The 57,671-nt window shown below is 69.0% G+C and carries 46 protein-coding genes and 1 pseudogene (2 of these 47 only partly in view); 21 read left to right on the top strand and 26 right to left on the bottom strand.

Translation table 11 applies throughout. From position 1 onward, the window contains the following. Positions 1 to 638 carry the 3' portion of a cytochrome P450 gene (locus MUY22_RS43410; RefSeq protein ID WP_247053375.1) on the top strand. The gene continues 553 nt to the left of window position 1, outside the view, so 638 of the gene's 1,191 nt are visible here — the last part of the coding sequence; its start codon lies off the left edge, out of view; the stop codon is at positions 636 to 638. Positions 639 to 669: 31 nt separating this feature from the next. Here the strand turns inward: MUY22_RS43410 and MUY22_RS43405 are convergent, their stop codons facing one another. Further along, positions 670 to 1,209: a TetR/AcrR family transcriptional regulator gene (locus MUY22_RS43405; protein ID WP_247053373.1), complete on the bottom strand. Its 540-nt coding sequence runs from the start codon at positions 1,207 to 1,209 to the stop codon at positions 670 to 672. Between the two features lie 85 nt (positions 1,210 to 1,294). Between MUY22_RS43405 and MUY22_RS43400 the strand changes: the two genes are divergently transcribed. The 3 genes from MUY22_RS43400 (at position 1,295) to MUY22_RS43390 (ending at position 4,233) form a co-directional block, all read left to right on the top strand. Next, positions 1,295 to 2,296 carry an amidohydrolase family protein gene (locus MUY22_RS43400; RefSeq protein ID WP_247053371.1) on the top strand — a complete coding sequence of 334 codons (1,002 nt, stop codon included), beginning with the start codon at positions 1,295 to 1,297 and terminating at the stop codon, positions 2,294 to 2,296. Then, positions 2,293 to 3,162 (top strand): patatin-like phospholipase family protein, encoded by an 870-nt coding sequence (locus MUY22_RS43395; RefSeq protein ID WP_247053369.1) that lies wholly within the window; start codon positions 2,293 to 2,295, stop codon positions 3,160 to 3,162. Before MUY22_RS43400 ends, MUY22_RS43395 begins: the two co-directional genes overlap by 4 nt. Positions 3,163 to 3,300: 138 nt before the next feature. Further along, positions 3,301 to 4,233, top strand: a complete 933-nt coding sequence (locus tag MUY22_RS43390; RefSeq protein WP_247053368.1) for a nucleoside hydrolase — start codon at positions 3,301 to 3,303, stop codon at positions 4,231 to 4,233. Here MUY22_RS43390 and MUY22_RS43385 read toward each other — a convergent pair. Beyond that, a complete protein-coding gene (locus MUY22_RS43385; protein WP_247053366.1) occupies positions 4,226 to 5,257 on the bottom strand; it encodes a LacI family DNA-binding transcriptional regulator in 1,032 nt (343 codons plus the stop codon). The two genes, MUY22_RS43390 and MUY22_RS43385, sit on opposite strands and share 8 nt — an antisense overlap. A gap of 73 nt (positions 5,258 to 5,330) precedes the next feature. Between MUY22_RS43385 and MUY22_RS43380 the strand changes: the two genes are divergently transcribed. Further along, positions 5,331 to 6,767, top strand: coding sequence for an MFS transporter (locus MUY22_RS43380; protein ID WP_256475056.1), 1,437 nt, complete (start codon positions 5,331 to 5,333; stop codon positions 6,765 to 6,767). After that, entirely contained in the window at positions 6,764 to 7,684 is a 921-nt protein-coding gene (locus tag MUY22_RS43375; protein ID WP_247053362.1) for a ribokinase, read from the top strand. Before MUY22_RS43380 ends, MUY22_RS43375 begins: the two co-directional genes overlap by 4 nt. On the opposite strand, the gene MUY22_RS43370 is transcribed toward MUY22_RS43375, so the two are convergent. Further along, positions 7,645 to 8,274 (bottom strand): TetR/AcrR family transcriptional regulator, encoded by a 630-nt coding sequence (locus tag MUY22_RS43370; protein WP_247053360.1) that lies wholly within the window; start codon positions 8,272 to 8,274, stop codon positions 7,645 to 7,647. The two genes, MUY22_RS43375 and MUY22_RS43370, sit on opposite strands and share 40 nt — an antisense overlap. A 90-nt stretch (positions 8,275 to 8,364) precedes the next feature. Here MUY22_RS43370 and MUY22_RS43365 point away from each other — a divergent pair, with 90 nt between their 5' ends. After that, positions 8,365 to 9,429 carry an MBL fold metallo-hydrolase gene (locus MUY22_RS43365; protein ID WP_247053357.1) on the top strand — a complete coding sequence of 355 codons (1,065 nt, stop codon included), beginning with the start codon at positions 8,365 to 8,367 and terminating at the stop codon, positions 9,427 to 9,429. Between the two features lie 16 nt (positions 9,430 to 9,445). Here the strand turns inward: MUY22_RS43365 and MUY22_RS43360 are convergent, their stop codons facing one another. Further along, entirely contained in the window at positions 9,446 to 9,619 is a 174-nt protein-coding gene (locus tag MUY22_RS43360; protein WP_247053355.1) for an FCD domain-containing protein, read from the bottom strand. Positions 9,620 to 9,659: 40 nt separating this feature from the next. Here MUY22_RS43360 and MUY22_RS43355 point away from each other — a divergent pair. Then, a pseudogene (locus MUY22_RS43355) lies at positions 9,660 to 10,376 on the top strand (FAD-binding oxidoreductase); the annotation flags it as partial. Between the two features lie 45 nt (positions 10,377 to 10,421). On the opposite strand, the gene MUY22_RS43350 reads toward MUY22_RS43355, so the two are convergent. Further along, complete coding sequence (locus tag MUY22_RS43350; protein ID WP_247053353.1) at positions 10,422 to 11,171, bottom strand: SGNH/GDSL hydrolase family protein; 750 nt, start codon at positions 11,169 to 11,171, stop codon at positions 10,422 to 10,424. Positions 11,172 to 11,283: 112 nt separating this feature from the next. Between MUY22_RS43350 and MUY22_RS43345 the strand changes: the two genes are divergently transcribed. The 3 genes from MUY22_RS43345 to MUY22_RS43335 are packed head-to-tail and all read left to right on the top strand — an operon-like array spanning position 11,284 to position 13,837. Continuing rightward, entirely contained in the window at positions 11,284 to 11,958 is a 675-nt protein-coding gene (locus MUY22_RS43345; RefSeq protein WP_247053351.1) for a response regulator transcription factor, read from the top strand. After that, positions 11,955 to 13,367 carry a HAMP domain-containing sensor histidine kinase gene (locus tag MUY22_RS43340; protein ID WP_247053349.1) on the top strand — a complete coding sequence of 471 codons (1,413 nt, stop codon included), beginning with the start codon at positions 11,955 to 11,957 and terminating at the stop codon, positions 13,365 to 13,367. Before MUY22_RS43345 ends, MUY22_RS43340 begins: the two co-directional genes overlap by 4 nt. Continuing rightward, on the top strand, positions 13,364 to 13,837 hold the full coding sequence (locus MUY22_RS43335) for a hypothetical protein (RefSeq protein ID WP_247053347.1): 474 nt from the start codon (positions 13,364 to 13,366) through the stop codon (positions 13,835 to 13,837). Before MUY22_RS43340 ends, MUY22_RS43335 begins: the two co-directional genes overlap by 4 nt. On the opposite strand, the gene MUY22_RS43330 is transcribed toward MUY22_RS43335, so the two are convergent. From MUY22_RS43330 to MUY22_RS43320, 3 genes are all read right to left on the bottom strand, one after another. Then, positions 13,830 to 15,044, bottom strand: coding sequence for an acyltransferase (locus MUY22_RS43330; protein WP_247053345.1), 1,215 nt, complete (start codon positions 15,042 to 15,044; stop codon positions 13,830 to 13,832). The genes MUY22_RS43335 and MUY22_RS43330 overlap by 8 nt on opposite strands. Positions 15,045 to 15,119: 75 nt before the next feature. After that, positions 15,120 to 15,848 (bottom strand): SDR family oxidoreductase, encoded by a 729-nt coding sequence (locus MUY22_RS43325; protein WP_247053343.1) that lies wholly within the window; start codon positions 15,846 to 15,848, stop codon positions 15,120 to 15,122. 101 nt (positions 15,849 to 15,949) lie between these two features. Then, positions 15,950 to 16,879 (bottom strand): LysR family transcriptional regulator, encoded by a 930-nt coding sequence (locus tag MUY22_RS43320; protein WP_247053341.1) that lies wholly within the window; start codon positions 16,877 to 16,879, stop codon positions 15,950 to 15,952. A gap of 125 nt (positions 16,880 to 17,004) precedes the next feature. Here MUY22_RS43320 and MUY22_RS43315 point away from each other — a divergent pair, with 125 nt between their 5' ends. After that, a complete protein-coding gene (locus tag MUY22_RS43315) occupies positions 17,005 to 17,961 on the top strand; it encodes an NAD(P)-dependent oxidoreductase (RefSeq protein ID WP_247053338.1) in 957 nt (318 codons plus the stop codon). Next, complete coding sequence (locus MUY22_RS43310) at positions 17,958 to 18,581, top strand: NADPH-dependent F420 reductase (protein ID WP_247053336.1); 624 nt, start codon at positions 17,958 to 17,960, stop codon at positions 18,579 to 18,581. Before MUY22_RS43315 ends, MUY22_RS43310 begins: the two co-directional genes overlap by 4 nt. Positions 18,582 to 18,590: 9 nt before the next feature. Here MUY22_RS43310 and MUY22_RS43305 read toward each other — a convergent pair whose 3' ends face one another. Further along, positions 18,591 to 19,841 carry a carboxylesterase/lipase family protein gene (locus MUY22_RS43305; RefSeq protein WP_247053334.1) on the bottom strand — a complete coding sequence of 417 codons (1,251 nt, stop codon included), beginning with the start codon at positions 19,839 to 19,841 and terminating at the stop codon, positions 18,591 to 18,593. Further along, complete coding sequence (locus MUY22_RS43300) at positions 19,828 to 20,613, bottom strand: MBL fold metallo-hydrolase (RefSeq protein ID WP_247053332.1); 786 nt, start codon at positions 20,611 to 20,613, stop codon at positions 19,828 to 19,830. Before MUY22_RS43300 ends, MUY22_RS43305 begins: the two co-directional genes overlap by 14 nt. Positions 20,614 to 20,682: 69 nt before the next feature. Here MUY22_RS43300 and MUY22_RS43295 point away from each other — a divergent pair, with 69 nt between their 5' ends. After that, a complete protein-coding gene (locus MUY22_RS43295; RefSeq protein ID WP_247053330.1) occupies positions 20,683 to 22,635 on the top strand; it encodes a LuxR family transcriptional regulator in 1,953 nt (650 codons plus the stop codon). Between the two features lie 1,265 nt (positions 22,636 to 23,900). On the opposite strand, the gene MUY22_RS43290 is transcribed toward MUY22_RS43295, so the two are convergent. Both MUY22_RS43290 and MUY22_RS43280 read right to left on the bottom strand, forming a co-directional pair. After that, a complete protein-coding gene (locus MUY22_RS43290) occupies positions 23,901 to 24,662 on the bottom strand; it encodes a hypothetical protein (RefSeq protein ID WP_247053328.1) in 762 nt (253 codons plus the stop codon). A 796-nt stretch (positions 24,663 to 25,458) separates the two neighbouring features. Beyond that, the gene (locus MUY22_RS43280) at positions 25,459 to 26,388 is read right to left on the bottom strand and encodes a NaeI family type II restriction endonuclease (protein WP_247053326.1); all 930 of its coding nucleotides are present in this window, start codon (positions 26,386 to 26,388) and stop codon (positions 25,459 to 25,461) included. 497 nt (positions 26,389 to 26,885) lie between these two features. On the opposite strand from MUY22_RS43280, the gene MUY22_RS43275 reads away from it, so the two are divergent. From MUY22_RS43275 to MUY22_RS43265, 3 genes are read left to right on the top strand one after another with little or no spacing between them, the layout of a single operon-like run. Beyond that, complete coding sequence (locus tag MUY22_RS43275) at positions 26,886 to 28,979, top strand: hypothetical protein (RefSeq protein WP_247053324.1); 2,094 nt, start codon at positions 26,886 to 26,888, stop codon at positions 28,977 to 28,979. Then, complete coding sequence (locus tag MUY22_RS43270; protein ID WP_247053322.1) at positions 28,969 to 29,892, top strand: hypothetical protein; 924 nt, start codon at positions 28,969 to 28,971, stop codon at positions 29,890 to 29,892. The genes MUY22_RS43275 and MUY22_RS43270 overlap by 11 nt, the downstream gene beginning before the upstream one ends. A gap of 19 nt (positions 29,893 to 29,911) precedes the next feature. Then, positions 29,912 to 35,383 carry a DEAD/DEAH box helicase gene (locus MUY22_RS43265; RefSeq protein WP_247053320.1) on the top strand — a complete coding sequence of 1,824 codons (5,472 nt, stop codon included), beginning with the start codon at positions 29,912 to 29,914 and terminating at the stop codon, positions 35,381 to 35,383. A gap of 778 nt (positions 35,384 to 36,161) precedes the next feature. Here MUY22_RS43265 and MUY22_RS43260 read toward each other — a convergent pair. Further along, positions 36,162 to 37,796, bottom strand: a complete 1,635-nt coding sequence (locus tag MUY22_RS43260; protein WP_305879344.1) for an RNaseH domain-containing protein — start codon at positions 37,794 to 37,796, stop codon at positions 36,162 to 36,164. Positions 37,797 to 38,196: 400 nt separating this feature from the next. On the opposite strand from MUY22_RS43260, the gene MUY22_RS43250 reads away from it, so the two are divergent. From MUY22_RS43250 to MUY22_RS43235, 4 genes are read left to right on the top strand one after another with little or no spacing between them, the layout of a single operon-like run. After that, a complete protein-coding gene (locus MUY22_RS43250) occupies positions 38,197 to 39,795 on the top strand; it encodes a hypothetical protein (protein WP_247053318.1) in 1,599 nt (532 codons plus the stop codon). Then, entirely contained in the window at positions 39,792 to 40,529 is a 738-nt protein-coding gene (locus MUY22_RS43245; RefSeq protein ID WP_247053316.1) for a hypothetical protein, read from the top strand. The genes MUY22_RS43250 and MUY22_RS43245 overlap by 4 nt, the downstream gene beginning before the upstream one ends. Beyond that, positions 40,530 to 44,879: a hypothetical protein gene (locus MUY22_RS43240; RefSeq protein WP_247053313.1), complete on the top strand. Its 4,350-nt coding sequence runs from the start codon at positions 40,530 to 40,532 to the stop codon at positions 44,877 to 44,879. After that, positions 44,869 to 45,918, top strand: coding sequence for a Wadjet anti-phage system protein JetD domain-containing protein (locus MUY22_RS43235; protein WP_247053311.1), 1,050 nt, complete (start codon positions 44,869 to 44,871; stop codon positions 45,916 to 45,918). Before MUY22_RS43240 ends, MUY22_RS43235 begins: the two co-directional genes overlap by 11 nt. 646 nt (positions 45,919 to 46,564) lie before the next feature. On the opposite strand, the gene MUY22_RS43230 is transcribed toward MUY22_RS43235, so the two are convergent. From MUY22_RS43230 to MUY22_RS43170, 13 genes are all read right to left on the bottom strand, one after another. Further along, positions 46,565 to 47,092 carry a hypothetical protein gene (locus MUY22_RS43230; protein ID WP_247053309.1) on the bottom strand — a complete coding sequence of 176 codons (528 nt, stop codon included), beginning with the start codon at positions 47,090 to 47,092 and terminating at the stop codon, positions 46,565 to 46,567. 163 nt (positions 47,093 to 47,255) lie between these two features. After that, positions 47,256 to 47,678: a hypothetical protein gene (locus MUY22_RS43225; RefSeq protein WP_247053307.1), complete on the bottom strand. Its 423-nt coding sequence runs from the start codon at positions 47,676 to 47,678 to the stop codon at positions 47,256 to 47,258. Positions 47,679 to 47,778: 100 nt separating this feature from the next. Further along, positions 47,779 to 48,294 (bottom strand): hypothetical protein, encoded by a 516-nt coding sequence (locus tag MUY22_RS43220; RefSeq protein WP_247053305.1) that lies wholly within the window; start codon positions 48,292 to 48,294, stop codon positions 47,779 to 47,781. 146 nt (positions 48,295 to 48,440) lie between these two features. Beyond that, on the bottom strand, positions 48,441 to 50,132 hold the full coding sequence (locus tag MUY22_RS43215; RefSeq protein WP_247053303.1) for a helix-turn-helix domain-containing protein: 1,692 nt from the start codon (positions 50,130 to 50,132) through the stop codon (positions 48,441 to 48,443). Between the two features lie 175 nt (positions 50,133 to 50,307). Next, positions 50,308 to 50,604, bottom strand: a complete 297-nt coding sequence (locus MUY22_RS43210) for a hypothetical protein (RefSeq protein WP_247053302.1) — start codon at positions 50,602 to 50,604, stop codon at positions 50,308 to 50,310. Between the two features lie 200 nt (positions 50,605 to 50,804). After that, positions 50,805 to 51,032 carry a hypothetical protein gene (locus MUY22_RS43205; RefSeq protein ID WP_247053300.1) on the bottom strand — a complete coding sequence of 76 codons (228 nt, stop codon included), beginning with the start codon at positions 51,030 to 51,032 and terminating at the stop codon, positions 50,805 to 50,807. Further along, positions 51,014 to 51,373, bottom strand: coding sequence for an arginase family protein (locus tag MUY22_RS43200; protein ID WP_247053298.1), 360 nt, complete (start codon positions 51,371 to 51,373; stop codon positions 51,014 to 51,016). Before MUY22_RS43200 ends, MUY22_RS43205 begins: the two co-directional genes overlap by 19 nt. Before the next feature lie 101 nt (positions 51,374 to 51,474). Beyond that, complete coding sequence (locus MUY22_RS43195; RefSeq protein ID WP_247053296.1) at positions 51,475 to 52,668, bottom strand: cytochrome P450; 1,194 nt, start codon at positions 52,666 to 52,668, stop codon at positions 51,475 to 51,477. Between the two features lie 42 nt (positions 52,669 to 52,710). Next, positions 52,711 to 53,472: a thioesterase II family protein gene (locus MUY22_RS43190; protein WP_247053294.1), complete on the bottom strand. Its 762-nt coding sequence runs from the start codon at positions 53,470 to 53,472 to the stop codon at positions 52,711 to 52,713. 25 nt (positions 53,473 to 53,497) lie between these two features. Then, positions 53,498 to 54,172: a bifunctional 2-polyprenyl-6-hydroxyphenol methylase/3-demethylubiquinol 3-O-methyltransferase UbiG gene (locus MUY22_RS43185; RefSeq protein WP_247053293.1), complete on the bottom strand. Its 675-nt coding sequence runs from the start codon at positions 54,170 to 54,172 to the stop codon at positions 53,498 to 53,500. 12 nt (positions 54,173 to 54,184) lie between these two features. Further along, on the bottom strand, positions 54,185 to 55,402 hold the full coding sequence (locus MUY22_RS43180; RefSeq protein WP_247053290.1) for an MFS transporter: 1,218 nt from the start codon (positions 55,400 to 55,402) through the stop codon (positions 54,185 to 54,187). Positions 55,403 to 55,444: 42 nt separating this feature from the next. Then, positions 55,445 to 55,645, bottom strand: coding sequence for an MbtH family protein (locus tag MUY22_RS43175; RefSeq protein ID WP_247053288.1), 201 nt, complete (start codon positions 55,643 to 55,645; stop codon positions 55,445 to 55,447). A gap of 20 nt (positions 55,646 to 55,665) precedes the next feature. After that, positions 55,666 to 57,671, bottom strand: the final stretch of a protein-coding gene (locus MUY22_RS43170) for an amino acid adenylation domain-containing protein (protein WP_247053286.1). Its footprint extends 2,491 nt past the window's final position; the window shows 2,006 of its 4,497 coding nt (coding positions 2,492-4,497); its start codon lies beyond the right edge, outside the window — the gene reads right to left on this strand; the stop codon is at positions 55,666 to 55,668.

Here is a 57,671-nt window from a genome sequence, read left to right as displayed (position 1 = left end):
AAGCGGCGCGCGAGGCCGCGGAGTACATGGGCAAGCTGGTCGCTCGAGTCCGCGCCGCTCCGGGAGACGACCTGCTGGGACGTCTGGTGCGTGAGCACGGTGACGCCATCACCGAGCCTGAGCTGGTCGGCCTGGCGAACCTGCTGCTGATCGCCGGGCATCAGACGACCGCCGACATGATCGGCTTGAGCGTGCTGGTTCTCCTTCGCGAACCTGAGCGGGCCGCGCGCCTTCGTGACGGCCAGGACGCCGTCGCGCCGACTGTCGAGGAGCTGCTCCGGGTCCTGTCGACGGTGTCCGTGTCGACTCCGCGTCGAGCGACGGAAGCGACCGACGTCGGCGGCCACCGGCTGGAGGTGGGTGAGACGGTGGTGGTGTCGTTCAGTGCCGCGAACCGCGACCCCGAGCGGTTCACCGACGCGGACACCTTCGACGTGGACCGGACGCCGCGTCCTCATCTCGCCTTCGGGCACGGTGCCCATTACTGCCTCGGGGCGGCGCTCGCCCGGCTCGAGCTCGCGACGGCGTTGCCGGCCCTGCTCCGGCGGTTTCCCCACCTCGCGCTCGTCGACCGGCCTCTCGACCCGCTGCCGCCCGGCCCGTTCTTCGGCCTTGCCTCGTTGATGGTGCGCAAGTAGTCACGTGCACTTGCCGGTCATCGACGACGGCTCATGAGTCGCGCGACAGGTATTCCGTCCAGCCGCGTGCGGCTCGCAGTAGTCCTTCGTGGGAGGCGTCGTCGAAGGCGCGCAGCTTCAGGAAGTGCTGGGTGATCGTCAGGCCGAGGATGCCGCTCACGGTGATCAGCGCGCGCAGCTGGGCGTCCTCGCCCTCCAGCGACCTGGCGAGGTTGTCGACGCGCTCGTCGAGGTAGGACCGCATCGAGTCGGCGGCTTCGGGCACCGTGAGCATGGACCGGACGAGCGCGGCCGTCTCCGGGGGCAGCTCTTCCAGCCGGATGGCGAGGACCTCCAGCAGGTGCTCGGCGGCGCTCCGGGCGTCCTCGCCGGGCAGCTGGACCGCGGCGGTGAACAGCGCCGCCTTCGAGCCGTAGTGCTGCATCACCAGCGAGGCGTCCACTCCCGCCGCGCCGGCGATGCCCCGGATCGTCGCGCCGTCGAAGCCGCGGCTCGCGAACTCCTGCCGGGCGGCGTCGAGGATCCGCTGGGCGGTGCGGGCGCGTTTGGCGGCGCGGGATGTCTCGGTCATCACTTCACTCTACAGTCGTTGAGCGATTCGTGTACCGTCTCGCTCAACGGCGGTTGAGCGGACTGCCCGGACCGGGAGATCTGGCGTGGCCCTCATCGCGATCGAAGAACACTGGAACCTGCCCGAGCTCACCTCGGCGGTGAAGGCGCTCCCGGCGGACCGCGGCGACCCGAGCGTCGTGCTCGACGAGCTGGGGGACAACCTCGAGCGTCTCGACGACCTCGGCGACGCCCGGATCGCGGCGATGGACGCCCAGGGCGTCGACCTGCAGATCCTCTCGCTGGCGCCGCCCGGCACGCACCCGCTGGAGCCGGCGGCCGCGCGGACGCTCAGCAGGCGGGCCAACGACGTCGCGGCCGAGGCTGTCGGCCGGCACCCTGCGCGGCTGCGGGCGCTCGCCACCCTGCCGATGGCGGACCCGCAGGCTGCCGCGGCGGAGCTTGAACGCGCGGCCGGTCTCGGGTTCGTCGGCGCGATGGTCTACGGGCGGACGGGCGAAACGCCGCTGGACGATCCGCGTTACGACGACCTGTTCGCCACCGCCGCGGCCCTGCGGCAGCCGATCTTCATCCACCCGCAGATCCCCTCGCGCACGGTCCGCGACGCCGTCTACAGCGGCTTCGACCCGATGACCGAGCTGGCCTTGGCGACGTTCGGCTGGGGGTGGCACCTGGAGGCGGCGCTCGCCGCGTTGCGCCTGATCGTCCGCGGCACCTTCGACCGCCACCCCGGCTTGCAGCTCGTGCTCGGCCACTGGGGCGAGCTGCTGCTGTTCTGGACCGATCGCGCCGACAGCCTTTCGGGTATCGCGGGCCTGGACCGGAAGGTGTCGGACTACGTCCGATCCAACGTCCACATCACCAGTTCCGGGATGTTCACGCCGGCGCTGCTGCGTCACGCCCTGGAGGTCACGACGCCCGACCGGCTGCTGTTCTCCACCGACTACCCCTTCCAGCAGCCGGCCAAGGCGGACGTCGAGCAGTTCCTCACCGAGTTCCCCACCGACGAAGACCGCGACAAATTCACCGCAGGCAACGCCTGCGCCCTGTTCGGCATCGACATCACAACAACGAAGGAACAGCAATGACTTCTCGAGGAAATACCCGCGCGGTCGTGCTCGGCGGCGGCGGAACCGTCGGCGTCGCTTGGCAGACGGGTCTGCTCACCGGGCTGCGTGACGCCGGCGTCGACCTGGCGGAAGCGCCGGCGGTCGTGGGAACGTCGGCGGGATCGCTGGTCGGTGCGCTGCTGGCCGGCGGCCGCGACGTCACCGACGCAGTCGGCGTCCTGGCGGAGGTGGGGCGGAAGCTGGACTTCGACAGCTTGGGGGCGGGCTCGCAGAACTTCCTGGACGCGTCGCGCCGAGCCGTCTTCGCCACCGATCAACGGCAGGCGTTGCGGGCACTCGGTTCTGCTGCGCAGGAAGCGCCGACCACCCTCACCGAAGACGAGTACCTCGGCCTGCTCGGAATGCTCGACGGTGTCGCCTGGCCCGCCGGGTTCCGCTGCACGGCGATCGACACCGGCACCGGCGAGCTCGTCGTGTGGGGCGAAGAATCCGGGGTGCCGCTGCTGCACGCGGTCGCGGCCAGCTGCGTCATACCGATGCTGTTCCCCACCGTCACCATCAACGGAAACCGCTACATGGACGGCGGCATCGTCAACCACCTGAACGCCGCGGCGGCGCCACCGAGTGACGTTCTCGTGGTCGTGTCCTGCCTCCCGCTCGGGGCCCCGGACGACGGCACTCGATCCGCCTCGACCATCGAGGCGGACGCCGAAGTGGCCCAGCTGCGCGGAAAAACCCGGCTGGTGGCCGTGGACCCCGACTTCGGCGACCTCGAAGCGCCCGTGAAGATGATGGACCCGGAGACGGCCGGCCGGGCGCTCCACATCGGCCGGCGCCAGGCCGAACGCGAAGCAGTGGCGATCCGAGCCGCCTGGGACCTCTGACTCGCCAGCAGGAAACCTGCGCCCTTGCCGCCGGCTTGGCGGCAAGGGCGCGTTCCGCGGCTCTTGACAAGCCCCATCGGTGGATGTAATCGTTTCCGCATCACGATGTAATCGTTTCCGCACATGTTGAGGAGTCCCATGCTCACCCCGGTCATCATCGACTGCGACCCCGGCCACGACGACGTCTTCGCCCTCTGGCTCGCCGCCGGGAACCCGGCGATCGACCTGCTCGGCGTCACGACCGTCGGCGGCAACGGCCGCCTGGAACACACGACGACCAACGCGCGGGTCGCGCTCACCGTGGCCGGCGTCGAGGGCGTGCCCGTCGCCGCCGGGGCCGACAAGCCGCTCCGGCGGATGCTCACCCCGGCGACCTGGATCCACGGCGACAACGCACTCGGTGGTCCCGAACTGCCCGCCCCCACGGTCCCGCTGGACGACCGCACCGCGCTCGAACTGATCGCGGATCTCCTGCTGAACGCGCCGGAACCCGTCACCCTGATCCCGACCGGGCCGCTCACCAACATCGCGACCCTGCTGGAGGTGCGACCCGACCTCAAGGAGAAGATCAAGGAGATCATCTGGATGGGTGGCTCGACCGGCCGCGGCAACGTCGGTGCCTACCCCGAGTTCAACGCCTGGGTCGACCCCGAGGCGGCTGACATCGTCTTCAAGTCCGGTCTCCCGATCACGATGGTCGGGCTCAACATCTCGCACCAGGCCCTGATCACCGAAGACGTGATCGCGTCGATCGGCGCGATCGGCAACAACACCAGTGCCTTCGGCGTCGAACTGCTCCGCTTCTTCTGCAGCACCTACGACGCGGTCGAAGGCATGCCGGAGGGGCCGCTGCACGACCCCATCACGGTCGCGATCGCGATCGATCGGGCCGTGGCGACCGTCCAGCGCAGCCACGTCGACGTCGAGACCAAGGGGGAGTTCACCTCCGGCGCCACGGCGGTCGACCTGCACGACATGCTCGGCAAGGAACCGAACGCCGACATCGCGATCACCCTGGACGTGCCGAGGTTCTGGCAGATGATCCGCGAGGCCGTGGCGAACCTCAAGTAGCGCTGCGGGAAACCGATCGCGCGGGCAGGCGGCCCGTCGAACCGCCCGGGCGCAACGCCGTGCGCAGCCGGACGTGCACTCCGGCCTCGCCGGCGCCGTCGATCTGCTGCATCAGCTGAGCGACGGCGACCTCCGCGATCTTCACCATCGGCTGCTGCACCGTGGTCAGGGTCGGATTGCAGATGTCGGCGAGGACCGTGCCGTCGAACCCGGTGATCAGCACGTCGCCCGGGACCGACAGCTCGCGGCGGACGAAGCCGGCGAGGAGCCCGGTCGCGATCAGGTCGTCACCCGCGATCACCGCGTCCGGCAGCTTCGACCGCCGCATCAGCTGGTTCGCCGCGGAAAGCCCGAACTCGAACAGGTACCGGTCGATGATCGGCCGCTGCGCCACCAGACCGGCCTCCTTCACACCCGCCGTGAACGCTTCCCGGCGCTCCCGGCCGACCGAGGTCCGGTCGTCGGCTCCGACGAACACGACGGTTTCGGCGCCCTGGCCGGCGACGTGGCGCAGCACCTGTCCGATCCCGTCCGCGTTGTCGACACCGACGAACGCCAGGGAATCGTCGTCCTCGACCCGGCGGTCGACCTGGACGAGCGGGAGCTGGTGGGCGATTTTCGCGATGGTGGGCCGCGAACGATCGAAATAAGCCGGTACGACGAATATGCCCCGCACCCGCCGGCTGGCCAGCGCTTCGAGACGGTCGATCTCACGGTCGAGTTCACCGTGTGAATCCGCGATGAGCAATTTCAGGTTGACTTTCGACAACTGGTCCTCGAATTCATGGACCAGTGACGCGTAGAACGGATTGCTGACCATGGGAACGACGATGCCGACGACGCCGTCCGACCCTTCGCGGAGGGCTTTGCCCAGGGCGTTCACCTGGTAGCCGAGGCGATCGGCGGTCTCCCGCACGAGGCGCATCGTCGCTTCCGACACCCGCGCCTTGCCGCCGAGCGCCCGCGACGCCGTCGCGATCGACACGCCCGCGGCGTCCGCGACGTCCTGCAGTGAAACCGCCATTACCTCACCGTCAATTCAAAGATCAAGTCCGAATAGTCTACCACATTACTGACCCGACCAGAAAGTGCCGGCAATGACGCCAGTAAACCCGATCCGGCCCGGCTCCCCGGTAACGACATTGATGGTGGCTTTGCTTTCCGCGTGCCTGGCTTTCCAGCTGAACGCGAGCATGCTCAGCCCCGCACTCGTGTCGATTCAACGGCAATTGAACGTCAGTGCCGGTGCGGTCGCGAACACCCAGACCGCGTTCTTCACCGCGGCGGCCGTGTTCTCGCTTTTCCTGCCCCGCCTGGCGGACATCGCCGGCCGGCGCCGGGTCCTGTGCGGCGCGCTGCTGATGATGGCCGCGGGGTGCGTGGTCGCCGCGCTCGCGCCGAACATCGAGCTGCTCTTCGCCGGCCGGATCATCCAGGGCGCGTCCGGGCCGGTGATCCCGATCGCGCTGGTCATGCTGCGGGCCGAGGTACGTGAACCGAAGAAATACGGGACGCTCATGGGGGTGGTGACCGCGGTCAACGGCGGGATCGCCGGGTTCGACGCACTCCTCGGTGGTTACCTGGTGACCGACCACGGTTTCCAGTCCGTCTTCTGGACGATGGGGGCGGTGGCCGTCGCCGCGGCGGTCCTGGTCCGGCTCATGACCCGCGAATCCTTCGCGGAAGACCGCCGGCGCCTCGACGTCGGCGGCACGGTGCTCCTCGTCATCGCCGTCGGCGCGGCCCTTCTCGCCGTCAACGAGACGGGCAAGCTCGGCGAGGCGAACCGGGGGATCGCGATCGGTTCCGCCGCACTGGCCGCCGCGGCCTTCGCGGTGTTCTGGTTCGTCGAAAGCCGCGTTTCCGCGCCCTTGGTCCCGACCACCCAGTTGCGGGAACGGTCGACCTGGGCGCTGGTCAGCACGACCGCGCTCACCCTCGGCGGCGTTTTCGCGATGATGAACGGCCTCCTCCCGGCTCTCGCCCAGGACGGCGCCCTCGGGTACCGGCTCGGCGCCGAAGCGGTGTCGGCGCTCATCCTGACGCCGTACGCCGTGGCCGGACTGCTGGTGGGGCCGCTCGCCGGACGGCTCGCGGCCGGTCTCGGTTACAAGAGCATGCTGCGGCTGGGCATCGCCGGCACGATCGTGGGCATGCTCGCGCTGACCTTCGGCGTGCGCGGCACGTCCCCGGTGTTCCTCTTCGTCATCGCGGTCTGGGTCGGCGTCACCTACGCGGGCATGGCGAACATCATGCTCAACGGGCTCGGCGTCGTCCTCAGCCCGGCGGCCCGCCCGGGCTCCCTGCCCGGGCTGAACACCGGTGCCTTCAACATCGGCGCGGGTCTCAGCTTCCTGGTGATCTACGCGATCCAGGCCGCGGCGACCCCGTCCCCTGCCGCTCCGGCCGCCGGTTACGTCGCCGCCGCGATCGGCAGCGCGGTGCTCCTGGCGGCCGGGCTGGCCGTGTCGTTCGCGATCCCGCGTCCCGTTTCCGCGGAGGCGGCGGATCCCCTGATCGGAAGGGTCCATTGAGTACCGAACGGATCGTCAGCGTCGGGTCGGTGAACCTCGACCACTCCCTCCGCGTTCCGGCGATCGCGCAGCCGGGGGAGACCGTCCTGGCCGAGTCCGTCCGCATCAGCCCGGGCGGCAAGTCCTTCAACCAGGCCGCGGCCGCACGCCTGCTCGGCGGCGACGTCGAGCTGGTCGCGATGGTCGGGGACGACGACGCGGCGCGCACGGTCATGGACGACCTTCGCGGCCTCGGGATCAGGTCGGACCGGGTCGTCGTGTGCCGGGATGAGCCGACCGGCTCGGCGTACATCAGCGTCGATCCGGCCGGCGAGAACGCCATCGTCGTCGCTCAGGGGGCCAATGCGAAACTGACCGCGACCGACGAGGTCGAGGCGGCGATAGCGGAGGCGGACGTCGTTCTCCTGGCCCTCGAGGTTTCCCTCGGCGCGGTCGCCGTCTGCGCTCGGCGCGCTGCGACGTACGGCGCGAAAGTGGTGCTCAACCTCTCGCCCTACCGGCCGGTGGCGGACGCGCTCCTCCGCGACTGTTTCGTGGTCGTCGTCAACCGCCACGAACTGGCCCGGCTGCTGCCGGGCACGGCCGACGGCGGCTGGCCGGAGATCGCCGCCACGCTCCGGCGCAAGGGAATCCACCGCGCGATCGTGACGCTGGGCTCCCAGGGCGCCGTGCTCTTCGAGGACGGCGAGTACACCCGCATCCCGGCCGTGCGCGTGGACGCGGTCGACACGACCGGCAGCGGCGACGCGTTCGCCGGCACCGTCGGCTACGGCCTCTCGCGCGGCCTCGACCTCCTCGCGGCGGCCACGCTCGCTGCCGAGGTGGGAGCGCTGGCGGCGACCCGGCCCGGGGCGCGTCCGTCGTATCCGACGATGGATCAGCTGGAGGTGTGGCGCCGTTCGCGTGGGGACTCGTAGCCGGTCAGGGGACCGAACGCGGCTAGTGAGAGCGCGTCGTGCAGCTGGGTGATCCAGTCGTCGATCGGTTTGGCCGGGTCCATGCGCACGAACGCGAGGGCCATTGCGGAGAAGAGCGCGAACAGGGACAGCCGTCGTTGCTGTTCGGCGTCGGCGTCCGGGGGTGTGATGCGGCGGGCGAGTTCGCCGGTGTTGCGGCCCATCGACTGGGTGCCGACGCCCATCAGGTCGGGCTCGCTCAGGATGAGCGCGCGGCGACGGGCTTCGAGGTCGCGGTCCTGCCGGCTCATTTCCCGGGCGGCGGTGGCGGCGGCGTCCGACACCGCGGTGAGGGGGTCCAGGGCAGCGGTGGCGGGGTCGAGGTGGTGGACCAGGCGCTGGAGGAAGGGGTCGTGCCAGAAGATCCCGGCTTTGCTGCCGAAGGTCCGGAACACGGTGCGTTCGGCGACGCCGGAGCGCTGCGCGATGTCGGCCATGGAGACCGCGGAGAAGCCCCGTTGTTCCGAGAGTTCCAGGGCTGCGAGGCGGACAGCGGCTTCTTTGCGGGCCGCGTTCGCCGCTCGCCGCCCGGTCCCTTCGTTCGTCTGCACGTCCTCAGTCTAGCAAAGTTGGCAGTTTCTGCCACTATCGGCTACGGTCGAGATGTGGCAGAAACTGCCAACTTCGAAAGGGGCTGGACGATGCAGGACGCTGACAGCAGCGGCAAGGGATCAACGAAGAAGAAGCTCACCCGGCGGCAGGTGCTGGCCCGGGCCGCGGGCATCGGCGGGGTCGCCGTCGTCGCGGCCGGCACCGGCGGCTACCTCGGTTTCCTGACGCCGTCGGGTGACGTCGCGGACTACGCCGAGCACCTGGTCGACGACCAGCGGGCGCTGCGGCCCGGCGAGGTGCGCGTCACGTTCCTCGGCACGACCACGCTGCTGGTCGACGACGGGACCACGCAACTGCTGTTCGACGCCTTCATCACCGACATCTCGCTACGCACGGCGATCTTCGGTCAGCTCCAGACGGACCCGGCGAAGGTCGACGCGACCCTCGCCCGGGTCGGCGCCGACCGGATCAAGGGCATCTTCGTCTCGCACTCCCACTACGACCACTCGCTCGACGCGCCCTACATCGCCAAGCGCACGAACGCGACGTTGCACGGCTCACCGTCCACGCTCAACATCGGCCGCGGCGGCGACGTCCCCGAGGCACAGCTGCAGCCGTACCAAGTCGGCCGGCCGGTGAAGATCGGCGACTTCGCCGTCACGGTGCTGGCGTCGAAGCATTCCCCGGGGACCAAGGGTGGCGACGGCACGCCGATCACGCAGCCCTTGCGCCAGCCCGCGGACGCCGGGGACTACTTCGAGGGCGGCTCGTTCGACTTCCTGGTGGAGTACGGGACGCGGTCGTTGCTGATCAAGGCGTCGGCGGGGTTCCTGCCCGGCGCGCTCGACGATGTCCGGGCGGACGCGATGTTCTGCGGCACGGCGGGCAGCGTGGGCAAAGACGCGGCGTTCCGCACCGAGTTCTACGAGCAGACTGTCGCGAAGGTGCAGCCGAAGCTGTTCGTTCCGTTGCACTGGAACGACTTCTTCACCCCGGTGACCGAGCACCTCACGACGAACATGAAGGCGATCGACGACGTCGCGGCGGGCTGGGACTACCTCATCGGCCAGCTGAACCGGACGCACGCGGAGTTCGCGCCGATGGAGGGCTACAGCAGCGTCATCCTGTTCGGCCCCACCGGCCGAGCCGCGTGAAGCCCGGCCCGGAGGGTCACGCGGGTCCGACGGTCTCGTCGTTCAGCGCCTCGCGGACCCGCGCGAAGGACTTCTTGAGGTGGGAGACCATCGCCGCTTCGGCGACGTCGGAATCGTTGTCCTCGAGCGCTTGCAGGATGAGCCGGTGCTCGCTCACCGCGCCCTCCGCGACCATTTCGTCGCTGCGCAACCGGAAGAGGTGCAGGTGGATGTGCAGCCGGTCCAGCGCGTCGGTGACCGCCGCGGGCGAGGCCGTGCGCGCCGTCGGGGCGGCGGGGATCGTCCCGTCCGCCCTCGAACTGGTCGACCGGCACTGCCTCGAAGCGGTCGACGCCTGGAAGGGCATGGGGCTGGCGGTCGAAGGCGAAGCGCTCCTGCTCGCCCAGGTCGACGTGCCGGAGCCGGCCGGCGGGGTGGAAGCCGACCGGATCGTCGAGTGCTTCCGGGACAGCGGTGCCGGCTGGGCGGAACGGTCCACCGACGCCGCCGAGGCCGACGCGCTCTTTCAGGCCCGAAGGCTGGCCTACCCGGCGCTGGAGCGGCTGGGCCCGGTGCTCACCGAGGACGTCTGCGTGCCCCGCCGGCACGTACCCGACATGCTGGGTCGGATCGAGGCGCTGGCCCAGCGGCACCAGGTGAAGATCGCCAACATCGCCCACGCGGGCGACGGCAACCTCCACCCGCTGATCATCACCCCGCCGGGCGACGACGCGGCCCGGTCGCGGGCCCAGTCGGCGTTCGAGGACATCCTGGACGCGGCCCTGGAGCTCGGGGGCACCGTGACCGGCGAGCACGGCGTCGGCCTGCTCAAGCGCGCCGGCCTCGAACGGGAGGTTTCGCCCGCCGCGCTCGACCTGCACCGAGCGGTGAAGACGGCGTTCGACCCGACGGGGCTGTTCAACCCCGGCAAGGTCGTCAGCCTGAGGCACCCGCCCGAAGCCGGGTGACCTCAGCGGCTTGCAAGCTCGACCGGCCGGCTTGAGCCCGCCCGCTCAGCAGCCCTGGAAGTGCTTGTCGGCCGACCAGCCGGTGTTGGCCCAGGTGTCCGCGGCCGGCGGGGTGAACCCGGGGAGCACGGCGGTCAGCTTGGTGAGCAGCCAGCTGGTGAAGCGGGCGGCGCCCTGCGGGCAGGTGTGGATGCCGTCCTTGCTGCGGTCGGCCTTGCCGTCCTTGGTCTGCTGGTAGGTGGTTCCCCAGACTTCGGTCGCGTCCAGGACGGTCGCCTTGCCGCCGGCCGCGACCGTCTTGGCCACCTCGGACGTGCGCGCCAGGTCGGCCAGGTGCGGCTGGTAGAAGTCGTCCGCCTTGATGGGCGGCATGGTCACGAAGACGAGCTCGGCCCCGGCACCGGTCGTCGTGGCCAGCAGCTTTTCGTAGGCGGCCTGCTGCTCGGCCCGGCTGCCCCAGTCGTAGGTGGTGATCTGGTAGACCACCACGTTCGGTTTGGCCCCGGTGATCTGGCCGGGCAGCTGCTCCCAGTTCTTGTCGGAGAACGGCCCGACGACGTTCCCGCCGCCGTCGGCGGCGATGGACTGGAAGCCGGCTCCACCGGCCTTGAACGCGGCGGCCAGCGGCAGCGATTCCCCCACCGCGACCGAATCCCCGAGGAAGAGCACGGTGGAGCGGTTTTCGCCGGCGGCGCCGCTCGTGGGCGGCGCCGGCGTGGCGGACGGTCCCGAGCAGGCGGCGGTCGCGACGAGCAAACTGGTCAGGCCGAGCAGGAGGTTCCGGTTCTTGGTCATGACGGCAAGCCTGGCGCCGCGGTGTCCCGGGCCCAGCGCCGTCGTGTCCCCGTTGTGTCGCAGGAAGTCCGCGGGCCGGGCGGGACAGCAATGGGCTGTCCATACTGGACACGTGGTGGCGATACTCCTCATCGAAGACGACCCCCTGGTCCGGCGCGGCCTCCAGCTGGCGCTGTCCCGGCACGGCCACGACGTCCGCGTCGCCGAAACGGGTGAAGCCGGGTTGACCGAGTTCCGCGCCACCCGGCCGGAGCTGGTCGTGCTCGACCTGATGCTGCCCGGCATCGACGGGTTCGAGGTGTGCCGCCGGATCCGGGCGGCCGGCGAGGTACCGGTGATCATGCTCACCGCCCGCGGCGACGACTTCGACGTCGTCGGCGGCCTGGCGGCGGGCGCGGACGACTACGTCGTCAAACCGGCCCGGCCGAGCGTGCTGGACGCCCGCATCCGCGCGGTGCTGCGCCGCACCACGACCGCGGCCGACAGCGTGCGGGTGCACGGCGACCTGCGGATCGACACCGGCGCCCTGACCGTGGCCGTGCGCGACCGGCCGGTGCAGCTCACCGCCACCGAGCTGCGCCTGCTGCTGACCCTGTCCGGCGCCCCCGGCCGCGTGTTCAGCCGGACGCAGCTGCTGGAACAGGTCTGGGAACACGACTACCTCGGCGACTCCCGGCTGGTCGACAACTGCGTGCAACGCCTGCGGGCGAAGATCGAAACGGACCTCGCGAACCCGGTCTACGTGCAGACCGTGCGCGGGTTCGGCTACCGGTTCGGGCCGCTGTGAAAGCGCGAAGGCTGTGGCCGCGCGGGCTGCGTGCCCGCCTGCTGCTCGCCTTCGTCCTCACCACGGTGCTCGGCGCCACGGCGGCCGCGTGGTCGAGCGCCGCGTCGGCCAGTGCCGCCCTGGTCACCTCCGCCCAGCAGCGGCTCACCGAAACCCTCGTCACCCGGATCACCGAGGTCGCCCCCACACTGACCTACCCGCCGGACCAGGACGCGCTCGACCGGCTCCGCACGGCCGTCGGCCCCGGCGCCGAGGTCACCTACGGCGGCGCCGAATCCGAAGACCGGACCGGCGCGGCGCTCGTCACCGACGCGTTGCGCACCGAAGTGCGCGTCCGGAACCAGCTCGTCACACAGCGGATCACCACCGGCGGTGTCCCGTGGCTGCTGATCGGCACGCCCGTCATGACCACCGCCACCGACGGCACCCGCGTCCCCTCCGGGATCGAGGTGTACTCGGCGCACGACCTCTCCGACGTCGACCGGCAGATCGCCGGCCTCACCCGGTCCGCGGGCATCACGGCCGCGGTGGCCCTGCCGCTGGCGATCCTGCTGGCCCTGCTCGCCGCGGGCAGCGTGCTGCGCCCGGTCCGGCTGCTCCGGGACACCGCCCGCCGCCTGGCCCGCGGCGAGCTCGAGGCGCGCACGGCACCCCAGGGGGTCGACGAGCTGGCCCAGCTGACCGGCACCGTCAACGAGATGGCCGCGTCGCTGCAGTCGTCGATGGCGGCGATGGAACGCATGCAGGCCGACGCCCGGCGGTTCGCCGCGGACGTCTCCCACGAGCTGCGCACCCCGCTGAGCACGCTGACCGCGGTGGTCGAGGTGCTGGCGACCACCGCGGAGGGGATGGAACCGGACGCCCGCGAATCGGCGCAGCTGGCGATCACCGAGACCCACCGGCTGGTCCGGCTGGTCGAAGACCTGATGGAGGTCTCCCGGTTCGACGCCGGCACGGCCCAGGTGCGGCTGGAGGAGGTCGACGTCGCCGAGGCCGTGCGGGGCTGCCTGCGCGCCCGCGGCTGGCTGGACGGGATCGAGCTGACGGCCCCGGACGGCGTCCGGCTGCGGGTGGACCGCCGCCGGCTGGACGTCATCGTCGCCAACCTGGTGGGGAACGCCCTGCGCCACGGGGCGCCCCCGGTGCGGGTGCACGTGTCGGCGTTCGCCACGCACGTGCGGATCGACGTCACCGATCACGGCCCGGGCATACCCGGACACGTCCTGCCGCACGTGTTCGACCGCTTCTTCAAGGCCGACACCGCGCGGGCCCGTACCCCGGGCAGCGGGCTCGGCCTGGCGATCGCCCGGGAAAACGTCCGCCTGCACGGGGGTGAGCTGGTCGTGGCCACCACCCCGGACGGCGCGCGGTTCACCCTGGAGCTGCCCCGGAACCTGGAGGAACGGTGAAACGTCACTGGTCACTGGTCGCTGTCCTGCTGCTCGCGGGCTGTGGCGTCACCCCGGCACCGCCCACACCGGGCGGTGACGCCCCGACCGGCGTCGCGCCCGGGGCCACGCTCTACTTTGTCGACGCGCAGGATCGGCTGCGGCCCCAGCTGCGCCACACCGGCCGCCTCGGCACCATCGCCGAAGCGGAGGCCCTGCTGCTCGCCGGACCGGGCGGCTCCGGCCTGCACACGGAGATCGCGGAGAGCGCGGTCACCCGGGTGGCCGTCACCATCGAGCCCGGCGTCATCCGGCTCACCGTGCCGCTGTCGGTCGGCGAGGTCACCCCGCTCGGGATCGACCAGCTCGTCTGCACGGCCCTCGGCGTGCACGTCCAGAGCGGCGGCTCGCCGGCGACGAAGGTGCGGCTCGCCTTCACCGAACCGGTGGCCGGGTCGGACGCGCCACGGGCCTGCCCCCTGGTCAAGTGAGGCCGGTGACGTCGACGGTCATCGCTTCCGGAGCGGGCACGAGAAGCCAGAGGAGAGCCAGCACGGTCATCACCGCGGCGAACGCCACCCACCCGCTCCGGCCCTTCGCCCACTTGGCGCGGAAGCGGATCGGGTCTTCGACGCAGTACTTCGAAAGCGCGGCCAGCGCGATCGAAACGGCGAAGACCAGCGCGGTCCGGGGCCATGCGCCCAGCCCGGTCGCCGATGCGGTCAGCAGCACGGAAACCGGCCAGTGCCACAGGTAGAGGCTGTAGGAGATCAGGCCGAGCCAGCGCAGCGGCGGCCAGGACAGGACCCGGGCGAAGACCGTGTCCCCGGCCTGCGCGCACAGGCCGATCAGCAGGGCGGCCACCAGCGAGTGCGCGAAGAGCCCGCCGGTGAACAGCCACGGCGAGGCCGTTCCGTCGGCCTGCCACCACAGCACGCCGATCACCGCCGCGAGGAACGTCAAGACGGCGCCGGCCGCCGCGCGAGGGACTCGCGCCAGCACCGCGCGCACCGGCGTCGTCGCGGCCGCGGCGCCCAGCAGCAGGGAGAAGGCCCGGGTGTCGGTGCCGGTGTAGACCCGGCTCGGATCGGCGGGGTCGAGCAGCACGATCATCAGCAGGAGCGACCCGACCGAGGCGACGAGGGCGAACACGGCGACCCCGCGGTCCGCGCGCTTTCCCAGCCGGGCGAGGAAAACCACCAGGATCGGCCACAGCAGGTAGAACTGCTCCTCGACGGCGATGCTCCACAGGTGCTCGAACACCCGGCCCTGGCCGAACCGGTCCCAGTAGCCCGCCGAATCCGCGAGCAGGTGCCAGTTGACCAGGTTCAGCTGGACCCAAGGCCCGTCCGAGAGGGTGGTCCGCAGCAGGTCCGGCGTTCCTCGCGCCCAGACCACGACCGTGACGACGCCGAGCATCACGGCCAGGGCGGGCAGCAGGCGGCGGCTCCGCCGGCCCCAGAACGCGACCGGCGAAACCGTCCCCGTCCGGTCGATCTCCCGCAGCAGCAGGTCGGTGATGAGGTAGCCGGACAACGCGAAAAACAGGTCCACGCCGAGGAAACCACCGGGCAGGTGCCCGGTGTGGAACAGCAGCACCCCCAGGATCGCGACCCCGCGCAGCCCGTCGAACGCGGGCACGCGCACCCCGCGCTCGAGCACAGGGGGAGCGGTACCGGCGAGCTGAGTGTGTTCCATGGCGAAGACTCTGCGGCCGCCGTGTCGGACCGCGATCCCTGTCGTGTCCCGATCTCGTCGCGGCGCCGCCGCGGTTCAGACCAGCAGTCCGCCGCCGTCGACGGTGAGCACGCTGCCGGTCGCGTAGTCCTGCTCCATCAGGTGGACGTAACTACGGGCGACATCGGCGGTCTCGCCGATCCGGCCCACCGGCAACGCGCTGCCGGTGGTGCGGAACATCTCTTCGAGCTCCTCCGCCGGGTATTCCCGCCACATTTCGGTGCGCACCAGGTGGGGCCGCACGACGTTGACCCGGATCGGCGCCAGCTCCACCGCCAGCGCCCGGCCCAGCGCTTCCATCGCGCCCAGCGCGCTGGACGCCGCCGCCCAGCCCGGCCCCGGCCGCTGGGCGGAGCCGCCGCTGGACAGCACGATCGAGCCGCCGGGCCGGATGTGCGGGGCGCCGTACTTCACCGCGGCGTAAGCACCCCAGAAGCGGGTCTCGAAGAACTGCCGGATCGCACTGATCCCGGTGGAGAGCACCGGCGCCGGTGTCATCGGCTCACCGGCGGTGTAGACCAGGTGATCGAACGGACCGATCCGCTCGAACAGGGCCTCGACCTCGTTCTCGTCCCGCACATCGGCCGTCTCACCCTGGGCATCGGCAGGCAGCTCGGCCAGTGCCCCGGCCACGTTGGCCTGCCGGCTGGACACCACCACGACCTGCCCGCCGACCGCGGCCGTCGCGCGGGCGGTGGCCAGCCCGAACCCGGCCGTGCCGCCGATCAGCACCACGCGCTTGCCGTGCAAAGACGACTCTCCCATGTCACTTTCCCTTTCGCAGGAGGGGATTTCGACACCTCCAACCGGCGATCACGCCGAGTTCTTCCCCCACCAGCCTCGATGTTTCGAAGGCTCACCATCCACTATTCGGATGGCTCGGTATTCCCTGCGAGCTGAGCCCGGACGTCCTCGGGCACGCCCACGCCGTGAGCCCGCAGGTCCTCGACGAACCGGTCGGTGAGCGGGTCCGAAGTGGTGGGCCGCAGTGCCACCAGCTGCCGGACCCAGCGTGGCGAGAACGACCTGACCACTCCCGGGAAGCCGGGGCTGACCGCGCTGACCGGTGAGACGGCGACGCCGAGGCCGGCGGCCGCGAGCTGCGGGGCCGCGGTGGTCACCGACGTCCGCATCACCGGTTCCGGGCGCACCCCGGCTTCGGCCAGTGCTCGGTCGAGCCAGAGACCGAGGCCGTTGTCCGGCGCGAAGTGCACGAGCGGGGCGCCGTCGAGATCCGCTAGCCGGACGGCCGGCCGGTCGGCCAGGTGATGGCCGATCGGCGCCGTCAGCACGATCTCCTCCTCGGCCACGGTGACCGCGGCGGCGGCCAGCCGGTCGGGCACGGGGGCCGGCACGAGGACCAGGTCGACTTCGCCGGAGTCGAGCCAGCCGGTCAGCTCGGCCAGCTCGGCCGACTCCCGCAGGGTCACCGTCACCTCCGGGTGACTTCGGTGCCACCCGCGGATGACCGGGGCCACCAGCGGCACGCACAGGCTCTGCGCGCACGCCAGCCGCAGCGTCCCGCCGGCCGCCTCCCCGGCCGCACGGGCGGCCCGGATCGCGTCCGCGGCCGCGGTGACCGCGCGCCGGGCGTCCGCGACGGCGGCCCGGCCCGCGGGGGTCAACGTGACGCCGCGACGGTCACGCCGCACCAGGACCGTCCGGGTCTCCCGTTCCAGCGTGGCGAGCTGGTGGGAGACGGCGGGCTGCGACGAGTGCAGCAGCCGTGCGGCCTGGGTGATCGACCCGGTGTCGGCGATCGCGACGAGACACTCCAGCGCTCTCAGGGAAGCCATCCAAAGATCGTATCCTCAGCATCGAAAACATGAATGTTGTTGAGGGAAGAAGCCGAAGCCGCCCAGTGCTTTACCGAGGTGAACCGGCCGCGAGGGCTGGTGGGAAATCACCGAAGGAGGCAACCGTGGAACAGGTGTTCGTCACCGGGGGTTCGGGGTTCATCGGCCGCGCCCTGGTACGTCGGCTGGTCGGCGACGGAAACGCCGTCCGGGTGCTGGTACGCAGCAAAGCGTCGGCCGACGTGGTCGCTTCGCTCGGCGCCACACCGGTGCGCGGCGAGCTGACCGAACCGGCCGGCTGGCAGCGTGAGATCGAGGGCAGTGAGGTGGTCTTCCACCTCGCCGCCGAAACGGACATCACCGCGGATCGCGCCCAGCACGATCACGTGACGGTGCAAGGGACCCGAGCTGTCGTCGACGCGGCCCGCGAGGCGGGCGTCGCCCGCTTCGTCCACTGTGGAACCGAGGCGGCGCTGCTCGCCGGTGACCCGCTCGTCGACGTCGACGAAACCGCACCGCTGCGGCCGGACTCGCCGGCCGCCTACTCCGCGACCAAGGCCATCGCCGAGAAGATCGTGCTGGACGCGGCCTCACCCGGCTTCACCACGGTGTCGATCCGGCCGAGGTTCGTCTGGGGTCCGGAAAGCTTCCTCATCGACGGCTTGGCCGAAGCGGCCCGGGCCGGGCAGTTCGCCTGGATCGACGGCAGCAGGCAGCTCACGGACGTCACCTACGTCGACAACGTCGTCGAAGGCCTGATCCTCGGCCGGCGGCACGGCCGCCCGGGTCAGGCGTACTTCGTCACCGACCAGCACCGCGTCGTCTTCCGCGAGTTCATCGAGACCATGTTCGACATCTACGGTGTCCACACCGCACTGTCCGATCTGGACGCCGGCACCGCCGATCGCGAAGTGCCCGTGCCGGCCCGGTGGTTCTTCGGGCAGGAATGCACCCTGCGGACCGGCAAGGCCGTCGCCGAACTGGGGTACCGGCCGATCGTGTCCCACGCGGCCGGCTTGGCGGCCACCCGGGACTGGGTGGCCGCTCGGTCCGCGACCGGCGAGGCGGTGCCGGCGCGATGAAGATCGGGATCATCGGAGCCGGGCAGATCGGCCGCACGCTCACCGCGCTGCTGGTGCGAGCCGGGCACGACGTGTGGGTCGCGAACAGCCGCGGCCCGGGAAGCCTCACCGGCCTGCTCGCCCCGCTCGGCGCGCACGCTCACGCCGCCACGGTCGCCGACGCCGCCCGGACCGGCGAGCTGGTCGTCGTCAGCGTCCCCGTTCGCGCCTACCGCGACCTGCCCGCCGACCTGCTGGCCGGCAAGGTGGTCATCGACACCGGCAACTACGACCCCGAGCGCGACGGACCCATCCCCGAACTGGACGAGGGACGGACCACCGGCACCGAGCTGCTCGCCGCCCTGCTCCCGGACAGCCGGGTGGTCAAGATGTTCAACACCATCTTCTACGAGCACCTCCGCGACCAGGGCCGGCCGGCGGATTCGCCGGGACGGCGCGCGCTGCCCATGACCGGAGACGACCCCGAGGCGAAAGCCACCGTCGCGGCCGTGGTCGACCGGATCGGCTTCGACACCGTCGACGCCGGCCCGCTCAAGGCCAGCCAGCACATCGGCCGCGGCACGGCCGCCTTCGACGTCCGGCTCGACGCCGACCAGCTTCGCGCCGTTCTCGAGTCGTAGCAAGGGGTTCTACCGGGTCACCGGCTGGCCCGGCTCGCGCCCGGTGACCGAGAACCGCTTGGTCGCCGGGCGCGGTGCCCACCCGGGATCGCCGGTTGTGGCGAACGCGACCCACGCGTCGTGGAGGGGGCCGGGCCCGAACACGAACGGCAGCTCGGCGCAGTGGGGTGCCCGGCCCTCGCGCTCGAACCGGTAGGTCCACACCCGGCCCCGGTGCGCTTCGGCGAGCTGCGTGGAACCGGTCTCGAACTGCTCGGTCACCAGGGCCGACCACTGGTCGGCCGGGCGCGTGAAGCGGGCCCGGTAGCTCGCGGCCAGCCGCTCCGGGTCCGGGTGCCGCCGGGTCGCGGCCGTGAGGACGTCGGCGTCGGTGACCGGCTCGAAGACGTACAGGTCGGCCTCGTTCTCGTTGGTGCCGACGATGAAGTCGACCGGCGCGAGCTCCAGGGGGCCGTCCACCACCGGCTTGAACGGGCTGACCCCGAGCGAGCGGTCGTACCGCGTGTCGACGCGCAGCTCGGACCCGGCCCGGACCAGGTCGGCGTCACCGATCCCGGCGAACGCGCGCGCTGTCGGCGCCACGTCCAGGTTCGCCGCCAGCGCCGCCGTCACCCGGCCGGCTTGCTCCGGGGTGAACACGTGCGCGCCACCGCTTTGGGAGATCGCGCGGTGCACCAGGCCGTCCGCTTCGGGGGTGGCCAGCAGTGCGGCGATCAGCATCGCGCCCGCGGACTGGCCGAACAGCGTGACGTTGCCCGGGTCGCCGCCGAACCCCGCGATGTGGGCCCGGACCCAGCGCAGCGCCGCCAGGACGTCGAGGAGTCCGCGGTTGCGGGGCGCGCCGGGCAGGTCGAGCCAGCCGACGGCGCCGAGACGGTAGTTGAGCGTCACGAGCACGACGTCGTCGTGGGCGAAGGTCGTGCCGTCGTACATCGGGGCGTGGCCGGATCCGCTGAGGAAGCCGCCGCCGTGCACGAACACCATGACCGGGAGGTCCCGGGCGGGGGAGTCCGGGGTCCACACGTTCACGGTCAGGTAGTCGGGCCCCGGCTCCCAGCCGGGGCCGAGGATCGCCGAGAGGTCCGTGCCGGTGAACGACCGCTGGGCTTGCGGCGCGGTCGGTCCCGGCCTGGTGGCGTCCCGGAAACCCGCCGGTGGCGGCTGCGGCGGGCCGAAGCGGTCCTCGATCCTCGCGTACGGGATGCCCTGGTAGATCCACACGCCGTTCTCGCGGCGGCCCAGCAGCTCAGGCGAACGCAAAGCCCGCTCCTTCCCGGACGACGGGGCCGCCCTCGAAGTGCGCGGGCAGCACCAGCGCGCCGTGGTCGGCCGCCCAGCCGAGGACGCGCCGGCGTGCCGAGCGGGCCTCGGCCGCGTCGAGGCAGAACATGCTGTTGCTGTCCGGTTCCAGCGCCTGCGCCGGGTTGTGCAGCAGATCGCCGACGAACACGACGTCGTCGCGCAGCTTGAGCACGCTGGAGCCCGGGGTGTGCCCGGGAGCCGGTTCGAGCACCAGGTCGTCGGTGATGCGGTGGCCGTCGCGCCAGAGCACGGCCTGCCCCGCGTCGAGCACCGGCTGGACGCTGTCGGCGACCACCGGGTCGCCGCGGAAGTGCTCGTAGTCGGCCGCGGGGAACAGGTAGGTCGCGCGCGGGAACGCCGGGACCCATTCGCCGCCGGCCAGGGTGGTGTTCCAGCCCACGTGGTCGGCGTGCAGGTGGGTGTTGACCACGACGTCGACGTCACCGGGCTCGACGCCCGCTTCGGCCAGCCGGGCCGTGAAGCCGGTCTCGAGCCGGTGGAACGCGGGCATCTCCGGCCGGTCCTTGCCGTCGCCGATGCCCGTGTCGACCAGCACGACCAGGCCGTTCACGCGGACGACCCAGGTGTGGGTGCGGCTGACGAGCCGGCCGCCGGCCGGGTCCCACAGGTGCGGGCGGGCGTCCCAGAAGGACTGCGGCAGGTCGGCGAACATCGCGGTGGGCGGCCGGGTCGGCCACTCCTTCTCCGGTACTCGGGTGATCTCGGGCATGGCCCCGATCGTTCCCCGGCGCGGCGCTCGCCGAATCCGTCACCTGACTGCATCGGGTAGGTTCGCCGGGTGAGCCTCGTCACCGGAGGGCAGGCCCTGATCCTGGTCGGCGGCCCGGGAACCGGCAAGACCGCCCGCCTGGACGACGCCGCGGCCGAGGCTGGCGGCCTGGTCCTGCGGGCGTCCGGGCACCGGCTCGAGACGGACATCCCGTTCGCCGGCCTGCACCAGCTGCTGCGGCCGGTGCTGGACCGCGTCGACCTCCTCCCCGCGCGGCAACGGGCCGCGCTGGGCGTGCTCACCGGCGACGGTGGCCCCGACCGGCTGTTGCTGGGCATCGCCGTGCTGACCTTGCTTTCCGAGCTCGGGCCGGTGCTGCTGGTGGTCGACGACCTGCAGTGGCTCGACCCGGATTCGCTGCGGGTGCTCACTTTCGTGGCGCGCCGCCTGGACGGCGAACCCGTCGCCCTGCTCGGTGCGAGCCACCAGGCGCACTTCGGCCTGCCGCACCTCGAAGTCGGCCCACCGGCTGATGTGGCCGTCGCGGTGCCCGAGCTGACGGCGACGGAACTGGACGACCGGGCCGGGCAGGCCGTCCGGCGCGGTGCGTACGGCACCGCGGCGCGGCTGCTGGCCCGCGCCGGCGACGACCGGCGGTTGCTGCGCGCGGCCGAGCTGGCGATCCTCGGTGGCTACCCGGGATGGGGCCTGGAGCTGCTCGGCCGCGTCGAAGACCCTTCGCTGAGCGGTGAGACCGCCCTGCGGCGAGGCCAGGCCTTGGCGCTCACGCCGCGTCGTGACGCCGCGCTGCGGCACCTGCTCGACGCGGCCGTGAACCTCCCTGAGCCGCTGGCCGGGGAAGCGATGGACAGCGCCGCCGTCGTCGCTTACTACACGGGCCGTCGCGAGGGCGTGGTCGCCCGTTCGCTGTGGGCCCGGACGCTGACGGACCCGGCGTCGGCCGCCGGGCTCCCCGACCCGCCGTCCCGGCCGGACCAGCTGATCGCCCACGCCACGATGGCCTGGTTGCTGGACGAGACTTCGCTTGCCGTGGCGGGCTTCGAGCGGGCCGCGGACCTCGCCGAGCTGCCCGACGTCCTGCGCTGCGCGGCGGGCTGGGCGTACCTGGAGTCCGGGCGGTGGGCGCCGGCCCGGCTGGTCGCGGCCGCGTCGGCCCGGAGCGCGGCCGACGGCGACCTGCCGCACACCGCCGCGGCGGCCCAGACCCTCGACGCCACGGTCCTCGCCCTGCAGGGCGACGTCGTCCAGGCCCGGGAGCTCGCCACCGCCGCGCTGGCCGCCGTCACCCCGGACGCGAGCGCGTCGGTGATCGCGCGCGGCCGGTGGGCGCTGGGCCTGGCCGCCACCGCCGAGGGCGACTTCGAGACGGCGTACGACCAGCTCCGCATGCTGTTCGACGCGGCCGGCCGGCCGGTGCACTACCACGTGACGCCGCTGGCCATCGCCGATCTCGCGGCCGCCGCGGCGCGCACCGGCCATGCGGTGGCGCACCTCGTCGACCGGGTCGTCCCGGCGACGCGGCGGCAGCACAACCTGGTGGCTCGCGCCCGCGCGCTGGCCGCGCCGGACGAGGCCGAGGACCTGTTCCGGACGGCGCTCGAGGACTCCGGGCCGTGGCCGTTCGAGCAGGCCGCGACACAGCTGGACTACGGCGAGTGGCTGCGCAGACGCGGCCGGCGGGCCGACGCCCGGTTGCCGCTGCGGTCGGCTCTGGAGACGTTCCGCCGGCTCGGGTCCCGGCCGTGGGCCGAACGCACGGTCGCCGAGCTGCGCGCGGCCGGCGTCCGGGCGGAGCCCGCCGGCCCGGCCCCGCTGCTGGAGCTGACGCCGCAGCAGCAGGTGATCGTCGAGCTGGCGGCGAAAGGCTTGAGCAACAAGGAGATCGGCGAGCGGCTGTTCCTCTCCGCGCGCACAGTCGGGTCGCACTTGTACCGGGCCTTCCCGAAACTCGGCGTCACCTCGCGGGCGCAGTTGCGGGAGCGGTTGGAAGCGGACACGTGACGCGCCCGAGGCATCTCGAACCCGTTGTGCCGTGGGCCGGCAGGGTGCCGGCTGGCGGCGTCGTCGACGGACGAAGCGCTGCACGATCCGGTCATTCGGATGCTTGATCGCGCCACAGGCTGTGGGTTGTGACTATGAGCGCATGATCTCCCCGAACACGGGATATCCAACGTGCAGGATTCAAGTCACCCTTTGAACACGCAGACGTGGGAAATCTTCCGCGCGGAGGCCGGTCACTCAAGCTGCGGGTCAGTGGCGAACTTTAGTGTGGGGTTATGGGTCAGCTCGGTCCGCGGTCTTTCAGCCAAGACAGTGCGGTCGATGGTTGCGCGGACTCGCTTGCTTAGTTGCAGAGCAACTTAGAAGCTAAGTGTTGTTGCTGTCGAGCAAGATCGTCCTCGGACACTGGGTTCGTGTCCATAGGGACACGAGCCTTGCTAGCCAGCTGAGGCGTGATGACTTCCAGCGACGTCGGGGCTCTCTGCTATGCCTTGAGCATGTTTGCCCACCGGGGGACAGTCGCTGAACTGGCTGATCAGCTCGAGTTTGCGCCGGCGGGTTCGTCGCTCGTTGTGCTGAGCGTTTTGTTCAGTTGTACGAGCGGCCGGCTGGTGACTCTGAGGAGCTGAGCTGGCACAACAGCTGGCCTTGGCTGTTCGACATGTTCGGGCAGGCAGGGCTCGGCGATCTGCGGCTGCCACTGGAGTACGAGTGCCCGGTAGCGGGCAGCGGGTCGATGCGCTGCTGCTGAGCTGTCGCCCTGGTGGCGGGGTCACTGCGGTGGTCGTGGAGCTCAAACAGCGGACCGAGGTGGATTCCACGACCTCGCTGTTCACCTGGACTCGCGGGGTGAAGTACACCCATCCGTGCCGCCAGGCGGCCGCCTATCGCCACTACCTGACAAACTGGGTGGAGACGACCCCGAACTAAAGCTCGAGGTGCGCGCTGCTGCCTACCTGCACGACGCCGACAGCAACGTGGTCGCCGTCTTGCGTGATGCGGTCGCAAGTAGTTCGGGCAGCCACGACGTCTGCGTGCTCGGGCGGGACGAGGTCGAGTTCGCCTCGAGCCCCGAGGCGCTGGCCGTGATGCTCGGCGCGGAGGGCCTTGAGCCCCTGCCGAAGCGCAGGTGCGGCGATTCCCTGAGACACGTCATCGCCAATCGGGGCGGGTTGCTTTGTCGCGGAACTTGGCGAGTTCCTCCGCTGCAAGGGTGAGCTTCCCGTCTGAGGGCAAATGGACTTGCCCCCACTTGAAGGCCTTGTCTAGTTCGATGTTGAGGTACCTGAACGGCACCAGTGCATCGGCAAGGAGATCGCAGGCGCGTTCCTTCCGGCCGGCGGGTTCGAGGCCCTTATCACGCCGGAAGTCTTCATTGGCGACCCAAAGACTGATGATCGTGTCATCCATCCATCCGTCCACACGGAACAGAGCGTCGGCCAGTGGGTGCACGCGCACGTCAAACCCTTGCGAGCGCAGCGCCACAACCGTGAACACTTCACGCAGAAACTGTAGTAAGCGTTGCCGAATCGCCACTGCAGCGCGCGGTCGGCAAGTTGTTCGGTAACGCCGTCCTGCACGATCCGGGCAACGAGTTCACGGGTTTCGCGGCCGATCAGGTCCACTCCCTCGTCAGAACGGAAGAAGAATCTGCTGATCTTCTGCCAGGTCGGCAGCTCTTTCTGCTGTTCGAGGTAGTGGTGCATGAGGTGGGTGAATGCGAAGCGGGGATACCAGTCGCGGGCTTTCGGGACGCGTTCGGCATCCTCCCGGGACGCGTCGGCGAGAGCGTGGGAGGTGCTCCCGCATACTCGACGGACGTCGTCGAGGGTCAGTCGGTACAACTCGACAGTCGTGTGGCTGCTGACCAGCTCCACGACCTGCGCGCGCGACTTATCGGCACGCCAGCTGTCGTATTTGCTTATTGTGGCCGACGTGACCTGGAAGGTCGCCACCACCTCCTCCGCCGTGGTGACCGTCGGCCAGTTCGACCGCTCGTCTGTCCAGGTCTGCGGTTCGTGACTCATGCCGGGACGGTATCGAGGACCCCCGACACTTATTCACACTTGTGGGTGACACACGCATGTCGGCCGACGCGGTCAGCTGCGGATGGGGTCTTGCCAAGACGCGAATACAGAGGATTTCGCAGAAGGGAGTCGAATGTCCGCGATTTCCGTTGCTCGGAGAGTTCGCTCGTAGCGGATTCGGGGTGTCGGATACGTAGGTTCATCCGCTTTCGCGAGGGCGTACGTCCCTCGGGGACGCTGCAGGTGCAGTAACTGCAGGGGCGGCGACGGCGACCGGGTCGATTTGAATACCGGCCGGCCGTCTCGCGGCATCCGTTCCGTGCCCGGATCGTCACGCACCGACCTGTTCGGGGATGCGATCACAAAGCGTTGTCGACGTCGCCCGAGGGGAGCGAGCGGAAATCGGTCGTCGAGGACTGCCTGCAGAAGGTCGGTCGGCTGCGCGGGCAAGAGCTTGTCTGTGCACCTCGAGAGCGCGGCGGTTGACCACCAGCGGGCTCGTTGAGAGCGGCCCGCTCGTTGGCTGTGTGCTGGAGCGCGACTTGTGGCGTCGTGCGGGCGAGATAGACGTGGTCGAGGCGGCGGTGTTGTCGGTCGCGGTAGTGAAGCGGCTCACAACGCCAAACGAGCACCAGGCGAACGCGGAAACTCCCTGCTCAAAACCACCTTCAAAGCACTCCGCAACATCAGGCTCTGCCCCAATAAAATCGGCACCATCGTCACGGCCGCCCTCGTCATCCTCTGCAACCGAACAACATGATCACGCACAGTCACCCAGCCCTTACCCGGAAAGTGCTCAGTGTCTGAAGTCTTCTGGGCTGAGGCCTAGCCCCGCGAGTTTTTCCCGTGGTACTGCGACCCAGGCTTCGTTCTTGATGTCGTAGCCGAGCTTCGCTGCGGCGTCGAGGTCTGACTGCCAGGTCCCGACCAGCACGACCAGGTCATGGTCTTTGAGGACGTCTGGCTTGGCTTCGCGTGCCCGCTTGAGTGGATCGCCTAGGCCGGCGCCCACGGTGGTGATCGTCGTCCGGGGGATAACCTCTTCGCGCAGGTAGCCGAACAATGCGATCAGGCGTTTGCGCATACCGTCCCGGCCGAAGACGACTCGCAGCTGATCGGGTGTCAGCTTGCGCAGCGGCTCGGGCGGGAGGTCGGTCCAGGGTGCGATTTCGAGCGCGTATTGACTGACTGCGTCGGCACGTGGCGAACGTTTCAGGTCCCGGTTTCCCTGCTTCCCGGTGAGCCATGCCCGGTGGGCGCGCATGAGAAGCGCACGGAAGCGGTGCTGGCGGGCGTCGATCTGGATCATCAGCGTGATCTCGCACTGTCCTTCGCGCGGGATCATCCAAGTTTGCCGGACCGTACCCTTGATCTCGACCGGGATGTCCATGATGGTCGTGTCGAGCGGGGGCTCTTTCCTCAGACCCAGAGACTCGATCACATGGTACTGCAGCTTGGTGCCCACCGATGAGCGTTCGTCGGAGTCGACTTCGTCGCTCATGAGGTCGAACCGCCAGGTCCGAGCGCCATCCAAAACGTAACGGACGGCGTTGTCGACCGCGCCGCGCAGGAGGTGGGTGATCGGCCGGAACTTCAGCCACCCGTAGACCTGTTGCAGCTCCGCGTCGTCCGCGGGAGCAACGACGGGGTGCGCTAGCCGTAGCCCGGCCTTGCGGGGGTCTGGCTGGCACAGGTCGCCGGGGCCGGGTAACGGGGTCTTGGTCACGGTTCCTTCTTAGCCGGCTTGGCCCTGTCGGATGATCTGATTTCCGTCATAAGCCTGCAACTTCTTCCGATGGGTCTCGCAAGCCAACGCCCAGAGTCGTCCCAACCGTGTAGCGGCCGATCTTCTGATGCGGGCAGGCCCAACCTCAGGGCGAGACGGGAACGCCCCGATCGCGCTCAGTATCGCCGGCGCCACGAGGTGGAGGGCGACTGAGGATGAAGGGGCTAACCAGCCAGGGAACTTCAAGGAGCACGCCTTGTCCGCTGGTCTGCCTGCCCGACTCCAAATCGATATCAAGGAGTCTGTAACTCGCGAGTGGTTGTGATCGACTAGCCGCTGAAGGCTCAACGTGGAGCAACTCGTCAGATAGGAGACCGACCCGTGCGCACCTGCTGGCCTCAGACGGCGATTGCACTACGTCGACTAGGTAGAGGACTGGCAGGCCGTGGCAGTAGAGCGGCGACCAGCCTTCTAGAGCCGTCCTGGCTGTCCCTGGTGTGACCGACGTGAGTTTGCAGCCGGTTCAGCTGGACGCCTACTCTCGGTGGCAGACGCGGCTGGCGCAGTTGTTTTTCGCAGGTCGGGGGAACGAACCGGTAGTTCTTTTCGTCGATCGCGACGAGTTGCAGCGGCTGGCCGCGCCAGGCGAGGACGGTGCACGGTCCCTGGCCGCGGCGGTACGGAGTCTTGTGGATGTCGAGCGTGGCTCGGGCATGTTCGCTCGTACTCGGCAGCTTCAAGAGGTGTGGTGCAGCGGGCCACGCTACCAGCCACCTCCTACGCTGCCGATTCTTGCTCTGAGCGTGCTGGCCGCATCTGAGATGCGAACGGACGCGAGCGCTCGACGCAATGCTTACTACAAGCGACTCGCCGATATTCTGCTCCAGGATTCGAGTAGCGAGGACGCCGTGAGCCGCGTCCTGACAGCGCTCCGCAACGGCGGCGCGTTCCTCGATGTGGCCAAGATGTGGGAACAGCTTGATAGCTGGCTGGACGAACAGCAGGGAGCATTCGGCACGTCAACCATTCGGTCTGGTGTCGCCAACGAGTCACGCATCGGCTATCCGCTGTCGCAGACGCTAGTTCGTCAAAGTGACCGGGCGGCGCTGACCCGTTTCTTCTCAGCGGCACGTCTGAAGCCGGCGGGCGTACCAAGCACCGAATCACTGCTGAGGATGCTGCGTCGCTGGGTCACTCGCCGCGGCCACGGCTTAACTGACCGGTTTGTCAGCTCGCTGCGCGACGAAGACGTACTGCCGATCCTCGGCCCGCTTCTGACAGATCTGGCAATCTCCTGGGACGGCCGAATCGTGACACGGGAAGGACTCCGTCATCTCAACCTGCGGCTGGCTATCGATCTGGACGAGGTCCGCACGTGGTGGGTCATTCCCGCTGTCCGAGATATTGCAGGCGATGTGCTCACAGGGACCCGCGACGGGCAGCCATTCGAGGCACTAGTAACCATCGATCCTCACAGCACTATGTACCGCGTGGAAGGCATACCGTCGGTTCAAAGCTCAGATCTGGCATCCGGACTCTTCGTTCGCGGCCAACGATGCGTCGCCGAATTCGAGCCGGCGAAGGTGCTTGTCCTGATCGGTAATGCCGACGCTGGTGGCTGGATGTCGGTCGACTCGGTCCAGCCCTTTGAAGAGCACGTTTTGGTCGCGACTGCCGACGTGGCGCCCACGGTGAGCCAGGTGCTTCACGCTGCCGCAGACGTCGGGTGGCGCCAGCTAGATCCGGTGTTCACTGCGAAGCTGCTCGGCAGCGGATTCTGTATCTATACCCGCGTAGTCTTCTCCGATCATGAGCGCCTCGACACCGCGCTCGCGACGATGCCCGGTGCGGTTACGGCAGGGCTCCACCGCGGGACTGCCGTCCGGCCCCGCCTCATCAACGGACTGCCTATCGACCGGAGGGTCGCTTCCAACATCTACCTGGCCGGGGGTGAGCCTGATCTCCTACTTCCAGTGAGCGACGAGACACGCACTGTCGACGTCGGCTTGGACGGGATATCCAGCCGCCTGCGCGCATCGCTGTTCCCAATCCCATTGTCCGGGTTCCGCGGCGGCATGGAATCCGGCGAGCACACCGTCGAAACCGACGAAGAGACCTTGACCTTCGTCGTCGAACGCGAATCGATGGATGACCGCGAGGTGCCAGACGTCGGAAGCATTGGGTGGGTTGACGGCGTCCTGTGCAGCGGAGTGGCAAACACGGCAGAGATGTGTGGCGCACACGTTCGAGGCATGGAAGCCGACCGCCCGGTGCTGGCACGGCGTGGCTCAGTGATGACTGTCCTCATCGGTGCCGACGGCAGGATGAACAAGATCAGTGACCCGCCGCCGCCCAACCTGCCGGGACTGGTCTTCTCCTACTTCGAGGTACCGCCGAACCCGGCCGTGTGGCTGGCGCAGAAGCGCGCCGCGGGCTGGTCGGTCATCAAGCTTAGGGGTGCAGAGCCAGCTTTCCGCAGCTTGACAGATAGTGATCGTACGCTATGGGCGGAGCTGAGCGTCAGTGCCCGGTCGCTGAGCCCACTGTGGCACTTCTACGTCCGAGCATGGGAGCGATGCCGTGCTCGCTGACACGATGCTGGCATGGATGAGTGAGACCGGCTCGGGCGATATCCGGGACCTGCGGCAACGCATAACCTGGCTGGCACGGACCGCCAACTTCAATCCGGGCAAAGCGGCATCAGGACGTTGGCTGCGTGACGTATCCGCGCTCGGTCACGCCGAGGTGGACTGGGAAGGCGGCCGCTGGGCGATCGCACCTGCCGTTGCGACGCTCATTCCAGCCGGTGACGGCACTGTTGTGCTGGCCGGACGGCGCCCGCTCGACTTCGTCGACCAGCTCGGAACTGAGTTCGCGGTCTCAGTTGCTGAGCCTGCGACAAACGATCCAGTCTGGCTTCCAGCCCCGTCGACGGTCTACATCCAGACCGAATCGCTGGCCGAACTAGGCGCATCGCTGAATGCCGTCGGCGTGAGCTACGTCGGGTGTGTAGCACGGGGGATCGCCGAACGCTTGCCACAGGTGCAACTAGGCGAACCGGCCGGGCCACCTGCCTGGGATACACCGGTTGAGCATCTTGCCGCTGGGAGTGTCGGCGGCGTCTCCTTCGTCCGGGGCACACCCGATGGTGACGGACTCTGCCGCTTCCTCGTGAACGGGCGGCAGCAATACCGCTACCGGGTCGGTAGTCAATGGCTGCGTACCGACCACGCGCCAGGCATCTGGTGGGCACTAGCCGAACGGCACGAACAGGTCATCCGCTGGCGACGTGAGCGCCGATCGAACAGCGCCGACATCGGCACCATGTTCATCGACCAAGGCGCGCCGCTGCCGCCCTTGCAAGCCAGGGCGCTGGTGCTGTGCAGCGGACTGCCGACGCAGTTTGGCAATACCGCCCGGACCGCGATCTACACGAACGTTCCCTTGCCGGTGGCGGATCTGGCGGCGAGATCAGTCCGCCAGCTCGTCTCGGTCATCGATTGACTGCATGCTTGGAGGGCAGATGTCAACACCCGCACCCCGCGGATTGGACGTCACTGGCACGTTCGAGCGGCTACGTGAGGCCTACTTCCGTTATTATGACACTCCGTTCGGGCTACGTGACGAACGCCTTCAGGCGGAACGGCGCCAACTGTTCGATCGTGACAACGGGGTGTACCGCAACCCGCTCATCGAGCTCAGGCCCGAATACGTAACCGCCCCCCGCACGCTCGCCGAGTCCGTCGCGGCTTGCAACGGCGCCAGGGAACTCGGCGCGTTCGCCGGCGCCGGACTGATCCCACCTGGACGTCCGCTCTATGGGCACCAAGAGAGAGCGCTCAAGGCTGGACTCAAACCTGGCCGCAACATGGTGATCACCGCCGGCACCGGCTCCGGTAAGACGGAATCCTTCTTGCTCCCCATCCTCGCGTCGCTGCTCGAGGAATCACGCAGTTGGACGGGCGGTCCAGCGGCGCTCATCCCGTGGTGGCGCACGACCGGTGCCGGTTTCCGGTCGCAGCGTAAAGGAGAAACAGGACGCCCCGCCGCGGTTCGAGCGCTCATCCTCTACCCGATGAATGCCCTGGTCGATGACCAGCTTATGCGCATGAGGCGAGCGCTCGACAGCGACGCCGTCCGTACCTGGCTCGACGTCAATCGTCGCGGCCATCGCTTCTTCTTTGGCCGTTATACCGGCGCGACACCTGTCACCGGTTCTCGAACTAGCGACCTTACAGTCAAGCGGCTGCAACAAGTCCTGAATGACACTGAGCAGCGGGCCACCCGAGCAGCCGCCATTGCGGAGTCGACCCGAAAAGACGACGTCCGCTACTTCGTACCGCGGCTCGACGGTGCCGAGATGCGTTCACGCTGGGACATGGCGGATGCGCCGCCGGATGTCCTCGTCACCAACTACTCGATGCTCAACGTGATGTTGCTCCGCGAGCGGGATGAGCACTTCTTCGACTCGACCCGGGCCTGGCTCGATGCCGATCCCTCGCACCGGTTCACGTTGGTGATTGACGAGCTGCACATGTACCGCGGCACCGCTGGCACCGAGGTCGCCTACCTGCTGCGCAACCTGAAGAAGCGGCTGGGCCTAACAGACCGCCCGGAGAAGCTACGCATCCTGGCGGCGTCAGCATCGATCGACGCGAAACGTGACCAGTCATACCTCGAAGAATTCTTCGGCGTCGATGCAGCATCGTTCGAGTTCGTCGGCGGTAGCCTCGCCATGCCATTGACCGCTCCGGCCGGTACCACCGCCGATGTCATTGCTATCCGTGCCGCCGAACCCGTAGATGGAGCTACCTACGCTCGGGAACGCGGCCTGATGGACTCGGTGCGTCGCGCGTTCGTCGATACCGGGAAGAACGACGAAGACGTATTAATGGCGAAGACCCTGCCGGCGCTGGCGGCACGCATTTTCCCGGACACTTCCCAAGTTGAACGAGACGAAGCACTGACGAAGCTGCTGCGCGGCATGGCAGAGCTACCTGCTGAAGCGGACCCCAAGGTCCGGGCGCACTACTTCTTCCGCAACGTTCCTGGTGTCTGGGCGTGCACGGACCCCAAGTGCCCGCATGCACCTGACCGGGCCGAGCCACGCGCGGTCGGCCAACTGTTCAGCGAACCGGTTACACGGTGCAGCTGCGGCGCGCGCGCCCTCGAACTCCTCTACTGCCAGAACTGCGGTGACGTCCTGCTCGGGGGCTTCACACCGGAAGGCGCCACCCAGCGTCCGAGCGTGCGAACCCTGTTGCTCGGCGATGTTCCCGAGCTGGCCAAACTGCCCGATCAGGTACGTCTGGAACGGACAGCCGCAAACTATCTCGTATACTGGCCAAACGCGGCTGACGGTCTCGACGGTCCCGAATCGACGCGTTGGACCCGCGACGGCGGCAACGTGACCTTCAGCTTCCGCCGCAGCGCGCTGAACCCGGCCAGTGGCGAGGTACGCAACGTCGGCACAACGGGTGGCCACACAGGTTGGACGTTCCATGCGGCGGTCCGGCCGAAGCGCGATACCGCAACGGTGAGCCCGTTCCCCACGTGCTGTCCCAACTGTGGGGATGACTGGGCAATCGAATACGGACGGAATGGCCGCCGTCTCTCGCACACCGATCCGGCGACGCAACGGTCGCCGATCCGCGGCATGCGTAGCGGTTTCGAGAAGATCAATCAAGTACTGACGACAGAACTGGCAGCCGACCTAGCGGCGCAAGACCGGAAGGTCATCCTGTTCACCGATAGCCGGCAGGACGCGGCGAAGTTGTCATCTGGCCTCGGGCTTCGTCACTACCAGGACCTGCTGCGATTACTGCTGGTCGAGTACCTGGCAGCCACCAGCGACCCGTCAGCGGATCTGGCCCTCGCACGCGCACACGTCGCCGACAGCACCAAGACGGCCGAATCGTGGGGGGCAATCGACCGTCTGGAAGCTCGTGACGCCAACGTTTTCGGTCAGCTCCGCAATATCTGGGAAGGCCGACCGGGAACAAACCCCGCTGACGAGCCGACTCTGATCGGGCGCCTGTCAGCCGGATCGACGCTCGAGGCAACCGCCGGGGCCATCGCCCAAGTCCTGCTCAGTCTCGGGCTGCATCCGGGTGGGCCGCACGCCAGCCTCCAGGAGACATCCCGTGAACCAAAGCGGCGCTGGACGACGCTATATGACTGGGATGCCACACCCGTCACGCCACGAGCGGGCATCTCGCCGGAGCAGAGTGAATTACGGGCCGAGATTAACCGGTCGCTCATGCTCGAGATTTTGAGCGGCCTCTTCTCGGGGGCAGGTCGCGACTTCGAGTCGCTTGGCCTGGGCTGGCTGGCTCTCGAAACGGATACGCGTCCGATTGACGAGCCAGTGAGCGCCGACCTCGCGTATGCGCGGGCAAGTCTCCGCGTGCTGGCGGATACGCGGCGCTTTGACGGCATGCGCGATCCGCGGCCCGGTAGCCCGCCCCGTCAGCTGAACCGCTTCTGGCGCAAGATCGAGCAGGCCGGCGGCCCGACCGTCGCCGACCTGACGCCGATCTTCGCCGAGCAGTGCGGCGCCGCGGTACGCGACTACCTGATCGATCCGGCACGCGTCGTACTGCGTCGTGGTGGTGAGTGTGCTTGGAAGTGCTCGAACTGTCACCGGCGCCACCTCACGCGTGGCTGCGCGCATTGCACCTACTGTGGCATGAGGTTGCCTGACAACCCGACAACCTACGTGGTCGATGAGGACTACTACGGCTGGCGCGCCACTACCGGCTCAGGCCGCTTCCGCCTCAATAGCGAAGAACTGACTGGTCAGACGGATCGGAGCGACGCGCAACAGCGCCAGTCCCGGTTTCAAGAGGTGTTCCTGGAATCCGGGGCGAACCCTGAAGTGCCGATTGCGGACGGCATCGACATACTGAGCGTCACGACCACGATGGAGGCGGGTGTAGACATCGGCGCCTTGTCCGCCGTGGTGCTTGGCAACATGCCGCCGACCCGTTTCAACTACCAGCAGCGGGTCGGTCGAGCCGGTCGGCGCGGGACGCCAGTCGCAGTGGCACTGACAGTCTGCCGCGGTCGCAGCCACGACGAGTACTACTTTGACGCGCCCGAACGCATCACCAATGACCCGACGCCTGAGCCGTACCTCGCGATGAGCCGTCCCGAGATCCTCCTGCGTTCACTGCATAGCGAGACCCTCCGGCTGGCGATGCCGGAGGTCGCCGACGCGATCGACGCGACCGGCGTGCCGTTCGGCCGGACCACCAACGCACATGGCGCATTCGGCTTCGTGGCGGATTGGCCGACCGTCCGCCCCCTCCTTGTCGACTGGCTCGCCCGTAACCGCACGGCGGTTGAGCGGGCAGCCCGTGCGATCGCCGACCGAACAACGCTGGCAGCGCGCACTGTCGAGCTGGCCGATCAGTGTATCGCGAAGCTCCCTGGGTTGATCGATGATGCGGTGGCGACGGTAGGCGATGATGAGCTGAGCCAGCGGCTGGCTGAACGCGGTGTACTACCGATGTTCGGCTTCCCGACGAGCGTGCGTTACCTGTACCTCCGCCGGCCAAACTCGTCGTATCCGTGGCCACCCCCCATGACCATTGACCGCGATCTCGCGATGGCCGTTAGCCAGTTCGCGCCTATGGGTGAGGTTGTCCGCGACAGGCGTGTCTACACCTCCGTTGGTGTCGCTGCCTTCGAAGGAGTCGGACGTCCACCGCGACTGTCAGCCGACGACCCGCTCGGCGTTAGCCGTGACATCTCGCTCTGCCGTGCGTGCTCATTTTTGTCATCGGACAACCTCGGCGACATCACGATTTGTCCGCAGTGCGGCTCGCCTGACACATTTGCACGATTTACGTTGCGTGAGCCGCTGGGCTTCCGCGCTGGGGGACGACCACGGGATTTCGATGGAAACTTCAGCTGGTCACCGCGGGCGATGACAGCACGGGCGCGAGCCGACATGTCTGCGTTGCGTCATGAATCGCATGGCTCAGCCATGGCCTTCTCTGGGCCGGGTCAACGCTATGTGATCAATGACAACGGTGGCCGGCTCTTCCGCTTCCAGGCAGCTGCGCAGCCCTCAACTGCAGGGGCCACCTGGGGAGGGTATGTCTCGGTTGAAGCAGTCGAGAAGGAACTGGTTCGACGAAACGAAGTGACTGGCGACCCGTTCGATGTCGCGCTAGGCGCGGTGCAGCCGACCGACTTCCTCTTCTTCGGCCCTGAACACGGCACTCTGCCGGCTGAAGGCCTGCGTCTCAATTTTACGTCAGTTTTTCAACCGAGCGGTGCTGTCGACCCATCCGACGGAAGGCGGGCTGCCTGGTATTCACTGGCATTTTTGCTGCGTAAGGTTGCAGCTGCGAAGCTGGACATCGAACCTCTTGAACTCGTGGCGGGCATCTTCGCGGGTATGGCGAACGGCGAGCCTGCGCCATTCGCATTCATCGCCGATGCGCTTGAGAACGGTGCAGGATTCAGTACCCACCTCGGCGACGCGGCTGTATTGTCCTCCCTGCTTGATGATGTCGATGCCTATCTAGTGCACCTGGCAGAACCAGCGCATGCGAACCTTTGCACCGCGTCGTGTTACCGATGCCTGCGTGATTATGGGAACATGTCGTACCATGCGCTGCTTGACTGGCGCCTGGCTCGCGACCTGCTCGGGGTGTTGCGAACTGGTCGTCTTGATTTCGATCTTACCGACCAGGTGCGAGCGCTGAGTAACTGGTCGAACGGCTACGATGCGGCACTGATTCCCACCGTTCCCGGCACAGCCCGGTTCACGCACCCGCAGCTCGGCGACTTCCTCCTGGTCGTCCGGCACCCACTCGAGGCATCGGAGAGCACTTTCCTGAACGTGAGGCTAGCTGAAGCAGCCGCTTTCGCGGAAGCCGAGATTGGCAGCGCCAAGAAGACATTCTTCCTCGACGCGTTCACGCTCGATCGCGACCCAGGCCGGGTATTCCGGCTCTGTGACGATGTTGCAGGTCAGCTGTGAACGCATCCGCTGTGGATGACACCAGCTGGCTGTCGCTAGCTGGTGTGTGGCGGTTGGCGCAGTTCTTGCCTCCGCCGGGCCCGAAGTACTCGCCGTCATACAGGCCGCCGCACTACAGGGGGACACGGGATCGCTAGCCCCGCCATCCGGTGGCTCTCTGGGGCAGGTACATTGCTGGAGGGCGAGCGACGTGCGCGCAACGACGAAAGTCGTGATCGAGCGGGCAGTAACCGAAGTCATTCCGACGTGGCCGTAGCGTGGACGGTCGCAGGTAAGCGTCTCATTGCAAGTGCCCAAATGCCGAGCGAAGTGCTCACGGCCGGTGCCGTCGAGGTCGTATTCGAACGGACGATCCGTGATCCGCCCCTTGGCGCTTGCGGCACGCCGGACATCGTTGTACTCGAAAGCTGTCACGCTGATTTCGGTGCTGCTCACGAGATCCGACTTTGGGAGAGTGAGTGAAGCATTGAAGCTGGCGGGCCGTGGCGTACCCGTCGACCGCCAACCCGCGCGCGGACACCTGCCGCGTCTGCAGTCGGCGGTTGCGCTGTGAGGTCCAACGGGGTGCCGCGTCTTCGAAGCCCTGAGTTTACTTAGCTACTGAACCTCTTGGAGGCTAAGGGTTGTCGCTGCCGAGCAAGATCGTCCTCGGACACCCTGTGGACTCAAGTCCCCGGTGACACATCGCGGTCGGCTGGGCGTTGCGCGCGTCGAAAGAATCCTCGTCGGAGGAGAGCACAACTCGCGCTGCTTGCTATTAGTTACTCGCCGACGAAGCTTAATCGCTAGGCCATCGCGTCGGTAATTCTTCGCCCTGCGTTTCGTCGGTCCAGTCGACGGTCCGCCGGTACTCGGGGTGGTTGCGATCCATCAACGCCGCCAGGTGAACCGGCGCCGGATAGCTGGTTCGCTCGTCCCAGGACACCGCGTGGTCACACAACCGCGCCGCTGCGACGGCGTAGCGTTGCGGGTCCGAGCCCGATCCGACGACCACGATCTCGGTACTGGTAAGGGCGTACCACGCGTGCTTGCTCGTTTCCGCTTCCGTGGACCAGCGCCCGCTGTCGAGGCCCGCTCGGCTGTGCCGTCCGCTGCCGGCGAACTGGCGAGGGACGTTGGCCAAGATCCACGTGTTCGCGGAAACTGAATCTTCGAGCTGGTACAGCGACCGCGTCGTCTTCACTATGCGCGGGTCTTTCCCCGCCACCGCGGCGGGTTTGCGCACCTCGACCGGGCGTGGCAGGTCGCGCGTCCCCGACGTGACGCGGACGACGGCTCGCGGGCGGTGCCCGAGCGCAGGGTCCCAGCCGGGCAAGGCCGGCCGGCCGCCGATCCGGCCCGCGGCGTCCGGTTCGACATCGAGGTTCTTGTTCGCCAGCAACGGCCACAACGAGCGCGAGCTGTCGCCGGAGACCATCACCACGTAGCCCGCACCTGTGGCCACGTGCGGGCGCAGCTGACCGAGTGCGGTGTCGATCGCCGCGACGAGGCCTTCGTCCTGCCGCTTGCCGTCAGGCAGCGGGTGGGCGCGGAACGCCGTGTTCGCGATGAAGTAGTCCTGCCACCCGGTTCCTCTGCCGGTCTTCGGGTGCGGTGAGAACTGATAAGCGAGAGTCCGCCAATGCTCGCCGTCGGGAATCATGGCGACGAGCGACCAGCTGAGCTTCGGTGCGCCCTTGGTCCAGGCCGCCCCGCGCTGTGCTCGCACGTGCAGGCCGACGTAGGTGACCGGATCAGCCGCCCCGAGGCTGCCCGAGGCCAGCGCAGTGGTCAATCTCGGGTGGACCAGACCAGCAGCTCGCAGCAGGTCGGCCAATGCGTTGTTGCCAGCGTGATCTTTCGCCGGATCCTCCGCGGCCTCGGCCGTCACGAGGAACTGGGCCAAGACACTGCGCTCGGCGAGCATCCGGCTGACCACGGGCTTCGCGTCCTCGTCGAGCGGCCGGCCGTCGAACTCGGTTTCACACAGCGCCAGGACTCGGGTCCCGTCCGGAGCGACGACGTGCGGAACCTGATTGAGCGCCGCGTCGCGCTCGCGGTGTCCGCTGCCGTGGGCCAGCAGCGAGGCCGCATGGTGGAACATGACTTCGACGTGTGCTCCGGCTTGGACCACCGTGTCCTCCGGGACGCCCTCCGAGAGGTATGGCCGGGCGAAGTGGTGGGCCAGCAGCCGCCGCAGCCGGGCGCGGGTGCGCTGGGTGTGGTATAGCGCCAGGACGCGCAGCCGCTCGCCGCCGGAGGCCTTGATGATCGCGGGCAGTCCGCTCTCGTCGAGCAGATCGGCGTCCAGACCTGCGGTGACGACCCGTTTGGCTTGCGCGGAAAACCAGTGGCCTCGCACTTCGCGGGCGGTTACGTTCGGCACCCCGAACGCTTCCGCGGCGTAGCGGCCCAGTTCGCGCACGGTGTACATGCCCACGCCGCGACCGATCGGGAATTGGACCGATTTCGGCACCAGAGCCCGCAGCCGTCCCGGGGTGCCGGCGAGATCGAGGTCGCCGGGCTCGAGCAGGTTCTCGCCGCGGAGACGATGGGCTGATCTGCACCCGAATGGCCGCATTGCAGCTCGTATCTCTCGTGTTGCATTGTAAGTGGCCGGTAACTACAGGCTGGCTTTATGACACGCACGGGCGCGGCGACAGCGGTTGACGCTGACTGCGCCGCTGAAGGCGATGCCGGGCTGGCCGAGCGTGCATGACCTGGCCGGAGGCGAAGAAGTCGCCGGTTCTCAAGATCCGCACGATGAGCGGCCACTTTAACGCGAAGGCCACGATGCGAAGTCGACATCGAGCAGGGCCTGCTCGCGCATTCAGGTGAAGATCGCGTTCCAGCGTAATGCGTGGTTTCGCCTTCCGACTACACCGCGAGAGGTCGGGGAGGGCCTGGAGGTGCCGATGACAGGGGCAGCCGGTGATCGTGCCGGCGGCGAGCTGCACGCGCGATGGCAGGCGCTGCAGCTGCTGCAACCGGTCTTCGAACTGGTGAACCGTGCGGCTCCGCGTGCCGGATTCGACCACCGGCGGTACGACCTGCCCCAGCTCGCCCTGCGGCTGATCGACTTTGTCGTGCTGAACCAGGCCAGTATGGAGGGGTCGGTCAGCCCGGCCGCGATCGTCGACCACCTGATGCTCGCCGCGCGCCGGATGAGCCCGGACGATGACAGCCGGCCGTGGGCGAAGGTGGCCAAAGTCGTCCTCAACACGCTGCTCAATGACGGGCGTCCGCACGAGGTGCTCTGGCGTGAACCGGCGGCCGACGGCGAACAGTGGAGTGAGGCCGTTGCGTACCGGTTTCAGCTCTTGACCCTCACCGAGGAGGTAGAGGGGATCGCGATCAAGGCGACCGACCCCGCGATCCTCGTGTTCCTGCAGGCCCTCAACACGAATCTGGCCGATCAGGCGCTCGCGCTCAAGATCATGGTCGAGATCCAGATGAACTCCGGCGAGTTCGACAAGGCGCTCGCGACCGCCAAGCAGGCGACGCGGACTGCCCAGGGGCTCTCGGCCAGCCTGCGGGAGAAGCTGGATGACACGCGCCGTGACATCCGCAGCGTCGACTGGGCCGGTGAGATGCCCGGCTGGCTCGAAAACGTCCTGGAAAAGATCGGGCAGCAACTCGACAAGGACCGGCAGCTCCGCGATCTCGCCCGACGATCGGGTGAGGATCCAGGAGCCGCCGGGGTCTGCCGCCTGATCGAGGAGACCGTCGCCCGCGGGCAGGACGTATGGGTGCGGTTGGAGCTCTACCTCCAGCAGGCCATCCCGGTGTTCTTGGCGGCCCAGGAGGTGCAGCGCTTCCAGCCCCGGGGGCTCGCCGCCGCGATTGACCTGGGCGAGCAGGTGCTGGTGCCGAGCCTGGTCGCCGACGATCCCGAGTTCGAGGTGGTCGCCGGGATCCTGATCGCCGGGGTATCGCCGCCGCGCGTCACGCCGCAGTGGGGCCTCGACGACCTGCTCAAGCAGCTTCTCCGGGAGCCCACCGCACGGGAGATGCGCGCTCCCGATGTCGATGACCTGGGCGAGCTCGGGGAGGAACTCCACGATTCGGTGCCGGACGACATCGCTGCCTGTGCCGCCGATATCCTCTCCGCGGCCGCGCACGCGCCGGCGCGCTTGTCTGACCTGCTGGCCGCGGGGCGGGAAGCCGCCGATCGGGTCGCAGAGCCTGTCCGCCTCCTCGACGTGCTGTGGGGCGCGGCCTTCTACGTGTTCGTGAACACCTCGGAACTTACAGGCGACGAGCTGCCGGCGCGGCCGGACCTGGCCGCCGCAGTCGCGGCGCTGGCCGCGGTCGACGACGACACCACACTCGTGGATCCGCGGTTCTCCGGACCCGATCTGCTGCTGGCCACACCCGCGGCACTCGACCGGATCGACGCGGTGAGCGCGGGTGACCTGATGGGAGCGGAATGAACCTGACCGATGTGGGTGACGCTGCTTCCCTCGTGCGATTCGCGCTCGTGCCGAAACACCGTCCGACACCGGACAGTCCGTACCGGGCGTTGCTCGACCGGTACCGGACGGACACGGAGTTCGCGGAGGTTGTCGGCCGGATCGCTGACGGCCTGGGGATCCGCGTCCACCTGCCGACCCAGCTGGGCCTGCTGGTCACGGGAGCATCGGACGGTCCGTTCGCGGTCACGCTGGACAACAGCGGCCTGCCGCGGCGGACCGGGCCGAAGCAGCTGCAGGACCGGCACTGCTTCGGCCTGGTTCTGGTCGGACTGGCCGCCTACGCCTATCCGAACGGAGAAGCGTTGCTCGACTCGGGCAGTCCCGGCGTGCGGACCGCCGAACTGCAACGCTTCCTCACTCGCCATGCGAGAACCGCCGCCGATGCGGCCGACGACGCCGAGGAGACGCGGAGCCGCCAGCTCGGTGAGGCGGCGAAGATATGGCTCGACCTACCTGAGGTCCCGCTGAACGACAGCGGCCGCAGCCGAGACAACCGCCGCTACTACGTCCACGCGCTCTTGCAGTACCTCGTCGACAAGGGCCGTGCCCGGCGCGAGCCGGCACTCGACGACGAGCGCGGTGAGGCCTACCAGCTCAACGACCGGTTTCGGATCGGCTTGGCCGAGGTGACTGAGGACGCCGTATACGCCGTGTTCGCCCAAGCGCGGCAGACGGAAGAGGAGCGTGACTAGATGTACCGCCTTCGCCGGTTCTACCTGGACTCGATCGGCGTGCCCGACAACCGGTTCTCGGATCTGCTCGTCGACCTGACCGATGCCGACGGCGCGCCCGCGGACAGCATCGTGTGGCTGCGTAACGGCGCCGGCAAGACGACTATGTTGTCCCTGTTGCTGGCGCTGATCCTGCCCGACCGCCGTGACTTCCTCGCCACCCGGACGAAGAAGCGGACGCTTGAAGACCTGGTTCAAAGCCACGACACCGCGCACGTCGTCGCCGAGTGGACCGATCCCGAAGGCCGCGTCCTGCTGACCGGGGCGATCTACGAATGGGACGGACGGCAGCGGCCACGCGACTACAACGCCGCGGGCAAGGAGAACCTGAAACGGACCTGGTGGTGCGTACACCCCGAGCCGGCGGTCGAGGGCTCGGCCCTCGACGACCTGCCGTTCACCTTCCGGACCTCCGGTCGCTGCGACCGGGACGGTTTCCGCAGACACCTCAACGAGCTGGCGGCGCGTGGAGTGAACGTCGTGGTCGCCGGTTCGACGATCGCGGAATGGCACCAAGCGCTGCGCGAGCGGCGTTTCGACCCGGATCTGTTCCGCTACTTCACCGAGGTCAACGCCACCGAAGGCGGCATCGAGGCGTTGTTCGACGGAATCGACTCGCCGGGTGCATTCGTCCGCTACCTGCTGAAGTTCGTCAGTGACCGCAACCGGACCATGCCCGTGCGCGACCTGCTTTCCGAAACGCAGAAAGAAATCGCGAAGCAGCCCGGCTACGAGGCCGAGCGGGAGTTCTGCGCGGAAGCACAGCCGAAGGTGGTCACTCTGGGCGAGGCTCACCGCAAGGTGGTCGCAGCGACGACGGCCCGCGACGAGGAGCGAGCCCGTGTCGCGGGCTTCAAAAAGGCGTTGCTGGACAAGGCTGAAACCGCGACCACGCTTCATCGCCTGGAGAGTGAACGGCAGGCGCACCTGGACGAACGGTTCAAGGAGAAGCGCGCAGAAGCCGACGCGGCGCGCCGTCAACGCGACGAGTACCTGCGGCTTGCCGCCGTGTTCCGGGTCCGGACTGCACGGGAGGATGTCCGCGACGTGACCGAGCGAGCCGAAGCACTCGCCCTCGACACGGCCGCGTGGGAGGCGGTCGGGGACCGAGCCGCTTTGGACGAAGCGATCGCGGCGCTGTCCGTTCGCCAGCGGGCCCTTGCCGCCGCTGCGGACGAGGCTCAGCCGTTGGTCGAGCTGGTCGAAGCGGCGCAAGCGGAGTGGGCAGGCGCGCTCGAGGCAGTGGCTGAAGGCGCGCGGCTCCGGCTCGACTCGCTCACGTCGGCGGTGACGGCCGCACAGCGGGAGAAGGAAGCGGCCGAGCGTGCCCGCCGGACGGCTCACGAGCAGTATGTCGGACTGGCATCCGAACTCCGGGAGCTGACCGAGCGGGTCAATCGCTTCCAGACGACCCGGGCCGCTGCCGTCGAGAGCGGGACACTGGAGCCGTCCGAACGGCTGGAAGCCTCGGTTGAGAGGTATCGCCACCGGCTGCGTGAGTGCACGGCGGAACTGGAACGACTGGCAGGCGAACGCGGGTCGTTGGAGAGCGGTCTTGTTTCGGCTGACGCCGGCTGCGAGTCGGCCAGGCGGGAACGTGAGCGGTCCGGCCTGGTCCGCGATCGGTTGCAGACCGAGCTGGCGGAACTGGAGAGCCGTGCGGCGCGGCTCGGCGACGATGCCCGGCTGCGCCAGCTGTTGCAGGCGGATTCGGTCGATCTGACCGAATCGGCGTCCGACGCGATCGCGCTGCTCACCGGCTCGGGCGCCGGGCTCGAGGCCGAGATCCTTGGCGTCCGAGCCGGACTGGTCCAGGACGAGAACGCGGTGGAAGGCCTGCGGGCGCAGGGGTTCCTGCCACCTCGGCCCGCGGTCGGCGCGGTGCTGTCCGAGCTGCGCGCGGCCGGTGTCACCGCGTTCTCCGGGTGGAGCTACCTCGCGAGCCACGTGCCCGCCGAGGATCAGCGGACGAAAATCGCCGAGCTGCCCGAGGTCGTGGAAGGGGTCGTCGTCTACGGCGATCCCGCCGAGGCAGCCGAGCGGATCGAAACGGTACCGGACGACGCTGTCGTGGTCGCTTCGGTGCGCGTCTTCCAAGAGGCACTGACGCCGCGAGTCGTGCTCGGTCCGGCGGCGGCGCGCTACGACGTGGATGCCGCGGCCGAGGAACTCCGCCGTCGTGCGGATCGGCTGACGGCCGGACAGGACCGGCTCGACCGGCTGATCCGGCAACGCGATGACGAAGCGGCAAAGCTTGCCGGTATCCGGGCGCTGGTGGCGGCCTTCCCGGAGGACGGCGTCACCGGGTTGCGCAGCCGCCGTCGGGTGGCCGAGGCCGCGTGGCGGGATGCCGAGACCGCGGAGTCGGCCGCGATGATCCACCGAGACGACGTGCGCAGCCGACACGCGGAGGTCATCGAGGAACACACCCGCCTGCGCACGGGTCTTCCGGAGCTTCGCATCGCATTGACCCTGGTGGAGGACCTGGCGCTTGAGGAGCAGGAGGTCGTGAATCCGGCCGGCGCGAGGATGGAAGGCATCCCAGGACTGCAGGAGGCCGAAAAAGAGGCGGAAGCGGCCGCGGTCGCGATCTACGAAGCCGCCGACGTCGACATCGAGCGCTTCCGTGACGAGAGCCGCGGACTAGAGGCGAGCAGGCGAACCTGGGCCGCCGTCCGCGCCACGCTGCCGGCGCTCTCGGTTCGCACCGACAAGAGCATGGAGAGCGCCGAGGCGGTGGTGAACGAAAGCAGGGAACTCCTGCGCCGGCAGTTTCCCGAAGCCGAACTTCGCCGCGCCGAGGCGGAAGCCGAGAAGACCGTTCGCGCCGGAGCGCAAAGGTGGGAACGCCACGCCGACCTGGTCAAGGCGCGGGCCGCCGAGCTCCTGGCGACCACGGTCGCCGAAGATCGCGAGCTTCGCCAAGATGCCCTGGATCGGGTGCGTGCGGAGCGCACCGCGACCGAACGCAGGCTCGGCGCGGCCGAAGCGGAGTCTCGAGAGGCCGAGACGGAGTTGCGGACTGCGGCTCCCCGCGGGCGGACCCGCCATACGGAACAGGTGCTGGAACTGGCCGACCGAGGGGATGCCCTCCGGCACGCGGCGGAATCCAACGAGCTCGCGACCGGCCTCCAGCTGACGGCGGGCCTGCTGGAGCGGGAGCGCGACGACGCCGGTCGCGCGGCCGACGACGCGAAGAGCCTGGTCGGCGTCCTCCACGACCAGGCCAACCTGTTCCGGAGCGTCGATCCCGCCGACCTCGCGAGTGGGATCGTCCCGGACCGCGATGACGACATCCGGGCGAAGGCCGAGCGGCTTGTGCAGGAGTTCGAAGCGCAGGAGAGCGAGTACAACGGCCTCCTCACAAGCCGTTCCCAGCAGGCAGAGAACCTCCGGACCTGGGCAGCGGACGACCGGTTCGCCGCGGTGGCCGAGGACGAGAACGGCCAAGCAGTGCGCCGGCTCAGGGACCTGTTCCGCAGCGAGCACCTGTACGAGCGCGTCGCCGCGCGCGCGGCCGAGCTCGCCGACGACCTGGAGACCCGGCAGCGGGCCATCAGCCGGCAGCTGGCCCAGGTCCAAGAGCACAAGCAGAACGTGGTGTCGCGTTTGGGCGATCTCGTGGATGACGCGCTGCGGCTGCTCGGCCGGGCATCGGCCTTGTCCGAGCTGCCGGAGGGCGTGGGCCCGTGGGCGGGTTTCCGGTTCCTGTCCGTCGACGCCAAGCAACGTCCGACGCGGGAGCAGGCGGAGTTGCGCATCGGCGAGCTGGTGGACCGGATGGTGGGCGCGGGCAGGGTGGAGACCGACCCGACCGAACTGCTCTGGCGGGCGACCGAAGCCGCCGTGACCGCGGGGTTCCGGGCATCGGTCCTCAAGCCCGCGCCGGATCAGCCGACCGGGCGGACGGCGGTTGAAGACATGCGCAAGTGGTCCGGCGGGGAAAACCTCACCGCGTCGCTGGTGCTCTTCTGCGTCATGGCCCGGCTGCGCACCGAACAGCGGACCGGCCGGGGCACCAGCTCGGTGGGCGGCTTGGTACCGCTGGACAACCCGCTCGGCAAGGCCAACTACCTGCCGTTTCTCGATTTGCAGCGGCGGGTGGCAAAGGCGAGCGGCGTGCAGCTGGTCTTCCTGACCGGCATCGGTGACCTCGGCGCGGTGACCGCGTTCCCGCGGATCGCTGCGATGCACAAACGGCCCTCGGCAACCCGGCCCGGACGAGCCTACGTTTCGAACGATCTGGACAACTCCGCCGCCGGCACGAGCCAGCTGGTCGATGTCGCCTCGTCGGTGCGTCGTGAGCCCTGAGCCGACGTTGACCGCCTCGATCGCCGAGGCCGTTCGCGAGTACGGTCTCCGGCGCGTGCCACTTGAGGTTGTCCTTTCGGCGGCGGCGAAGGTCGACCACAGCGCGGCGGTCTCGGTGCACTGGCGCCGCCGGGTGCTCACAGCGATCACGTCCCTCGCAGACGAGGGGGTGATCGACCTCCCGAAGACCCGAACCGACCGCCGTGCGGACCCACCGTTGCCCGCATACGTCACCCGGCGGGGAGCGCCGTCGGCGCAGACGGAGACACGAGCGTCGATCGTTTGGCACGCGGACCTCGGCTGGGCGGCGCTCGGCGACGAACGCGGGGAGTGGAGTGCGTCGGAACGGGCGTGCCTCGCGCTCGTGAACGCTTGGCTGCCCCGGCGTCGTGGCGTGGTCGTGCCGATCCGGGAACGGTCGCTCGAGATCACCGGTGACGACAAGGCCCTGGAGAGCTGGCTGTTCGGCTCCCTGTTCCGGCCGGAGCGGCTCTCCCTTGAGCTGCTGGAGTGCGAGCCGTGCTGGCCGCCGGTGCACCGCCAGATCCTCGGCGACAGCGGAACGTGGCTACTCGTCGAGAACTACACGACCTACGTCTCGCTGTCGCGTCGCGCGGCGGAGCTGAGCTTCGACGGCCAAGTCATCTGGGGCTCCGGAAACCAGGTGAGCACCCGGTTGCGAACCCTCGCCGCTAGTGGTGAACGACCGAACTCTTGCCGGTACTTCGGCGACATCGACGCAGGAGGGTTCCGGATCGCCCGATCCGCTTGGCAGTGCGTATCTGACCTCGGATTTGAGGACCTTCGGCCAGCTTATGGACTGTACGGCCTCGCGCTGGAGCACGGCAGGACGACGCCGAGCGGGCGCTCGCCACGGATGAGCGGCGAAACGGTCATTTGGGCCCAGGAGTGGCTGGGTGGCCCGCTGGGAGAGCCGAGCCTGGCGATCGCCCGGTCCGGTGCTCGGGTGGTCCAGGAGAACGTCGGCGTCGAGGTCTTGGCGGCGACGGGCCTCGCCGACTGGTTCGGTGACCGGTGACGTGGTGATTTCACCCCTGGTTGCTACGCGGCGGCTTGCGTGAGGTGCGGCCCGGTGTTCGCCACTGTGCGTACAGGGTCGACGTCGCCAGTGAGCCGTGCTCAGGCCAAACCCAGGGTGACGGGATCCATGACTAGTGGTTGCCGCAAGCGTGCCCGCTGTTACTCCACGGCAAAGGTGCGCTTCCCGGATCGCTGTCGAGCTTGCGGCGATGGCCGGCCAGCTTCGTGAGGACCTGGCCGAGGCCCCGCAGGGAAAGGCGCGGAGCTGCCCTCCATTTTGGGGACAACGCCGCGAACCCGGAGGCGTTGGTCTGCTGGTTGGCGTACGGGGACGCGCCGATCGCCGACAGCACACCGCCGCGGCCCTCCCGGAACGCCGACACCGTCCCGTTTCCGGCGCCCGCGTGGCGTTGCTGACGTAAAGCTGCGACGGCTCGGTCGGCCGGAACCCGGCTCCGATCGGTCCGAGATCCTCGGAACGTGGTGCTGAAAGCAAGACCTCTCGCGACGCACATGAACTCCTCGAGCGAACCACCCTCCAAGACCACGTCTGCGAATCTCAGGGCAACCTCGCGGCGCCTTGACGCGACACAGCAGCTTTCGGGGCAGCCATCCGACCTTCATCGCGGAGTTCGGTCGCGGTATCAGAGGCAGGGGTCCAGGAAGTACGCGGGACCCCAGTCGTCGAGGCGGACCGGGGCGTTGTTGGGGTCGATGGTCCGCATCAGATAACGGTCTTGGTACAAGATCGCCGCATTTTCGCCTACCTGATTGTTCGTGGCTGCACCACGCCCGATGAAGTTGGAGAGGGTGCGTTCGTTGCAGTAGAAGAGTTCGTAAACTGTGTGTTGTCCGTCGCCTTCGCCGTCGGCGATGCACAGGAACCCGCGTGGACAGTTGTTGAGAATCCTGTCCCGTGCCGCAGTGCTTGTATTCGGAAATACGGCTTCCTTCGTTCCGCCGTTCTGGCCGTTGGGCCAAAACGGAGTCAATGAAGGGGACCAAGCCTGTGACGTGCTGCCGCCCGCGCCGGCGCGCTGCTGGTCCGATGATCCGGCTGCCTGTGCTACGGGTGCTATCAGCGTGGACAGTGAAAGCAGGGCGGCGAGCGCGGCTCCGCCCCTTCGTGTCCGGCGCCAGCGAGCACGCAGTTCGTTATCCGTAAAATTCATGGTGACATCCTTATTTGTTTTGCCGAATGGTCAATGTCGTTTTAGTGGCACCTATCCAAATGTGGTATCGCTGGCAATGTCGGCGCACTTGCGGAATTCGGCGACGTTGGGCGCCGCGCGCGTACCCCTCCCCAGGAAGGGGTACGCGCGCGGCGGAGGTGGCTCAGCAGGGTGTGATGTAGTAGATCGGCGTCCAGTAAACCACGTCATTGTGGAAATCGTACGCGACGGATTTCCAGAGCGTTTTCTTGTTCTGATCCTGGAACAATGACACAGTACCTTCTGTCTGGTTGTTCTCCAGTCCGCCGTAGCCGATCCAGTTCTTCAGTGCGTACGTTCCGCAGCGGTAGTACTGCTTGGAGTCGAACCCGTTGTCGTATTTCCAGACGCAGAGCCAACCTTGCGAGCACGGTTTGCGGACCGCGCTCCCCACGGTCATGTACCCGCCTGGGATGCTGATCCTATCGGCGGATATTTGATAGCTGCCGGAGATTTCTGAAAGGTAGCGATCGATGCGGTTCTGCTTCAGGTCGGCCATGCCGGCGCCGGCGGTCTCCGTGGTTCCGACGAGCAACGCGCCGATCATGACTGAAACGGCCGAGAGCGTACGAATTGCGTGTGTATACATTTGTCTCCCTCGGGTCGTGACGGATTCTGCTGGTTCCGGCACTGCTGCAGGCTTCCGGTCAGCAAGGATCCAGGTAATAGATGGGATCCCAGTCGACGCGCACCGGCGTCGGTTTGCTGTTCGCGTCGATGGTTCGCACTTTTGTTCCGTCCTGGTATTTCAGCACGACTTGAGCGTTGTCGATCTGGGTGTTGGTGACGGCGCCGTCGCCGATGAAGTTGGAGAGCGTACGTTGGTCGCACCTCGTGATGAAGAAGACCGTGTGCAGGCCGTTGCCCTCGCCTACGGCAACGCACGCGTCCTGGGGCGGGCAATTGTTGAGCCAGTAGTTGCGCTCCTCGGTACTCATGTCACGGCCGGCGAACTCGGCGGGCGAATAAAAGGGACTCATCGACGGGGTCCAAGCCATCGCGGCGATGCCGGTCGGGCTCGGTTGTCCCTTGTTCGTCAGTGCCGAAGCGCTGCCGTCGGTGAGTGTGGTCGGCTGCGCGGCTTGAGCCGGTGCCGCCGTCACCAGCGACGCGGTCAGAGCGAGCACTACGGCAAGCAGAGAAAGCATCCGCCGTGTCTTCATCTGAATCTCCCCACGTTGTCGAGGTCCTCGCCCCGTGCTTCGACAGCAATGACCAAGCTAGGCATTCGGTGCGCGCCGTGGCGAGTCGCAGTGTGCACAGTGAGCGGGCGCGGCGGTTTCCCGATGACCAGTGGTCGGGGCGGTGGTCACACTGAACCGAGCGCCCGCATGGCCAGCCACAGCTCGTGTTTGGCGCTGGGCGCGTGCAGCAGGGAGCGTCCGAGAGCCTGTTCGACCCTGGCCAGCCGCTTGCGCGTGGCCGGACCGGAGATGCCAAGGGCCGCGGCGGTCGCGGGAAGCCGGGTGTCGGCGCGCAGCCAGGCCCGGACCGTCTCCACGCCGGCAGACGGGCCGCCCCATTCGAGGGGGTGTAGTCGAGACCGGGCCCAGACGCCCGCCCCTGGAGTGGCAAGCAGGGCGTCGAGCGTGACCGTCCGGTCCGCTTCCGGCGGCGGGGAGTGTATGCGGCGAACGGAATGCAGCCGCAGCGCGAGCCAGGCGGCCGACTGGTCGGCGACGTGGGTGAGATCCAGACCGAGCAGCTCGTCGAGGAGCCGTAGGCGGGCGGAGAGGGTGTTGCGGTGGATCTTGAGGTGGCGGCTGGCGCCGTTGTCGAAGGCGAGCCAGGAGTTCAGGGTGGCCAAGAGTTCCTCGGCCCCAGGGTCGGCCCGCCGCGCTGGGGTGTGGGACAGGCAAGGCATCAGGAGCCCGGCCGCCCAGGCAGGTCCGGAGCCGCCGATGAACGGAGTGAGGTCTGTGTGCCGGTCGAACCGGGCGTATCTGCCGGGGACACCGCGGGCCACGGCCAAGGCGTGGAACGCTTGCTCGTAGCCGATCGCGGTCTCGCGCAGCGGCACTTCCGCACTCGCCCCGATTCGGGACTGGGGGACGTTTTCGGCGATCAGCTGGTCCAGGTGCACACGGCGCAGGGAGAGCCCGGCAAGGTTGTCGTCCGGGTCGGGCGGCACGAGCGCGATCAAGTGATTGGGACGGACAGGGCAAGGCACGATCCACGCCCGCCCTCGCGCGAAGCGCTCGATCCGATCCGCGACTTGGTGGCGTTGTCGGGCCGGGCATTCCACGACGTACACGTAGACGAGGTTCGAAAGCTCGGGTCTCAGGGCCGCGGCGATCCGTCGCGCGGCGGCCAGACTGCCGATCATGAGCAGGTGGAGCACGGCCTCGCGGCTGTGCGCTGTCGCCGAGGCCACCCGTCGGAGGGTGCGTTCGGCCTCCTCCAGTCTCCAGCACAGGCCGAGGATGCGGCAGGTGTCGGTGAGCAGCGCACCGTGCCTGCGGTCCTCCCAGCCCGTGACTATCAAGTAGGGGGCTTGGCCCGCCGTCCCGGCTTCCGATTTCGGCGGGTCGGTCACCGTGCCGAGACAGACGAGGTCGATGGTGCCCGCCTCTCCACCGAGCACGGCCGAGGATGTCCCGCGTCGCTGCATGTCGGCTATTGCCGAGGCGACGGCGGTCCGGATCGCCGGACGGGGGCGGGGCCTGCCCGGTGGAGCGGCGATGGCTCTGCCGTCGACACCGAGCAGCGCGACTGTGCCTCCGGTGCGACCGGCGAGCCAATCGAGGATCGCGTCGACCGCTCGAGGCCCGGTGGACAGCCGGCCCAGCGCGACCAAGTTACTGGCGCGGCCGGCCGAGTCGGCACCCGAGGATGCTTCAGTCACCTGGACCTGGCCACCGTCGTCACCCCCTGCGGATTTACGATAGCTGTACCAAGTCTTGACCAGGGGGAATTCCTGGAGCGAAACGGAACATTTATCAAAACGGTGATTGCCGGTTTCCGTGCGCTGGTGCGGATTCGTGACCGAGATCGCGATCATCTGCGGATGGTGGCGTTCTGCGATGTCGTTGCCCTGGAATTCGAGTCCGGTCTCGCTCGCGTCGCGAAGGTGAAGAGTTCTGGCTCGTTCGTTCGGGATCGGGATTCCTTCGGCTGCTCGGCAAGGGACACAGAAGGCGTGTGCGAACTGGGCGGTAGCTCTTGCGCCGGACGTCTCAGGAGCTCGACGTGAAACTCTTCGTGTTCGCCTTGAGCATGAGCCGGTCTTCGGACTTCGTGTACTCGGAGCTGCCGGTGGCGAGCTGGTTGGCGAGCCTCTGCTGCAGGCGGCGGTAGTTGAAGGCGACCGCGATGGCGTCGACGCCCGCCGCTTCGCGCTTGGTTGTGAGCGCCGACGAGACGTTGTCCCAACCGCGCTCCGCGTCCACGACAGCGCGTCGGCGAGCGCGGCGAGTTCCGCGATCCACTCCATGGAGATCGAACTCTGGCTCATCCGGTGTCGTGGTCGACATCCGGCGGATGCTGCTCGGCGCGCACCGGGCGTTCACGGCATCTTCCTACCGTCAAACGGATCCGGCGCCACAACTCTGACGCCCACTCGGAGGTCGATGGTCTCGCTGCTCAGCTTTCGCAGTTTCTGCGTGCGGTCCCGGCGTTGCGAGTGTCGTAGCGGCCGCGTTCGGCTCGCGAGGGCGGGCGCCTGACTGGACGGTCAGCTGCCGGCGGATTCGTGCCATGTCAGGTCGGCGTCGAGTGCTGTGGTGAGGGGGGTGATCGTCTGGCGGCTGGTGTGGTCGTCGACGTGCTCGGGTAGCCAGGCGTAGGCGATGTGGGCGGCGGTGACGTCGGCGAGCACGATGCTGGTGTCGGGGATGGGTCGCAGGCCGAGTGTGTCGTCGAACAGGCCGGGTGTGCGGCCGGTCAGCATGGCCAGTGCCATGCCGCCGACGTAGCCGCTGGTCGAGATGGTGGGGTGTTGAAGTCGCCGTGGGCGTCGAGCCACAGCACGGCCAGGTCGGGGTGGCGGCGCTGCAGCACCGCCACCGATGCGCGGGAGGTGGGGCAATCGCCGGAGAGCACCAGGGGCTCGGCGGCCTGTGTCATCGCGTCGAAGGCGGCCCGGTGTAGCAGGTTCATCCGGGCGGGGACGGGGCCGGCGGGGAGAACCGGGCTGACAACCTCGGTTGCGGTGGCGGGAATCGGAAAGGCGGGGATGTGCTCGTCGAGGTGCCAGGGCGTGACGATCAGGTCCCACGCGCCGTCGGTGCGGTGGTCAGCCACGAGGTGCCTCTTCTTCGTTCCGGTGGGTGAGCAGGTCGAGCAGCCGTCGCAGCTCGGCGGCGCCGGCGTGCAGGTGTGCGATGAGTTCCGCTCTGGGCTGCTCACGGTCGTGGTGAAAGGCGGACTTCCAGGGTGTCGAGGCCGAAGTTGATGATGGACTGGTTGTACCGCGGCGGGGCCTGCAGACCGGGGTGTTCGGCTTGGTGCGCGAGGGTGGTGAACAGGCCGGCCAGTTCGACGCGGGCCAGCGGGGCGCCGATGCAGTAGTGGGGGCCCCAGCCGAAGGCGAGGTGGCGGTTGGGTGATCGCCGCAGGTTCAGCTGGGTCGGTGCGTCGAACTCCGTCTCGTCGCGGTTCGCGGCCGGCGGCCACACCACGACCCGGTCGCCGGAGCGGATTTTCCGGCCCGCCAGCTCGACATCGCGGGTCGCGGTGCGCAGCACGTGCAGGCCCACCGAGGTCCACCGCAGGAGTTCCTCCACGGCGAGCGCGGAGTCGCAGGTCCGCGCGCCCAGCTCTGCCCACGCCTCGGGGTGGTCGATCAGTGCGAGCATCGCCATCGTAGCGGTGTGCCGGACGGTTTGGATCCCGCCCACGAGGATGTTGTCGCAGTTGAGCAGCACCTCCTCCAGCGGGAGCAGGTCGCCGTCGATGCGGTGGGTGGCCAGCGTGCTGATGATGTCCTCGCGCGGGTCGGCGCGTCGCCGCAGGGCCAGCTGGAACAGGTAGGGCAGCAGGTTCTGGTGTGCCGCGCTGCGGGTTGCCGCGGTGTCACCCAGGAACGCCGCGTCGCAGAGACGGACGACGTGGTCGCGGTCGTCTTCGGGCACGCCGATCAGGTCGCACATCACGGTCAGGGGTGTCGTGGTGCTGATGCCGCGGACGAAGTCGGTATCGCCACGGTCCATCGCGGCTCGGACGACACCGGCGGTCAGCTGGTGCACGCGGGGGGTGAGTTCGGCCGCTTTGCTCTTGGTGAAGAACGGCATCACCAGCCGGCGCAGGTCGCGGTGCTTCGGGGGATCGGTGAGCGCCATCATCTTGCCGGCGCCGGCGGGAGTCTTGCCCTTGCCGGCCCCGAGCAGGGATCCCTTCTGCGAGCTGAACGTCGTCGCGTCGTTGAGCACGGCACTCGCGAGCTGGTGCGACAGGACACACCACAGCGGTCCTTCCTCGGCGGACTCGATCAGGTGCACGGGCGCCGCGTGGCGCAGCGCCCGTAGCACCTGGTGGCAGTCCTCGGTGGCCCAGAACGACGGATCTGTGAGGTCGACCGTGGTGGCCACGCTGGTCATGGCTCCTCCTTGAGTGTCATGGGGCTACGGACCGGTGCCGGTTCAGCGCCGCGCGGTGAGCAGTCCGGTCGTGTCGCGGGCGACGGCGCGCACCGCCGCCTCGCCCGATTGCAGGACCAGGTGGCCCGCCGGTAGCTCCGTCGTGGTGACGGGACCGGTGCACAGCTCGCGCCAGGCCTCGGCGTCCTGGCGCGACATCGACGTGTCGCCGGTGCCGCGCACGACGTGCAGCGGGTGTGCGTAGACCGGTTCGGTGCGGTGCCGGTAGGTGTCGAGCAGACCGAGGTCGGAGCGCAGCACGCGGCGGGCGTGCTCCCGCAGCACCGGATGCCGCAGCACCGCCGCCGCGTGGTCGTCGTCGCCGAGGAGGAACTCGATGAGCTCGTCGGCGTCGGCGGCGGTCGTGCCGCCCGGTGTGTCGAGGGTGTGTGGCGCGGCGAACCCGAGCACGGTGCAGGCGAGCGGCGCGGACACCGGTGCCAGGGTGCGGGCGGTCTCGTAGGCGAGCAGCCCGCCGATGCTCTGCCCGAGCACGGCCCACGGCCGGTCGAGCGAGGACGCCACCGCGTGCGTGACCGAGTCCAGGAGTGCGTCGAACGTCGGGGGTGGCGGGTGGTGCGCCCGCCCGGCCCGGCCGGGCATGCGCAGGGCCCAGACCTCGACCTCGCCGGGCAGCTCGTGGGCGAGGCCGGCGAACGCCGGTGCGTCGCCGCCGGCGTGCGGGAAGCAGTAGAGCCGGACAGCGGCGTCCGGTCGGGGTGCGGGCAACCAGAACCAGTCACCCCGGGTGGCCGGGTTCGGCACGGTCTCACTCCTTTGTGGAGGCTCGTCAGCTCGTGGGCGTGGTGGTGCACCAGGACATGTCGTCGGTGAGCCAGCCGGTGCGGCTCAGCCCGGTGGCCTTGAGGTAGACGTCCAGCTCGGCGTCGTCGAGGAACTGCACGTGTTGCAGGTGGGTCCATTCCCGGCCCCGCCAGCTGTAGTGCATGAGCGCGCGCACCAGGTTCGGGGTGAGGTGCTCGGCCCGCACGAGCGTCGCGGTCAGCTCGTCCCACTCCCGTGGCTCACCGGCTCCGGTGAACCACTCGGGCAGGGCGCGTTCGATGATGACCTGGCCGCCGTCGCGCACGTGCCGTCGCGCGGTGGCGAGCATCTCGTAGCGCACCTCGGCGTCGGTGAGGTTGACCAGGCACGAGCCGAGCACGACCGCGTCGAACCGGGTGCCGAGGTCGAGGTCGACGATCTCGGCGCACACCGTTTCGGCGCCGTGGATGTGGCCGAGCATCTCGGCGCTGTGGTCGACGGCGGTGACGTGGTGGCCGCGGGCAACGAGCGGGTGGGTCAGCCGGCCGGCGCCGGCGCCGAGTTCGAGCACGGACGCCGACGGCGGCAGCGCGCTGTCGACGACGTCGGGCGTGCGGCCGGCGCGGAGGATGGAGTACAGCTCGACGGGGTCGCCTTCGGGGCTGAACGCGCCGGGGCCGGTGCCTTTCTGACGGGACATGGTCGTGGACTCCTAACTGGGGGTGGACGAGGAACTTTCCGGGGTGGCGCCGGGCCGGACCCCGGTCCGGCGCCGCACGGTCAGGGTGACGCCGGCGGCGAGCAGCACGGCGAAGCAGACGGTCAGCAGCACGCGGTAGGGCACGACTTCGATGAGCAGCGCGCCGATCGGGATGGACAGCGCCTGCGGTCCCAGGATGGACAGGTCGGCGGCGGTGGCGACCCGGCCGACGAGGTGCGACGGCGTGTCCCGTTGCCAGGCGGTGGTGTAGCCGACGACGAGCCAGGGCACCCCGACGCCGAACGCGGCGAACGCGGCGAACACCACGGCCGGCGCGTGCTGCGTCATGCCGAGCGCGCCCAGGGCCATCGCCACCAGGCCCGCCCCGGAGGTCGCGGTCTCGCCGAGCCGCCGGATCAGCAGGGCCGCGGTGACGCCGCCGGCCACGCTGCCGACGCCCTGGACGCTGGTGAGCACCCCCAGGAACGACGCGGGCTTGCCGAGCCCTTCGCCGACGACGGCGAAGTCCGAGCTGTCGAAGAACCCGACGACCCCGAACGCGAGGCCGATCGCGGTCGTCATCACCACCAGCCGCGGCTGCGACCACAGGTGGGTCAGCCCGGCCCCGATCCGGCGCACCACGCTCTGCGGGGCGCCGGTGGACCCGGGTGCGGCCTCGGTGATCCGCAGCCGGCGCAACGTCACGGCGGCCAGCAGGAACACCGCCGCGACGACGAGCGCCAGCGCGTGTCCGCCGAGGAAGGCGTACAGCCCGACACCGAACAGGGGACTGACGACCCGCATCACCTCGCCGGCCGAGCGCAGGTAGGCGTTGGCGACGGCCAGGTCGTCGTGGGCGATGACCGTCTTGAGCACCCCGGCCTGGGCCGACCGCAGGAACACCGCGGCGAGGCCGTACGCGCCGGCCACGACGTAGATCAGCCACAGATCCGCCGCCGCGCGCACCAGCAGCAGGGACGGCACCAGGACCACGGCGGCGCAGTTGACGGTCAGCAGCACCGATTTGCGGCGGAGGTGGTCCACGGCGTAGCCGACCAGCGGACCGAAGGCCACGGGCAGCACCACGCAGAAGAACACCAGTCCCGCCGCGGAGTTGCTGCCGGTCAGGTCCTTCGCCCACACGCCCAGCGAGAGGAACAGGCTGTTGCTGGCGAAGCCGGTCAGCACCTGGAAGCAGAAGAGCACGCGGAACGCGGGATCGCGCAGCATCTCACCCTCCTCCCGGCCCGCCGGCGGCGGCGGATCCGGGCATCAGCGGGACGTCCCGCTCGCGGCGCGCAGCGACCCGGGGTGCAGGCCCGTCCACACCCGGTCGATGTGCTCCAGGCACTCCGGGCGGGTTCCGGTGGGGCCGGTGGCGCGCCAGCCGGTCGGCGGTTCCGCGTCCGCGGGCCAGACGGAGTACCGGTCGTGGTCGTCGACGACGACGGCGAACTGTCGGTTGTCGTGCATGGGAGATCCTCCGGAGCTGGTCAGGTCAGCGGGGGTGACCACGGGGTGCCGGTCATGGCGTCCACGGCGGCGGCGTAGTCGGCGGCGTAGCGGCGCAGCTGCCCCGGGGACAGGGCCTGGGTGCCGCTGTCGGCGATCAGCAGCGACCGGTCCGAGCCGGGGTCCTGGACGAGCGCGACGTTGAGCGGGAAGTGGTTCGGCTCGCGGCGCACGGTCGGTTCCACACCCAGGCGCGGGTCGATGATCGAGACGTCCGTTGTGGACAGTGTGCCGAGGGCGTGGAACCGGTTGAACGTGAAGCTGCACTCCAGTGCGGGGCCGGCCAGGTGCCGGATGATCTCGCCGTGGGGGGTGCGCCGGTGCGGGAGCAGCTCGGTCTCCTGCCGGTGCAGGTCCCGCACCAGGGTGGGCCAGTCCGGCCCCGGCGTGGCCCGGATGGGGACGGTGTTGAGGAACACGCCTTTCGCGTCGGTGCCGGTGTCGTCCTCCGGACGTCCGTTCACGGTCAGCCCCGTGACGATTTCCCGGTCCCCGGTGAGCTTGGCCAGCGCCACGACGTGCGCGGCCAGCGCGGCGCTCTTGACCCCGACGCCGTGCTCGGCCGCGAACCGTCGCAGCCGGGCGCCCAGCGCTTCGGGGATTTCCCGCTCCAGCACCCCGGAGTCGGCCGGGCGGGCGTCGGTGCTGCCGGTGCGGGGCAGCGTGGTCGGCCGGACGCCGGACAGCCGTTCGGCCCAGAACCGCTGCGAGCCGGCGGACTCGGCCGCGGCCCGTTCGAGCGCGACGTAGTCGCGGAACGACGTGACGGGCGCGGGCGCCGGACGTGGTCCGGGGTTGTCGCGCAGTTCGGCGTGCCGGCGCAGGAGCTCGGCGAGCAGGGAGGTGAAGCTCCAGCCGTCGAGGATGGCGTGGTGCTCGACGAGGGTGAACTGGTAGGTGCCGGTGGCGAGCCGCTGGATGAACACCCGCAGCATCGGCGCGGACGTCATGTCGAATGGTTTGGACCATTCGCGGTCGGCGAGCTCGACCACGCGCGCGTGCTGTGCGGACGCGTCGAGGTCGCGCAGGTCCTCGACGGTGAGGTCGACGGTGGCGCTCTCGTGCACGAGCTGCATCGGCACGCTGGAGGAGACCAGGTCGAACGACGTCCGCAGCACGGGGTGGCGGGTGGTGACCTCGGCGAGCGCGGCGCTCATGGCGTCCTCGTCGAAAGCGCCGGACATGCGGTAGCTGTTCACGTTCTGGTACGGACTGCGGTCCGGTTCCAGCTCCATGTGGTAGACCATCGCCAGCTGCATGGACGTCATCGGGTAGGCGTCGACCACCCCGGCCGGCAGCAGCGCCCGGTCGCCGGCGGGGACCAGGTCGAACGCCGCGCTCGGGACCGCGTCCCCGGCCGCCCCCGCCGGGGCGGCCGCGGCGGCGAGATCGGCCAGCACCGGGCTGGCGAACAAGGCCGTCAGGCTCAGGTCGTACCCGTGGTTGCGCATCCGGCCCGCGACGTCCACGCTGCGGATGGAGTCACCGCCGAGCTCGAAGAAGTTGTCGGTCCGCCCGACCTGCTCCACGCCCAGCACGTCCTGCCACACCCGGGCCAGCAGCCGTTCCCGCTCCGTGCGGGGTGGCTCGTGGCGGTCCGGCTCGTCCGGTGTCCGCGCCGCGGCGGGCAGAGCCGCGTGGTCGACCTTGCCGTTGGCGGTCAGCGGCAGGGTGTCCAGCGGGGTGATCACCGCCGGGACGAGGTGCGCGGGGAGCCGGGAGACGAGGTGGGCCCGCAGTTCGGCCGCGGTGGTGTGCGTGCCGCCGACGGCCGCGTAGGCGACCAGGTACTGGTTCGGGCCGCCCGGCTCGGTCCGGGGCAGCACCGCGCAGCCGGTGACGGCGGGGTGTTGGGCGAGGACGTGCTCGATCTCGCCGGGCTCGATCCGGAACCCGCGGATCTTGACCTGGTGGTCGGATCGGCCGCGGTACTCGAGGGTGCCGTCGGCCCGCCAGCGGGCGAGGTCGCCCGAGCGGTACCACGTGG

This window comes from Amycolatopsis sp. WQ 127309, assembly GCF_023023025.1.
Taxonomy (GTDB): domain Bacteria; phylum Actinomycetota; class Actinomycetes; order Mycobacteriales; family Pseudonocardiaceae; genus Amycolatopsis.
This window is presented reverse-complemented; position numbering and strand designations above follow the sequence as displayed.

Coding starts and splice junctions, on each gene's coding strand:
- MUY22_RS43405 (WP_247053373.1), bottom strand. CDS start 1,209: ATGACCGAGACATCCCGCGCCGCCAAACGCGCCCGCACCGCCCAGCGG.
- MUY22_RS43395 (WP_247053369.1), top strand. CDS start 2,293: ATGACTTCTCGAGGAAATACCCGCGCGGTCGTGCTCGGCGGCGGCGGA.
- MUY22_RS43390 (WP_247053368.1), top strand. CDS start 3,301: ATGCTCACCCCGGTCATCATCGACTGCGACCCCGGCCACGACGACGTC.
- MUY22_RS43385 (WP_247053366.1), bottom strand. CDS start 5,257: ATGGCGGTTTCACTGCAGGACGTCGCGGACGCCGCGGGCGTGTCGATC.
- MUY22_RS43380 (WP_256475056.1), top strand. CDS start 5,331: ATGACGCCAGTAAACCCGATCCGGCCCGGCTCCCCGGTAACGACATTG.
- MUY22_RS43365 (WP_247053357.1), top strand. CDS start 8,365: ATGCAGGACGCTGACAGCAGCGGCAAGGGATCAACGAAGAAGAAGCTC.
- MUY22_RS43350 (WP_247053353.1), bottom strand. CDS start 11,171: ATGACCAAGAACCGGAACCTCCTGCTCGGCCTGACCAGTTTGCTCGTC.
- MUY22_RS43330 (WP_247053345.1), bottom strand. CDS start 15,044: ATGGAACACACTCAGCTCGCCGGTACCGCTCCCCCTGTGCTCGAGCGC.
- MUY22_RS43325 (WP_247053343.1), bottom strand. CDS start 15,848: ATGGGAGAGTCGTCTTTGCACGGCAAGCGCGTGGTGCTGATCGGCGGC.
- MUY22_RS43320 (WP_247053341.1), bottom strand. CDS start 16,879: ATGGCTTCCCTGAGAGCGCTGGAGTGTCTCGTCGCGATCGCCGACACC.
- MUY22_RS43310 (WP_247053336.1), top strand. CDS start 17,958: ATGAAGATCGGGATCATCGGAGCCGGGCAGATCGGCCGCACGCTCACC.
- MUY22_RS43300 (WP_247053332.1), bottom strand. CDS start 20,613: ATGCCCGAGATCACCCGAGTACCGGAGAAGGAGTGGCCGACCCGGCCG.
- MUY22_RS43290 (WP_247053328.1), bottom strand. CDS start 24,662: ATGAGTCACGAACCGCAGACCTGGACAGACGAGCGGTCGAACTGGCCG.
- MUY22_RS43265 (WP_247053320.1), top strand. CDS start 29,912: ATGTCAACACCCGCACCCCGCGGATTGGACGTCACTGGCACGTTCGAG.
- MUY22_RS43260 (WP_305879344.1), bottom strand. CDS start 37,796: ATGTACACCGTGCGCGAACTGGGCCGCTACGCCGCGGAAGCGTTCGGG.
- MUY22_RS43245 (WP_247053316.1), top strand. CDS start 39,792: ATGAACCTGACCGATGTGGGTGACGCTGCTTCCCTCGTGCGATTCGCG.
- MUY22_RS43240 (WP_247053313.1), top strand. CDS start 40,530: ATGTACCGCCTTCGCCGGTTCTACCTGGACTCGATCGGCGTGCCCGAC.
- MUY22_RS43230 (WP_247053309.1), bottom strand. CDS start 47,092: ATGAATTTTACGGATAACGAACTGCGTGCTCGCTGGCGCCGGACACGA.
- MUY22_RS43225 (WP_247053307.1), bottom strand. CDS start 47,678: ATGATCGGCGCGTTGCTCGTCGGAACCACGGAGACCGCCGGCGCCGGC.
- MUY22_RS43220 (WP_247053305.1), bottom strand. CDS start 48,294: ATGAAGACACGGCGGATGCTTTCTCTGCTTGCCGTAGTGCTCGCTCTG.
- MUY22_RS43215 (WP_247053303.1), bottom strand. CDS start 50,132: ATGATCGCGATCTCGGTCACGAATCCGCACCAGCGCACGGAAACCGGC.
- MUY22_RS43210 (WP_247053302.1), bottom strand. CDS start 50,604: ATGTCGACCACGACACCGGATGAGCCAGAGTTCGATCTCCATGGAGTG.
- MUY22_RS43205 (WP_247053300.1), bottom strand. CDS start 51,032: ATGGCACTGGCCATGCTGACCGGCCGCACACCCGGCCTGTTCGACGAC.
- MUY22_RS43195 (WP_247053296.1), bottom strand. CDS start 52,668: ATGACCAGCGTGGCCACCACGGTCGACCTCACAGATCCGTCGTTCTGG.
- MUY22_RS43185 (WP_247053293.1), bottom strand. CDS start 54,172: ATGTCCCGTCAGAAAGGCACCGGCCCCGGCGCGTTCAGCCCCGAAGGC.
- MUY22_RS43180 (WP_247053290.1), bottom strand. CDS start 55,402: ATGCTGCGCGATCCCGCGTTCCGCGTGCTCTTCTGCTTCCAGGTGCTG.
- MUY22_RS43175 (WP_247053288.1), bottom strand. CDS start 55,645: ATGCACGACAACCGACAGTTCGCCGTCGTCGTCGACGACCACGACCGG.